This window comes from Arthrobacter sp. ES3-54, from assembly GCF_029504395.1.
Lineage (GTDB): Bacteria > Actinomycetota > Actinomycetes > Actinomycetales > Micrococcaceae > Arthrobacter.
In genome coordinates this window covers 397,099-452,482 of sequence record NZ_JAQFIF010000003.1, presented here as the reverse complement: position 1 = coordinate 452,482, position 55,384 = coordinate 397,099, and the positions used below count along the sequence as shown (strand labels likewise).

Annotated in this window: 55 protein-coding genes and 1 tRNA gene (1 of these 56 cut by a window edge); 23 read left to right on the top strand and 33 right to left on the bottom strand. The window is 68.3% G+C overall.

Translation table 11 applies throughout. The features are described 5' to 3' along the window. Window positions 1-1,344: the 5' portion of an MFS transporter gene (locus M2428_RS08025; RefSeq protein WP_277525434.1), read on the bottom strand. The gene continues 39 nt to the left of window position 1, outside the view; only the first 1,344 of its 1,383 coding nucleotides appear in the window; the start codon lies at window positions 1,342-1,344; its stop codon lies beyond the left edge, outside the window. A 132-nt stretch (window positions 1,345-1,476) separates the two neighbouring features. On the opposite strand from M2428_RS08025, the gene M2428_RS08020 reads away from it, so the two are divergent. Continuing rightward, on the top strand, window positions 1,477-2,394 hold the full coding sequence (locus M2428_RS08020) for a LysR family transcriptional regulator (protein ID WP_277525433.1): 918 nt from the start codon (window positions 1,477-1,479) through the stop codon (window positions 2,392-2,394). Window positions 2,395-2,452: 58 nt separating this feature from the next. Here M2428_RS08020 and M2428_RS08015 read toward each other — a convergent pair whose 3' ends face one another. Then, window positions 2,453-3,376, bottom strand: a complete 924-nt coding sequence (locus M2428_RS08015; protein WP_277525432.1) for a fused MFS/spermidine synthase — start codon at window positions 3,374-3,376, stop codon at window positions 2,453-2,455. A gap of 219 nt (window positions 3,377-3,595) precedes the next feature. Here M2428_RS08015 and M2428_RS08010 point away from each other — a divergent pair, with 219 nt between their 5' ends. After that, window positions 3,596-4,522, top strand: a complete 927-nt coding sequence (locus M2428_RS08010) for a universal stress protein (RefSeq protein ID WP_277525431.1) — start codon at window positions 3,596-3,598, stop codon at window positions 4,520-4,522. A 55-nt stretch (window positions 4,523-4,577) separates the two neighbouring features. Then, window positions 4,578-5,579, top strand: a complete 1,002-nt coding sequence (locus M2428_RS08005) for a zinc-dependent alcohol dehydrogenase family protein (RefSeq protein WP_277525430.1) — start codon at window positions 4,578-4,580, stop codon at window positions 5,577-5,579. A 187-nt stretch (window positions 5,580-5,766) separates the two neighbouring features. Here M2428_RS08005 and M2428_RS08000 read toward each other — a convergent pair whose 3' ends face one another. From M2428_RS08000 to M2428_RS07975, 6 genes are all read right to left on the bottom strand, one after another. Then, on the bottom strand, window positions 5,767-5,985 hold the full coding sequence (locus tag M2428_RS08000; protein ID WP_277525429.1) for a hypothetical protein: 219 nt from the start codon (window positions 5,983-5,985) through the stop codon (window positions 5,767-5,769). A 42-nt stretch (window positions 5,986-6,027) separates the two neighbouring features. Then, the gene (locus M2428_RS07995) at window positions 6,028-6,813 is read right to left on the bottom strand and encodes a glycosyltransferase family 2 protein (protein ID WP_277525428.1); all 786 of its coding nucleotides are present in this window, start codon (window positions 6,811-6,813) and stop codon (window positions 6,028-6,030) included. A 5-nt stretch (window positions 6,814-6,818) separates the two neighbouring features. Continuing rightward, complete coding sequence (locus tag M2428_RS07990; RefSeq protein WP_277525427.1) at window positions 6,819-8,414, bottom strand: bifunctional PIG-L family deacetylase/class I SAM-dependent methyltransferase; 1,596 nt, start codon at window positions 8,412-8,414, stop codon at window positions 6,819-6,821. Next, on the bottom strand, window positions 8,408-9,514 hold the full coding sequence (locus M2428_RS07985; protein WP_277525533.1) for an acyl-CoA dehydrogenase family protein: 1,107 nt from the start codon (window positions 9,512-9,514) through the stop codon (window positions 8,408-8,410). Before M2428_RS07985 ends, M2428_RS07990 begins: the two co-directional genes overlap by 7 nt. A 245-nt stretch (window positions 9,515-9,759) precedes the next feature. Continuing rightward, on the bottom strand, window positions 9,760-10,437 hold the full coding sequence (locus M2428_RS07980) for an O-methyltransferase (RefSeq protein WP_277525426.1): 678 nt from the start codon (window positions 10,435-10,437) through the stop codon (window positions 9,760-9,762). Between the two features lie 80 nt (window positions 10,438-10,517). Further along, window positions 10,518-10,883 (bottom strand): thiamine-binding protein, encoded by a 366-nt coding sequence (locus M2428_RS07975; protein WP_277525425.1) that lies wholly within the window; start codon window positions 10,881-10,883, stop codon window positions 10,518-10,520. 172 nt (window positions 10,884-11,055) lie between these two features. Between M2428_RS07975 and M2428_RS07970 the strand changes: the two genes are divergently transcribed. After that, complete coding sequence (locus M2428_RS07970) at window positions 11,056-11,688, top strand: TetR/AcrR family transcriptional regulator (protein WP_277525424.1); 633 nt, start codon at window positions 11,056-11,058, stop codon at window positions 11,686-11,688. 37 nt (window positions 11,689-11,725) lie between these two features. Here the strand turns inward: M2428_RS07970 and M2428_RS07965 are convergent, their stop codons facing one another. From M2428_RS07965 to M2428_RS07945, 5 genes are all read right to left on the bottom strand, one after another. Further along, window positions 11,726-11,965, bottom strand: coding sequence for a hypothetical protein (locus M2428_RS07965; protein ID WP_277525423.1), 240 nt, complete (start codon window positions 11,963-11,965; stop codon window positions 11,726-11,728). Window positions 11,966-12,071: 106 nt separating this feature from the next. Further along, window positions 12,072-12,383 carry an AzlD domain-containing protein gene (locus M2428_RS07960; protein ID WP_277525422.1) on the bottom strand — a complete coding sequence of 104 codons (312 nt, stop codon included), beginning with the start codon at window positions 12,381-12,383 and terminating at the stop codon, window positions 12,072-12,074. After that, the gene (locus tag M2428_RS07955; RefSeq protein WP_277525421.1) at window positions 12,380-13,165 is read right to left on the bottom strand and encodes an AzlC family ABC transporter permease; all 786 of its coding nucleotides are present in this window, start codon (window positions 13,163-13,165) and stop codon (window positions 12,380-12,382) included. Before M2428_RS07955 ends, M2428_RS07960 begins: the two co-directional genes overlap by 4 nt. After that, the gene (locus tag M2428_RS07950) at window positions 13,162-13,608 is read right to left on the bottom strand and encodes a hypothetical protein (protein WP_277525420.1); all 447 of its coding nucleotides are present in this window, start codon (window positions 13,606-13,608) and stop codon (window positions 13,162-13,164) included. Before M2428_RS07950 ends, M2428_RS07955 begins: the two co-directional genes overlap by 4 nt. A 107-nt stretch (window positions 13,609-13,715) precedes the next feature. Then, entirely contained in the window at window positions 13,716-14,615 is a 900-nt protein-coding gene (locus M2428_RS07945; RefSeq protein ID WP_277525419.1) for a glycerophosphodiester phosphodiesterase family protein, read from the bottom strand. 176 nt (window positions 14,616-14,791) lie between these two features. Here M2428_RS07945 and M2428_RS07940 point away from each other — a divergent pair, with 176 nt between their 5' ends. Further along, complete coding sequence (locus tag M2428_RS07940) at window positions 14,792-15,997, top strand: DUF445 domain-containing protein (RefSeq protein WP_277525532.1); 1,206 nt, start codon at window positions 14,792-14,794, stop codon at window positions 15,995-15,997. A 49-nt stretch (window positions 15,998-16,046) separates the two neighbouring features. Here the strand turns inward: M2428_RS07940 and M2428_RS07935 are convergent, their stop codons facing one another. Both M2428_RS07935 and M2428_RS07930 read right to left on the bottom strand, forming a co-directional pair. Then, window positions 16,047-16,796: a 5-oxoprolinase subunit PxpA gene (locus M2428_RS07935; protein ID WP_277525418.1), complete on the bottom strand. Its 750-nt coding sequence runs from the start codon at window positions 16,794-16,796 to the stop codon at window positions 16,047-16,049. After that, window positions 16,787-17,671: a hypothetical protein gene (locus M2428_RS07930; protein ID WP_277525417.1), complete on the bottom strand. Its 885-nt coding sequence runs from the start codon at window positions 17,669-17,671 to the stop codon at window positions 16,787-16,789. The genes M2428_RS07935 and M2428_RS07930 overlap by 10 nt, the downstream gene beginning before the upstream one ends. Window positions 17,672-17,797: 126 nt before the next feature. On the opposite strand from M2428_RS07930, the gene M2428_RS07925 reads away from it, so the two are divergent. Further along, window positions 17,798-19,204 (top strand): MFS transporter, encoded by a 1,407-nt coding sequence (locus M2428_RS07925; protein ID WP_277525416.1) that lies wholly within the window; start codon window positions 17,798-17,800, stop codon window positions 19,202-19,204. Window positions 19,205-19,293: 89 nt separating this feature from the next. Here M2428_RS07925 and M2428_RS07920 read toward each other — a convergent pair whose 3' ends face one another. From M2428_RS07920 to M2428_RS07905, 4 genes are all read right to left on the bottom strand, one after another. Beyond that, window positions 19,294-21,624: a glycosyl hydrolase family 65 protein gene (locus M2428_RS07920; protein WP_277525415.1), complete on the bottom strand. Its 2,331-nt coding sequence runs from the start codon at window positions 21,622-21,624 to the stop codon at window positions 19,294-19,296. 98 nt (window positions 21,625-21,722) lie between these two features. Next, the gene (locus M2428_RS07915) at window positions 21,723-22,466 is read right to left on the bottom strand and encodes an HAD-IA family hydrolase (RefSeq protein WP_277525414.1); all 744 of its coding nucleotides are present in this window, start codon (window positions 22,464-22,466) and stop codon (window positions 21,723-21,725) included. 147 nt (window positions 22,467-22,613) lie between these two features. Next, the gene (locus M2428_RS07910; RefSeq protein WP_277525413.1) at window positions 22,614-23,636 is read right to left on the bottom strand and encodes a LacI family DNA-binding transcriptional regulator; all 1,023 of its coding nucleotides are present in this window, start codon (window positions 23,634-23,636) and stop codon (window positions 22,614-22,616) included. 221 nt (window positions 23,637-23,857) lie between these two features. Further along, complete coding sequence (locus tag M2428_RS07905) at window positions 23,858-24,475, bottom strand: dienelactone hydrolase family protein (protein WP_277525411.1); 618 nt, start codon at window positions 24,473-24,475, stop codon at window positions 23,858-23,860. A 324-nt stretch (window positions 24,476-24,799) separates the two neighbouring features. Here M2428_RS07905 and M2428_RS07900 point away from each other — a divergent pair, with 324 nt between their 5' ends. The 6 genes from M2428_RS07900 (at window position 24,800) to M2428_RS07875 (ending at window position 30,372) form a co-directional block, all read left to right on the top strand. Continuing rightward, window positions 24,800-25,063, top strand: coding sequence for a DUF6458 family protein (locus tag M2428_RS07900; protein WP_277525531.1), 264 nt, complete (start codon window positions 24,800-24,802; stop codon window positions 25,061-25,063). Window positions 25,064-25,588: 525 nt separating this feature from the next. Beyond that, on the top strand, window positions 25,589-26,407 hold the full coding sequence (locus tag M2428_RS07895) for a DeoR/GlpR family DNA-binding transcription regulator (protein ID WP_277525409.1): 819 nt from the start codon (window positions 25,589-25,591) through the stop codon (window positions 26,405-26,407). Further along, window positions 26,404-27,390, top strand: a complete 987-nt coding sequence (locus tag M2428_RS07890) for a hexose kinase (RefSeq protein WP_090578966.1) — start codon at window positions 26,404-26,406, stop codon at window positions 27,388-27,390. The genes M2428_RS07895 and M2428_RS07890 overlap by 4 nt, the downstream gene beginning before the upstream one ends. Window positions 27,391-27,392: 2 nt before the next feature. Further along, complete coding sequence (locus M2428_RS07885) at window positions 27,393-29,471, top strand: fructose-specific PTS transporter subunit EIIC (RefSeq protein ID WP_277525405.1); 2,079 nt, start codon at window positions 27,393-27,395, stop codon at window positions 29,469-29,471. A 69-nt stretch (window positions 29,472-29,540) separates the two neighbouring features. Further along, window positions 29,541-29,822 carry an HPr family phosphocarrier protein gene (locus tag M2428_RS07880; protein WP_277525404.1) on the top strand — a complete coding sequence of 94 codons (282 nt, stop codon included), beginning with the start codon at window positions 29,541-29,543 and terminating at the stop codon, window positions 29,820-29,822. Between the two features lie 262 nt (window positions 29,823-30,084). After that, window positions 30,085-30,372, top strand: a complete 288-nt coding sequence (locus M2428_RS07875; protein WP_277525402.1) for a Rho termination factor N-terminal domain-containing protein — start codon at window positions 30,085-30,087, stop codon at window positions 30,370-30,372. Window positions 30,373-30,407: 35 nt separating this feature from the next. On the opposite strand, the gene M2428_RS07870 is transcribed toward M2428_RS07875, so the two are convergent. After that, complete coding sequence (locus M2428_RS07870; RefSeq protein ID WP_277525400.1) at window positions 30,408-31,418, bottom strand: Ku protein; 1,011 nt, start codon at window positions 31,416-31,418, stop codon at window positions 30,408-30,410. Between the two features lie 40 nt (window positions 31,419-31,458). Between M2428_RS07870 and M2428_RS07865 the strand changes: the two genes are divergently transcribed. Beyond that, a complete protein-coding gene (locus M2428_RS07865; RefSeq protein WP_277525398.1) occupies window positions 31,459-34,077 on the top strand; it encodes an ATP-dependent DNA ligase in 2,619 nt (872 codons plus the stop codon). A 12-nt stretch (window positions 34,078-34,089) separates the two neighbouring features. Here M2428_RS07865 and M2428_RS07860 read toward each other — a convergent pair whose 3' ends face one another. Further along, window positions 34,090-34,347: a hypothetical protein gene (locus M2428_RS07860; RefSeq protein WP_277525395.1), complete on the bottom strand. Its 258-nt coding sequence runs from the start codon at window positions 34,345-34,347 to the stop codon at window positions 34,090-34,092. 370 nt (window positions 34,348-34,717) lie between these two features. Here M2428_RS07860 and M2428_RS07855 point away from each other — a divergent pair, with 370 nt between their 5' ends. Together M2428_RS07855 and M2428_RS07850 are read left to right on the top strand one after the other, a co-directional pair. Next, window positions 34,718-36,319, top strand: coding sequence for an MFS transporter (locus tag M2428_RS07855; RefSeq protein ID WP_277525393.1), 1,602 nt, complete (start codon window positions 34,718-34,720; stop codon window positions 36,317-36,319). Between the two features lie 204 nt (window positions 36,320-36,523). Then, the gene (locus M2428_RS07850) at window positions 36,524-37,576 is read left to right on the top strand and encodes an FUSC family protein (RefSeq protein ID WP_277525392.1); all 1,053 of its coding nucleotides are present in this window, start codon (window positions 36,524-36,526) and stop codon (window positions 37,574-37,576) included. 12 nt (window positions 37,577-37,588) lie between these two features. Here the strand turns inward: M2428_RS07850 and M2428_RS07845 are convergent, their stop codons facing one another. From M2428_RS07845 to M2428_RS07810, 8 genes are all read right to left on the bottom strand, one after another. Continuing rightward, a complete protein-coding gene (locus M2428_RS07845) occupies window positions 37,589-38,371 on the bottom strand; it encodes an SDR family oxidoreductase (protein WP_277525390.1) in 783 nt (260 codons plus the stop codon). Window positions 38,372-38,396: 25 nt separating this feature from the next. Further along, window positions 38,397-39,194, bottom strand: a complete 798-nt coding sequence (locus tag M2428_RS07840; protein WP_277525388.1) for a hypothetical protein — start codon at window positions 39,192-39,194, stop codon at window positions 38,397-38,399. A gap of 126 nt (window positions 39,195-39,320) precedes the next feature. Beyond that, window positions 39,321-39,665 carry a GNAT family N-acetyltransferase gene (locus tag M2428_RS07835; protein WP_277525386.1) on the bottom strand — a complete coding sequence of 115 codons (345 nt, stop codon included), beginning with the start codon at window positions 39,663-39,665 and terminating at the stop codon, window positions 39,321-39,323. Next, on the bottom strand, window positions 39,662-41,002 hold the full coding sequence (locus M2428_RS07830) for an acyltransferase (protein WP_277525385.1): 1,341 nt from the start codon (window positions 41,000-41,002) through the stop codon (window positions 39,662-39,664). The genes M2428_RS07835 and M2428_RS07830 overlap by 4 nt, the downstream gene beginning before the upstream one ends. A gap of 211 nt (window positions 41,003-41,213) precedes the next feature. Further along, window positions 41,214-42,074 carry a class II fructose-bisphosphate aldolase gene (locus M2428_RS07825; RefSeq protein WP_277525383.1) on the bottom strand — a complete coding sequence of 287 codons (861 nt, stop codon included), beginning with the start codon at window positions 42,072-42,074 and terminating at the stop codon, window positions 41,214-41,216. Further along, complete coding sequence (locus M2428_RS07820) at window positions 42,074-43,540, bottom strand: GntP family transporter (RefSeq protein WP_277525381.1); 1,467 nt, start codon at window positions 43,538-43,540, stop codon at window positions 42,074-42,076. The genes M2428_RS07825 and M2428_RS07820 overlap by 1 nt, the downstream gene beginning before the upstream one ends. Before the next feature lie 118 nt (window positions 43,541-43,658). Next, entirely contained in the window at window positions 43,659-44,558 is a 900-nt protein-coding gene (locus tag M2428_RS07815) for an NAD(P)-dependent oxidoreductase (protein WP_277525378.1), read from the bottom strand. Between the two features lie 42 nt (window positions 44,559-44,600). Next, entirely contained in the window at window positions 44,601-46,088 is a 1,488-nt protein-coding gene (locus M2428_RS07810; protein ID WP_277525376.1) for a four-carbon acid sugar kinase family protein, read from the bottom strand. A 191-nt stretch (window positions 46,089-46,279) separates the two neighbouring features. Between M2428_RS07810 and M2428_RS07805 the strand changes: the two genes are divergently transcribed. After that, the gene (locus tag M2428_RS07805) at window positions 46,280-46,990 is read left to right on the top strand and encodes a FadR/GntR family transcriptional regulator (RefSeq protein WP_277525374.1); all 711 of its coding nucleotides are present in this window, start codon (window positions 46,280-46,282) and stop codon (window positions 46,988-46,990) included. Between the two features lie 80 nt (window positions 46,991-47,070). Here the strand turns inward: M2428_RS07805 and M2428_RS07800 are convergent, their stop codons facing one another. Beyond that, complete coding sequence (locus tag M2428_RS07800; protein WP_277525530.1) at window positions 47,071-47,328, bottom strand: metal-sensitive transcriptional regulator; 258 nt, start codon at window positions 47,326-47,328, stop codon at window positions 47,071-47,073. A 162-nt stretch (window positions 47,329-47,490) separates the two neighbouring features. On the opposite strand from M2428_RS07800, the gene M2428_RS07795 reads away from it, so the two are divergent. The 5 genes from M2428_RS07795 (at window position 47,491) to M2428_RS07775 (ending at window position 50,946) form a co-directional block, all read left to right on the top strand. Beyond that, window positions 47,491-48,426, top strand: a complete 936-nt coding sequence (locus tag M2428_RS07795; RefSeq protein WP_277525372.1) for an SGNH/GDSL hydrolase family protein — start codon at window positions 47,491-47,493, stop codon at window positions 48,424-48,426. A 52-nt stretch (window positions 48,427-48,478) separates the two neighbouring features. After that, window positions 48,479-48,688 carry a dodecin gene (locus tag M2428_RS07790; RefSeq protein WP_091562909.1) on the top strand — a complete coding sequence of 70 codons (210 nt, stop codon included), beginning with the start codon at window positions 48,479-48,481 and terminating at the stop codon, window positions 48,686-48,688. Window positions 48,689-48,787: 99 nt separating this feature from the next. Further along, entirely contained in the window at window positions 48,788-49,759 is a 972-nt protein-coding gene (locus M2428_RS07785) for an aldo/keto reductase (RefSeq protein ID WP_277525368.1), read from the top strand. Window positions 49,760-50,078: 319 nt separating this feature from the next. After that, on the top strand, window positions 50,079-50,342 hold the full coding sequence (locus tag M2428_RS07780) for a GlsB/YeaQ/YmgE family stress response membrane protein (protein ID WP_018774889.1): 264 nt from the start codon (window positions 50,079-50,081) through the stop codon (window positions 50,340-50,342). Between the two features lie 172 nt (window positions 50,343-50,514). Then, window positions 50,515-50,946 (top strand): YtxH domain-containing protein, encoded by a 432-nt coding sequence (locus M2428_RS07775; RefSeq protein WP_277525363.1) that lies wholly within the window; start codon window positions 50,515-50,517, stop codon window positions 50,944-50,946. A 63-nt stretch (window positions 50,947-51,009) separates the two neighbouring features. Here the strand turns inward: M2428_RS07775 and M2428_RS07770 are convergent, their stop codons facing one another. Next, window positions 51,010-51,843, bottom strand: coding sequence for a putative protein N(5)-glutamine methyltransferase (locus M2428_RS07770; protein WP_277525361.1), 834 nt, complete (start codon window positions 51,841-51,843; stop codon window positions 51,010-51,012). A gap of 281 nt (window positions 51,844-52,124) precedes the next feature. Here M2428_RS07770 and M2428_RS07765 point away from each other — a divergent pair, with 281 nt between their 5' ends. Then, window positions 52,125-53,237 (top strand): beta-propeller fold lactonase family protein, encoded by a 1,113-nt coding sequence (locus tag M2428_RS07765; protein ID WP_277525359.1) that lies wholly within the window; start codon window positions 52,125-52,127, stop codon window positions 53,235-53,237. Between the two features lie 297 nt (window positions 53,238-53,534). Here M2428_RS07765 and M2428_RS07760 read toward each other — a convergent pair whose 3' ends face one another. Beyond that, window positions 53,535-54,029: a MarR family transcriptional regulator gene (locus M2428_RS07760; RefSeq protein WP_277525357.1), complete on the bottom strand. Its 495-nt coding sequence runs from the start codon at window positions 54,027-54,029 to the stop codon at window positions 53,535-53,537. Window positions 54,030-54,217: 188 nt separating this feature from the next. Then, window positions 54,218-54,290 (bottom strand) — tRNA-Lys (locus M2428_RS07755). A gap of 204 nt (window positions 54,291-54,494) precedes the next feature. On the opposite strand from M2428_RS07755, the gene M2428_RS07750 reads away from it, so the two are divergent. Then, window positions 54,495-55,148 carry a hypothetical protein gene (locus tag M2428_RS07750; protein ID WP_277525356.1) on the top strand — a complete coding sequence of 218 codons (654 nt, stop codon included), beginning with the start codon at window positions 54,495-54,497 and terminating at the stop codon, window positions 55,146-55,148. Window positions 55,149-55,384 lie beyond the last annotated feature (236 nt).

Below are 55,384 nucleotides of genomic sequence, written 5' to 3'. Positions count from 1 at the left end.
GTCGGCCCGGTCCACGTCCTCCAGTGCAATCCCCTTGGTTTCCTTCAGGCTCAGCACTGCCACGGTGGTGATGGCGCAGGCGACCACCAGGTAGATCGCGGTGGGCAGCCAGGAGCCGGTGTCCTTGAGCCACTGGGTGGCCAGGAGCGGCGCCAGCGAACCGGCGAAGATCGAGGTGACCTGCGAGCCCAGGGAGACGCCGGCGTAGCGCATCCGGGTCGGGAACAGCTCCGACATGAGGGCCGGCTGGCCGGCATACATGAAGGCGTGCAGGCACAGGCCGATCGTGACGGCCAGGACGATGATCACCGGATTGCGGGTATCGAACATCGGGAAGGCGAAGAACGGCCAACTGGCACCGGTGATGGCACCGACGAGGTAGACCGGCTTCCGGCCCCAGCTGTCCACGAGGCGCCCGACCTGCGGGATGACCAGGAAGTGGATGACGTGGGCGATCAGCAGGGCCAGCAGCAGCGAGGAGGTGTCGTACTTGTGGACGGACTTCAGGTAGACGATCGCGAAGCTGACCACGAGGTAGTACATGATGTTTTCCGCAAACCGGAGGCCCATGGCCTGCAGAATGCCCTTGGGGTATTTGCGGATGACTTCGCGGACGCCGTAGCTGGCAGACTGCTCCTCTTCCAGCTGGGCCTTGGCCTCGAGGAAGATGGGCGATTCGGAGACGTGCGTGCGGATGTAGTAACCGACGAACACGATCACGGCGGAGAGCCAGAACGCCACACGCCAGCCCCAGCTGAGGAAGTCGGCGGCGCTGAGCACGTTGGACATGATGAACAAGACCAGGGTGGCCAGCAGGTTGCCCACAGGAACGGCGGCCTGGGGCCAGCTGGACCAGAAGCCGCGGGACTTGTTGGGGCTGTGCTCGGCGACGAGCAGGACAGCGCCGCCCCATTCGCCGCCGAGGGCGAAGCCCTGGATGAAGCGCAGGAAAACCAGCAGCGCCGGCGCCAGGTAGCCGAGGGTGGCGAAGCCCGGGAGGCAGCCCATCAGGAAGGTGGAGACACCGATAATGACGATGGTGAGCTGCAGGGTGGGCTTGCGGCCGAGCTTGTCGCCGATCTGACCGAAGACAATGCCACCCAGCGGGCGGGCCACGAACCCGACGGCGTAAGTCAGGAACGCCTGGATGATGCCGTCCAGTTCGTTGCCGGTGGCGGGGAAGAAGTACTTGCCGAACACCAGGGTGGCGGCGGTGGCATAGAGGAAGAATTCGTACCACTCGACGACGGTTCCCACCATCGATGCTGCGACGATTTTCTTGAGCCCGGAACCCTGGGATGCGGGTGCTGCGGGGGTTGTTGCAGAGCGTTCGTTTACGCTCATTCTCGTTCTCCTTAGTGTCCACGGTGACACGCGCTGTGACGCACAGCACTGAAATGGCTCCATTGAGTATTGCCGCACATTCTCGGCGATTCAATGGCCAAAGCGGCACCGAGTATGTGCAGAATTGCAGATATGAACGCCAATCCCGATGACCTGCTGGTCCTGCTCGCGGTGTCCCGTTCGGCGAAATTCACGACGGCGGCCCAGACTCTCGGGCTGAACCACACCACCGTCTCCCGCCGGATCGCCGCGCTGGAGAAGGCGCTGGGCGGCCGCGTGCTCTCGCGCGCGTCCGGCGGTTGGGAGCTCACCGAGCTCGGTGCCGAGGCCGTGCGGGTGGCCGAGCAGGTCGAGAGTGCCGTGCGCACCCTGGAGCAGCCCGGGCACACCCCGGATCCCATCACCGGCGTCGTCCGGATGACCGCGACGGACGGCTTCAGCGCCTACATCGCGGCCCCGGCCGTGGCCCGGCTCCGCCGCCACCATCCCGGCCTCAGCGTCGAGATCATCACCGTGACGCGCCGGGCGCTCCAGCAGCGTTCCGGCCTGGACATCGAGGTGGTGGTCGGCGAGCCGCAGGTGCACCGGGCAGAGGCCGCGCGGCTCGGCGAGTACATGCTGGGAATGTATGCCTCCCGCGGCTACCTGGCCGAGTATGGCACCCCGGCCACCGTGGAGGAACTGACGGCCCACTCGCTGGTCTATTTCGTCGATTCGATGCTGCAGGTGGACGATCTGGACGCCCCGCGTCGGCTGGTGCCCACCATGCGGGACGGGCTGAGCTCCACCAACGTCTTTGTCCACGTGGAGGCCACCCGCGCCGGCGCCGGGATCGGGTTCCTGCCCTGCTTCGCGGCCGACCTGCATCCGGACCTCGTCCGGCTCCTGCCCGAGGAATTCGCGGAACTGCTCCCCTACTGGATGGTGCTCCGGCCCGATTCGATGCGCCGGCCGGCGGTGGCGGCCCTCGTGCAGGCTTTACGGGAGCAGACCGCCGCGCACCGCAATGCCCTGCTGGGGCGGGGAGCAACCACATCGATTGCTCCGTAGGCGCCGTTATGGCGCCGCAAAAGGGCCGTTACGGAGCAGTCGGCGAATCAGCCGGGGCCTAAGCCGGGGTGTCAGTCGGCGACGCAGCCGGGGCGGAACCTGCCGGGTCGTGGCGGACGGCGGCGCCGGCCGCGAACGCCCGCACCTTCGCGTCGTTCCAGATGTGGGCCGGCACCGCACCGCCGAGCAGGCGGCGCGCGAGGCCGGGATCGTCGTCGAACGGGAGATCGCTGCCGGCCATGATCATGTTGCCGAAGCGCCGGCCCTTGAGCATGGCCGGATCCGCGATGATCACGGTGTGGGCAAAGGCGTCGGCGATGGTGGCGGCGTCTTCGCGCGCATTCCTGAGGTCCGGGGCGTCCCCGGAGTTCACCACATAGATCCCGCCGGGTGCCAGGACGCGCTTGGCGTGCTCGGTGAATTCCCGGGTGGTAAGCGGCCGCGGGGTCAGCGAGCCGGCGAAGACGTCGCGGATGATCAGGTCCCGGGTCTGCGGGGTTAGGCCTTCGGTGACTTCCCGGGCCTCCCCCACGCGCAGGCGCAGCAGCGGGGCCTTGGGCAGGTCAAACCAGCCCCGGACATAGTCGGCGAGCTTGCCGTCCAGCTCGACCACCACCTGGCGGGCGTCCGGATAGGCGGCGTGGAAATAGCGGGCCAGTGAGCAAGCTCCCCCGCCGAGGTGCAGGGCGCGCAGCTTGGGCTTTGAATCGCGCGGCCAGCGCGACTCCACAAGGGCGGCGATCCAGCGCATGTACTCGAAGTCCAGGAACAACGGGTCCGCGAGGTCAATGTGCGAGCTCATGACCCCGTTGATGCGCAGGAGCCAGCCGGTGGAATTGTCCTGGTCCGGGATCAGCTCGCAGTCTCCGGTGTCGATGTAATACACCCCGGCCACAGGACCGGCCGGCCGGGAACCCTTGGGCACTTCCACCACTCCGGGCTCGGCGGTTCCGGCGCCCCGCCCCCTGCCCCGCTTGGCCATCAGCTATCCCACGCATTGTGCATCTTTCAACCCTAGTTCACCGGCAGAGGTGCCCCCGGACCGGGTTCCCGGCTGGAATTGCCCCGCACGGCCGGCCGCAGGCCGGACGCCGGCCGTCCGTGGGACCAAAGCCCCTAGCCATTTTCGGGCCGCAGGGTTTTTACTGGGGCTGCACATACTGCCGGGCGAAGGGGTGCGTCCGCCGAGCCGGGAGGAACAATGTCGGCACCCGCAGGGCAGCAGGGCGGCATCGTGGCAGTCGGCTACGGCGGGTCCGAGGCCGCCCAACTCGCCGTTCGCTGGGCCGCCGGCTACGCGGCCGCCGCGGGGCTGAACCTGCGCGTGGTCCATGCCTGGGTGTGGCCGGTCTTCACCAAGAACCTGGGCCCCGTCAGGGGCGTGGCCGGCAGCGGGCTGCGGCACTCCGCGGAAGCCATCCTCGCCGAGGGCGTCGAGCTGGCCCGCAAGGCCGCCCTCGAAGCGGCCGGAGCCGCGCCCTCCGGCGTCCAGCGTGCCGTTCCCGATGCTGCCGTTCCCGAAAACGCGCCGGAACGCCCGGGCCCCGCCGTCGACGGCCTGATGGAGGCCGGGCTCCCGGCACCCGTTCTGCGCGACGCCGCCCGGGACGCCCGGCTGCTGGTGGTCGGCAGCCGGGGCCTTGGCGCCGTCCTGGGCCAGGTGGCCGGCTCGGTCTGCATCGATCTGGCCGGCTCGGCACCCTGCCCGGTGATGGTGATCCGGCGCCCGCGCCGCCGGGCTCACCCGGTCGTGGTGGGAGTTGATGCCTCGCCCCGCAGCCCAACCACAGTGGCCGAGGCCATCGGGCTTGCCGAAGTCCTCGGCGCCCCGCTGCAGCTCGTCCACGTGGATCCGCTCCGGGCCGGGGCGCGGGAGGAGCACGGCCGCCATGCCAGGCTCCACGGCCAGGAGCTGCTGGATCACGCAGTCGCTGAGGCCCGCCAGCTGGCATCCGGTCTGGAGGTCTCCGGGTCCCTGCGCGAGGGGCATGCCGCCCGGGGACTGCTGGACGCCGCGGACGACGCCGACGTCCTGGTGCTCGGGACCCACAACCCCTCGGGCGGACCCGGCAACACGGTCTCCGCAGTGCTGCACAAGGCGCGCTGCAACGTGCTGGTCACCCGCTAGCCGCCGCGAACGTAACCGATTCGGACCCGCAGGTGCTGCAGAAAAGGAGGCCGCGGTGCGAGCCTGGCAAGTTGGACGTCCGGGGCCCATGTCCAGCAGGCCCCTCGTCGCCGCCGACTGCCCGGATCCTGTGCCGGGACGCGGAGAGGTCCTGCTGAAAGTGCGGGTCTGCGGTGTGTGCCGCACGGACTTGCACCTGGCCGAGGGCGACCTCGCGCCGCAGCGCCCCGGGGTCATCCCGGGCCACGAGGTGGTGGGTGAGGTGATCGGGCAAGGCCCCGGGGCGGCCAGGTTCGGCCTCGGCGAACGGGTGGGGGTTCCCTGGCTGGGCGGCACCTGCGGCGCCTGCCGGTTCTGCGTGCGCGGCCAGGAAAACCTATGCCTTACCCCAACGTTTACCGGCTGGGACCGCGACGGCGGGTACGCCGAGCTCATCACGGTGGCGGAGAACTTCGCCTACCGGATCCCGGACACGTTCAGCGACGAGGAGGCCGCGCCGCTGCTGTGCGCAGGCATCATCGGCTACCGTGCCCTGAGCCGGGCGGAGCTGCCGATCGGCGGCCGGCTGGGCATTTATGGCTTCGGCGGTTCCGCGCATTTGGCCGCCCAGATCGCCCTGTACCGGGGTGCCTGCGTGTACGTCATGACCCGGTCCGCGGAGGCGCGCAAGCTGGCCCTGGACCTGGGTGCGACGTTCGCCGGCGGGGCCGAGGAGCAGCCGCCGGATCCCCTGGATGCCGCGATTCTCTTTGCCCCCGCGGGCGGGCTAGTGCCGTTTGCGCTCCGCGCCCTGGACCGCGGCGGGACGCTCGCCGTCGCGGGCATCCACCTGAGCGACATTCCGCCCCTGCACTACACCGACGAGCTCTTCCAGGAGCGCCAGCTGCGCAGCGTCACGGCCAACACCAGGGCCGACGGCGAGGAGTTTTTCCGGATCGCCGTCGAGATCCCGCTCCATCCCACCACGGTGGCGTATCCGTTCTCGGCCGCGGACCAGGCCTTACGGGACCTGGCGGAGGACCGGATCACCGGTGCGGCCGTGCTGCACATGGAGTAGGTCTAAGGCCCCGGCGATCCGGGGCCGCGCTGTCGCCCGGCCCCGCCGCCGTCGTCGTCGAAATCGCCGGAATGGTGCGGATTCGCCGGAACGTTACGGCGATGTGGCAGGTATCCGGCGAATTCGCGTCGGCGGGGCGGCCTCGCGTCGGCGGGGCGGCTGGCGGGGCACCTGTGCGGCACATGAGCTAGTCGCCGGCGGCGCTGATCCCGAACTCGCTCTTCAGCCGCACGCGGGCGCCGCGCTCCACCAGGGTGGGTATGTATGTCTTGATCCGGCCTGCGTTCAGGGCGTCGAATTCCTCGCCGACGATCCCGGCGATGTGGATCCTCGGAACGTGCGGAAACCGGGCAGCCAAGCGGTCCACAACCTGATCAATGCTGGATTCTTTCGCATCGTCCGTCACTCCTTCAGTGTGGAGCGGGCCGGTTCCGGCGTCAATGAATCCTCAGCCGGCAGGCGGCAGCAAGTGGCCCAGGCTCCGCAGGTATGTGCCGAAGCCGTGCGGTGCCCGGGCGTGGGTCCGGCCGGAAGTCATGACCCGGGTGCTGTCCGTCGCGGTGACCGTAAAGGCGCGGCTGCGGAGGCTGTGCACCAGGGTCCGGTCCTCTTCGGACGTGATCCGTGCGAACCCGCCGGCCGTCAGATAGGCCGAAGCCCGGACCCCGAAATTCGCGCCGTAGATGTGGGGATGGTCCTCGGTGAAGGGGTGGCGTTCGCGCCAGCGCCTGAGCAGTTCAGGGTCCATCCCGGCGGGGTCAGGCTCCACGGATCCAAGCACAGCGTCAGCCCCGGCTTCGGCGAACTCAAGCTGGCGCACCAGCCAGTTCTCCGGCACCCGGGAATCGGCGTCGGTGTTGGCCAGCCAGGTTTGGCGGGCCCAGGGCGGCGGCGTCCAACGCTGGCCGGGCGGCCGCTGCCGAGGCACGCCGATGCCCGAGGCCCGGATGCCCGCGGCCCGGCTGGCGCCGGCGCTGCGGTAGCTGACCTCCAGCGCGCTGATACGCGGGTCCGTGGCGGCGTAGCCAGCCGTGATGGCGGCGGAGCCGTCCGTGCAGCTATCCAGCACCACCGTCACGCGGGTGTCGACGTCGGGCCGGACCCGGTGCAGGGCGTCCGCGGACCGCTGAACGGCCAGCAGCGCCTGCCCAAGGTGGTCTTCCTCGTCGTGCGCGGGCATGACGACGGCCACCCGTTCGATCCGCTGCCCGCGCGGCAACGGCAACGCCGCCATCCGGGTCACCGCCTCCGTCCGGGAGCGCCGCGGTCCGGCGCGGTGTGAGGTGCGTTGTCCGGCGCGGTGAGAGACGCGGTTTGAGGTGCGGAGTCCGGTGCGGCGTCCGGCGCAAGGAACATTTCGAGGATGAAGTCGCGCTCCTGGTAGATCCCGCCGCCGGTCCAGCCTAGGCGCCGCCGGGCCGCGGCGTGGACCGAGTCGCCGTCGAGTTCCCAGCCGGAAACGGGGTGCCGCCAGTGGCACAGCGCGAGCGTCCCGCCCGGCATGAGCGAGCCCTCAATCCGGTCGAACAGTCCGGCGAGCTCTGCCGGCGAGAGGTAGTAACCCACCTCTGAGACCACGATCAGGTCGAATGATCCGTCCGGCCACTCGTTCGGGACTGTCAGGTGGTGCGTTGTTGCCGCGGGAAGGTGGGCGAGCCGCCGGGCGGCGCGGTCCAGGGCCGTGCCGCTGGCGTCAACAGCGAGGAAGCTTCCGCACCGCGGCGCGAGCTCCGCGCTCAGGGTCCCGATCGAGCAGCCGATCTCCAGCCCGGCCGTGTAGCTGCCGCCGGGCAGCGCGGCGAGCGTGAGGGAACGCTTGCGCTGCTCGTACCAGCTCGAGGTGTATCGCCAGGGATCCTCGTCCCGGGCATGGACCGCATCGAAGAGGCGCTCCGCGTCGCCCGCGGCGTAGGGGCGTGGGGACCCGGCGTCGGCCGGGGCATCTTTCGCCGGAGCGGCGGATCCAACGCCGGATCCGGCGTCGGCCGGGGCGTCCGCCGGGTGCCAGGCAAACGTCTCCCAGCTCCGCTCAAAGTGCGCCAGGAAGGCCGGGGGCAGAAGCACCTCGTCACCCGGCAGCCCGGAGAGCGGCAGCACCTGGGATGTATGAGCCGCCATGGCGGCAGCCTTGGCGGCCAGCTCTGCCGGGCGCAGCGGCAGCCGGAACCAGCCGCGCCATGCCCCGCCGGCCGGGTCATCCGGCCCAGCAGCATCGTCCGACCCAGCCGCGTTATCCGGTCCCTCTGGCGCCGCCCACAACCAGTACCAGATGGGGTATTCGAGCAGCGCGTAGCCCGCCGCGGCGCTTAGCTCTGCGGCAACGGACCCGAGGACGTCGTGGTCGGTGTGCCCATCCGACCTGTAGGGCGCCACGAGAACGATCTCGTCGGCGGCGTGCCCGCACTCACCGGCCGCCTCGCGGACCGCGGCACGGATCAGCTCCAGGTGCCCGGCGAGTTGTCCGTCGGGCAGGCCAAGGCACTGCCACTCCAGGTCCCCGGGCAGGTCCCCGCCCCCGGAAAGGTGTTCGAGTGCGTCGCCGAACTCTTGCAAGCGGACCGCGGCGAGCTGTTCCGGCGTCGTGGTTGGCGAGCCGGGGTGCGATCCTTCCCCAGCCGTGCACAGCAGCACTCGGACCGTGGCGCCGACGGCGTGCAGCCGGGCCAGCAGTCCGCCGGCGCCGAGCGATTCGTCGTCCGGGTGCGCGGCCAGGACAATGAAGGCCCGGCCGGCGAGCGCCGCGTCATCCAGCGGCAGTTCCGGCAGCCCGGCGGCACGGCTGCCGGCCCACGCGGCCTCGCTGGTCCCGGCGTCGTTGTGGGTGAAAGTCACCATGGGTTGCTTCCTGTCAGCGTCAGGGTGCCCAGCTGCGCGTCGTCGCGCATGGCGTGGTGCTGGCGGATGTACAGGGCGAGATCGGCCATCCGTTTTCCGTAGCGCTCGTCGAAGGCGAGCGGGGCCGGCCCCAGATTTTGGCTCACGAGCGTCTGGACGCGTTCGACGGCTGCGGCAACGCTTCCCCGCACTCGCAGGGCTTCCGGCCACGCACCGCCGTCCGAGAGCTCCCCGGCGTCGATCCTCGCGGCCGTCCCGGCCAGGTAGGCGGTCAGGGCGGCCAGCGTTCGGTCAATCTCGCCGAGATGGGCCAGGGCTATCTGGTCCGGCTCGCGTCCGCCATCGGCGGCCTGCCGCAGGGAGGCGGTGAAGCTGCGCGCCACGGCGACGGCGCCGCCCAGCCAGCAGGCGGCCACGCCCATGCCGCCCCAGGCGAAGCCCGGGCGCTGGTAGTACCAGCCAGGGCCGCCGAGGGGCACGGCGGGGACGGCCTCGAAGTGGACGGTGCCGCTGGGAATCTCGCGCAGCCCCCGGCTGGTCCACTCCGGATTCGCGAAGCCCACACCGTGGGCGTGGAGGTCGACGGCGAAAGCCGCCCGGCCTCCGGTCTCCAGATGGGCCGTCAGCACGGCATGGTCCAGCTGCGCGGCGAGCGAACACCAGGGCTTGGACCCCTGGAGGATCCAGCCACCAGCGGATTCCCTGGCCTCAAGCCGCAGGCCGGGCGCCTCGGCGGCAAAAACCCCCCAGGTCCCCTCGAAGTCGGCGCCGTCGGGATCCGGGAAGTCCCCGCCATCCTGCGCCGCCTTCTCTGCGGCCTGGCCGAGGATCGCCACGGCGTCCAGGTGCGGTTCCAGCACGCGACCGGCAGCGACGTCGACGGCGGTCACGGAGGCAAGGATCTCCCACAGGAACGCGGTCCGGCCGTCCCCGGGTTTTGGCGCCGTCGCCGCTGCCGCCTTGGCCAGATCCAGCAGCGCCGGGACATCGCCGACGGCGGCATGCACATCCGACAGCAGGGGGCTGATCGCGTCCAAGTCTGCGGCCTTGGAGCTGATCCTGACAGGTAGGGGGTGGTGGGAGGTGGGGATCCCGTTCATTTCGACTGCCTGTGTTCCTTCGGGCTGGGCGGATTCTGGCTGTGCGGATCGGGCGTGTGGGCTGGCCATGTGGCTGGAGTCCTGCGCGTCCGCGGCCGCGCCGCCATCGCTGGCGCCGTCGACAAGCAATCTAAGCATACTTAGCACTTGATGCTGGCCGGCCGCACCCACTCAGGCAGCAGGCCCCGGCACTCGTGCGCCCGAGCGGACAATCTCTTGTGCCCCAGCGGACCAATCTATTGCGCCTAGCGGACGATCGCGAGGGCGAAGCCGTCCCAGCCTTTCGAACCCACGGTCTGTATGACGGTGCCGTCCAGCCGCGGGTCATCGCCCAGCATCTGGAGCGTGCTGATGATTCCGGGGGCGTTCACCGGGTCCATCGATGCGTCCAGCACCGCGCCTTCCCACACGACGTTGTCCACCACGATGGTGGTCCCGGGCCGGCCAAGCCGGATGGCCCAGTCCAGGTAGTGGGGGTTGTTTTCCTTGTCGGCATCGATGAACACGAAGTCGAAGGGCGGCCCCGCCTCGCCTTCCAGCTCCTGCAGTGTGTCCAGCGCCGCGCCGACCCGGATGTCCACCTTGTGGCCCACGCCGGCGTCGTCAACGTTCGCGCGCGCAACGCTGGCGTGCAGCGGGAGGTACTCGCAGGTGACCAACCGGCCGTCGTCGGGCAGCCCCTGGGCCATCCAGATGGTGCTGAAGCCGGCCAGCGTGCCGATCTCCAGGACGCGGCGGGCACCGGAGAGCTGGACCAGCAATTTCAGGAGTTTGCCGGCGTTGGGGGCCACTTCGATGGGCGGCATGCCGGCCTCAAGAGCACTGGTTACGGCGCGCTTGAGTGAACTGTCCGGGCGGACCACTGCGTCGGAGAGGAAGTCCTCGACGGCGACCCAGCCGGGGGTGGACTGATGCTCGATCATGTCCCCAGTGTTCCAGCCGCCCGCGCCCGGCGGTAGCCTCCGGGTTCGGTTTCCGTCCGGAGTTCGGTCTGCGCCCGGCCTTAAGTGCCCGGCCGGATTGGAATTTGCGGTCCGGTACCGCCGGCGCCCTGCCCGTCGATGGCATTTTCCAGCCGCTCCACCTTGCCGGTCAGCTCGCCGCTGTAGCCGGGCCGGATGTCCGCCTTGAGCACCAGCGATACGCGGGAACCGTAGGCGCCCGCCGCGTCAGTGGCCCGTTTGACGACGTCCATGACCTCGTCCCACTCCCCCTCGATCTCGGTGAACATGGAACTTGTCCGGTTGGGCAGGCCGGACTCCCGGACGATCCGCACCGCGGCCGCGACGGCGTCGTGGACCGACGCGTCGCCGGACGCCTGCCCGTTGGCGGGGTCACCGGAGGGTGCTACGGAGAATGCGACCAGCATGTGGTGGTTCCCTTCACTCAGTCCGGACAGCGGGCAAAATCCAGGCCGTCCGGCACTAGTCTTTCACGCGATTCCGCCACGACGGCGTCCGGGTGTGCCTTCGAAACCGTCACATAAATCACTACCCGCCGGTAACAGGTTCGTGCACCCCTCGCGTTGCTAACCTAGGCAAATGAACCGGGCAGTAGACCGCAGGCCGCTCCGCGCAGATGCCGCGCGAAACGTGGACAAAATCATCGCCGCTGCCCGGCAGTGCTTCCGCGAGCACGGACCCGAGGTGCCGCTGCAGACCATTGCCGTCACCGCCGGGGTGGGCCCTGCCACCCTCTTCCGGAATTTCTCAGACAAAGAAGAATTGGTGCTCGCTGCCCTGAACCGGCAGCTGCGGCTGCAGGTGGATCCGGCCATCGATGAGGCCCTGGCCGATCCGGACGCCGCTGCCGGACTCTTCCGGGTCATCGATGCCACGATGCAGGTTGCCAGCGAAGAGGCCAACCTCCTGGGTGCTGTCGCCGGCCGGCGCGGGCTGCTGGCGGGCATTACGGGCGGCCTGATTGAATCCATCGCCGTGCTGCTGGGCCGGGGGCAGGGCCAGGGCAGCCTGCGCAGCGATATTTCCATGACGGACATGATCCGCCTGCTGGCCATGCTGATCGGCGTAGTGGACACGATGGAACCGGGCTCCGACGCGTGGCGGCGGCCCGTGGCGCTGGTGGAGGATGCCATCCGGACGGAGCGGCCGGACCGGGCATTGCCGCCGCAAGCCCCGCTGGCGGGCACCGCCTTCGACGCCCTTCTCGGCTAGCCTGCGCTCTCGGCCGGCCGGTGCGTGCCAGCAGGCGCTAGTCCTCGGCCGGCTTGTCTTTGGCTTCGAGCAGGTGTTGCTGCAGCTTCTCTTCGGCGTCCCGGCGACGGCGCGACACTTCGCGCATTTCCCGGGTGGACTCGGCCCCTCCAGAATCAAACGGCTCCTGCTGCTTAGAGCGCTGCTCCTTGCGTGGCTCCGCGGCCTCTGGTTCCGCGACTTCTGGCTCCGCGGCCTCCTGCCCCGCAGCAGGCTGGTCGCCGTCCTGTTCGCTCATGTTCGAATGCTCCCACGCGATCCCGACGTCAAGTAGGGACTAAAGACCGTTCCCGCCACGCCCACAGGCGGTGCTCGGAGCAGCGCTGGCAGGGTTCCGCAGGGGGTCAATCCCAGCCCAGCAGCCGGAGCCCGGCGGCGGCGGCCGCGCCGGCGATCACCACCACCAGGAACGGCGCCCGGAACCACAATGCGATGCCCGCGGCCGCCAATGCGCCCAGCCGTGCGTCCAGGACGAGCGACTGACCGGAGGCGACGGCGTTGACCACCGTCAGGGACGCCAGCAGCCCGATCGTCATGGTCCCGGCAATCCTGGACATTCGCGGGTTGCGGAGCAGGCTGGCCGGCACCAAGTAGCCGAGCAGCTTCCAGGCGTAGGCGAGCAGGCAGGAGAGCAGCAGCCAGATCCAGAGGTTCATGCGTCGTCTCCAGTGCGGTCGCCGCGGCGGTCGCCGCGGTGGTCGCCGGCAGGGTCGTGGTGGTGTTGCGCGTGCTGCTCAGCGTAGGGATCGACGTCCGGCTCCAGGCCCTCGTCGCTGCGGCCGTGGCTAAACCAGCCGATTCCGGCGGCGACCAGGGCGGCGACCAGAATCGGCACTCCCGGGGGCACGAACGGCACGGCCAGCACGGTGGCAAGCGCACAGACAACCGCGATCGCCACAGGTTCCTTGCCTTTCAGCCGCGGCCAGAGCAGGCCCAGGAAGGCCGCCACTGCGGCGCCGTCGAGCCCCCACTGTTTGGGATCCCCGAGTGCCCCGCCGGCCATCGCGCCGAGAGCCGTGAACAGGTTCCAGAGGACGAAGACACCGATTCCGGCGGTCCAGAAGCCGCGCTTCTGCTCGTCCGGGTCCGTCTGCCCCGTGCTGGTGGCGGTGGACTCGTCGATGGTCAGCTGGGCAGCGGCAAACCTGCGCCACCCGCGCGGCTGCAACAGGGCGTTGATTTGCATGCCGTAGATTCCGTTGCGCATGCCCAGCAGCGTCGCGGCGCCCATCGCGGCGACGCCGGACCCGCCGCCGGCCACCACGCCGATGAAGGCGAACTGCGAGCCACCGCTGAAGAGCAGCAGGCTCAGGGCCATGGTCTGCCAGAAATCCAGGCCCGAGGTGACGGACAGCGCGCCGAACGACACGCCGTAAAGACCGGTGGCGATGCTGATCGACAACCCGATCCGCACTGCCGGCGACTGCAGGATTTTCACGGGCGCCGGTTCCGTCGCGTCAGAGTCCAGGCCCACGCGATGAGGGGCGCCTGGAGTGGGAGCCGCAAGGTATGCACGCGTCGCCGCCGCGGCGTGCCCTCCGGCCCGCAGGCCTTGCGCAGGGCATCGACATGGCCGGAAAGAAACGCGGTGAACAGTGCCGTGACGCTACCGGCGGCGGCCCTGCGGGTGGCCGGGATCAGGAGGCCGACGGCGGCGGCGGCTTCCAGCAGCCCGCTGGCTGCCACCCATTCCTCACGGGACAGGACGGCCAGCGGGCCGTTCGGCTGCTCGCCGGAGTCGTCCCGGCACAGGATGTCGGGAACCACCGGGTGGAAAAATTCGGGCTCGCGGAAGTGCTTGGCGGCGCTGGTGAGCAGCAGCGCGCTCATCGCTGCCGCGGACAGCGTCTGGAGGTCCCGGCCGGACCAGCGAATTGGCATGCAACCACTCAACCACAGGGGACACGCCGGCCGTAATCCGCCGGGGAGCCCCGGCGCCACAACGAATTCCGATCGGATCCGCCCAGTTCCGCAGCGCGGCCGGGCTGTTAGCGGAGGGGCTGGCGGTCCGTCATTAGCTGGGTCAGGACCTGGGCGGGCCAGTTCGTGGTGATCTCGTGGACCCCCAGTTCCCTGCACCGCTCGACGTCGTCCTCGGCATCGACCGTCCACACCCGGATGCGTCGGCCCGAGCCGATCCAGCGCTCAACGGTCCCGGGGAACGCGCGGACGTACCCGATGCCGGGGCCGGCCATGCCTGCCTCGCCGGCGGCCAGGATCCGTTCGCCCTCCGCCTGGGCGGCCTTCATCACATTGGCCAGCGCCCCGCCGGTCAGGGCACCGAGGCGCAGCTCTTCTCGGATTTCCGCCACATTGACGTCGTCAACGAGTTGGCAGACGGCCCCTGCCGGCACGGACTCGAGAAGGTGCTTAACGGCATCGGGGCTAAAGCTCATGAAGGAAACCATGATGTTCTCCAGCATTGACGTGGCTGGATTCCACCCCCTGTCCCTTAGGACGTCGAGGGCCCGGTCCTCCAGTCCGAGATGGAACGAGCTGGGATGTTTGAATTCAATCGCCAGGCCTATTGGGCGGCCCGCCGCGCGCAGGATGTCGAGCAGTTCCGGCAGGGTCAGGAACTGCTCAGACTTGGCGCCGTAGGCTTCCGGGATCCGGGCGCCCTTCCAGGAGGAGAAGTCCAGGCGACGGAGCTCTTCCAACATCCGGTCCGCGACCTGCCCGGTGCCGTCCGAGGTGCGGTCCAGGGTGGAATCGTGCAGGAGCACCACTTGCCGGTCCCGGGTCAGGCGGACATCGCATTCCACACCGTCGGCGCCGTCGGCAATTGCCTGCAGGTACGCGGCCCTCGTGTGCTCGGCGAAGGCACCACTAGCGCCCCGGTGGGCATAGACCAGAGGACGGGCGGCGGCGGACTCGTCTGTCGTCATGGTGCCACGTTAGCGGACGGCCCGTTCCTTGGCGGGACTAGGCTGGGCTCATGCAGGTCAATACTGAGCCAACTTCCCTGACAGGTGCCCCTCCGGGCGGCGTTCGGCCCGACGGCCCTCCCGGGCAGCGTTCCGCTGCGACCAGCGACGCCGAGAAGGCCGCGGCGCTGCGCCGGATGAAGCTCCTGGCCCTCGCGCTCCTGATCGTCATGGCCGTGATCTTCGTCGTCGCGTTCGCCCTGCAGAAGCAGTACCCGGGGCTCGAATACGTCCGCGCGGCGGCCGAGGGCGGCATGGTGGGGGCACTCGCGGACTGGTTCGCCGTTACGGCCCTGTTCAAGTACCCGATGGGAATCAAGATCCCGCATACGGCGATCATCCCCCGCCGCAAAGACCAGATCGGCGCCTCGCTGGGCGAATTCGTGGAGACCAATTTCCTCTCCGAACAGGTGGTCCAGGAAAAGCTGGCGTCCGCTGACATTGCGCGCAAGGCCGGCGCCTGGCTCTCCAGCCCCGGCGGCCCGGACCGCGTCGCCAAGGAGGGTGCCGCCGTCATCCGCGGCGCGTTCAAGGTCCTCAACGACGACGACGTCCAGGCCGTGATCGAGTCCATGGTCCGCAAGCACCTGCTCACACCGCCGTGGGGACCGCCGGTGGGCCGGCTCGCCGAGCGGATCTTCGACGACGGCCACCACCACGCCCTGGTGGACCTGCTGGTGGACCGCACCGTGGACTGGGTGCGGGACAACCAGGAGACGGTCAACAGACTGGTCACCGACCGTTCCCCGACGTGGGTGCCGTCGTTCGTGGACGGGCTCGTGGGCGACAAGGTGTATGTGGAGATCCTGAAGTTCACCCGCGCCGTGCAGTCCAATCCGCAGCACCAGGTCCGCCAGTCGATCGACAAGTACCTCAAGGAACTCGCGCAGGACCTGCAGCATGACCCTGTCATGATCGCCCGTGCCGAGGGCATCAAAGCGCAGGTGCTCGGCGACCCCGAGGTCCGCGAGCTCGCCTCCCGCACATGGGACACCATCAAGACGGCCCTGCTCACCGCCGTCGATGACCCGCACAGCGAACTGACCGTCAAATTCAAGGCCGCCGTGCATGACTTCGGCACCCGGCTGCTGGTCGATCCCGAGCTCGCCGGCAAAGTGAACGCCTGGATCGGCGACGCGGCGGGCTACCTCGTGAAGACCTACCGCTCCGACATCGCGGGCGTCATCACGGACACCGTGGCCCGCTGGGATGCCGAGGAAACGTCCCAGAAGATCGAGCTGCAGGTGGGCAGGGACCTGCAATTCATCCGGATCAACGGCACGGTGGTGGGCGCCCTCGCCGGGCTGGCCATCTTCACGGTGGCCACCATGCTGTTCGGCTAGTTACCTACCGGTCCGCAGCTCCGTCAGGGCCGCCGTAATCAGGGCCGGCTCAGGCGAAACTCTCCAGCTCCACGCCGGCGGCCTCCAGCCCGGCCCGCACGGCGGCGGCAACACTGACAGAGCCGGGGGTGTCACCGTGCAGGCAGAGCGACTGCGGTTCGATCCGGAGCACTGTGCCGTCCACCGCCTCGACCTCGCCCTTCGTGGCGAGCCTGACCGCCCGCTCGGCCACCTGTCCGGCGTCGAGCAGCACGGCCCCTTCCTGCGTGCGCTGCACCAGGGTGCCGTCCGGAAAGTAGGCGCGGTCCGGGAAGGCTTCGGCGACGACGGGGTGCCCGGCGTCCCGGGCGATTTCCAGCAAGGCTGAGCCGGGGAGGCCCAGGACGGGCAGTCCCGGATCGTAGGCCTGGATGGCGGCAATGACGGCGGAGGCCTGCTCGGCGTCGCGCACCGTGCGGTCGTAGAGCGCCCCGTGCAGCTTGATGTAGTTCACCGAGGCGCCCACGGCATGGGCAACGCCGTCGAGCGCGCCGAGCTGGTACAGCACCGCGCCGAACAGGTCATCAAAGGTCATGTCCAGCGAGCGCAGGCCGAAGCCGGCCAGATCCGGGTAGCCAAGGTGGGCGCCGACGTTGACGTCGAGCTCGTAGGCCGCCCGGCAGGTGTCCAGCATCGTCACAGGGTCGCCGGCGTGCATCCCGCAGGCCACGCTGGCGCTGGTGATGAGCGGAAACATTGCGGCATCGTCGCCCCTGGTCCAGGTCCCGAAGGCCTCCCCCAGGTCAGCGTTCAGATCCAAAACGTGCCGCCGTCCTTCGTCGTCTTCGGGGCGCCGCTGTTTAGTGGCGCATCCGGTGGCGCGTCCAGGGCCGACTCCGGCGCAGCATCGTAGAGCGCCGCCGGCCCGGTGGTTTCCGCCAGGGCCTGCAGTTCGCCCGGAATCGTGTCCGGGATGGGCCCGAACGCTTCCTTGGCGTTCGCGACGACGGCGCGGCCCATCATCCGGTTGCCCACTCCGCCGACGACCGCGCCGATGCCGAAGGGCAGGGCACGGCCCAGCAGGGCCGTGCCCTGGGTCTTGAGCAGGGAGCGCAGGAACATCGTCTGGATCTTGGCCCGCACTGTGCCGAAGCCGGCGAGGGGGACGCGGCGGGTGAAGGCCGTGGTCCAGGCCTGGGTGGGCCCCTTTCCCCGCCCTGCCGCCTGTCCACTCAGCGAGCTCAGCAGCTGGGTGCCCTCCTCGCCCAGCATGATCGCCATGACCAGGGTGCTGGCCCTGTCCGGATCCACCATCCGCACGCCGTGCAGCTCAGCCAGCGCGGTGGAGAACAATGCGGTGGCTTCGAGGAACCCGACGGCGGCGGCGGCCGAAAGACCGAGGGCTGCCGCTGTTCCGACACCCGGAATCACGGCTGCCCCGCCGACCAGCGCCCCGCCGCCGGTGACGGCCAGCAGGTAGTCGCGCTCCAGGATGGCGGCGAGCTGGGCCGCCGTGGCATGCGGGTGCTTGCGCTGGAGCCTGCGGATATTGGCCAGCACCAGCGGCCGCTGGACTTCAACTGCCCGCAGGAGCACCTTGTGGAGGCCGGGCCGGGGGTTGCCGGCGGCGTCGAACATCGCACTGTGGGCTGTTTGCTGGGCAACCTTCATTGCCGGGTTGCTGCGCTTGGCCATGATCGCCTCTCATCGGAACCAGAAAAGTAAGTTCACTTAACATTAGGGCACGGCCCGGCACACCGGGTTCCGGCTGGACCGCGGCGGGCGCCAGCCGGCCGCGTGGCCGGCTACTAGACTGTGCCCATGCCCGCCCCGCGAGCCCTCCGCCCCTTCGCGCACCGGGAGTACCGCGTGCTGATCACGGCGCTGGCCATTTCCATCTTCGGATCCGGGATGTGGGCCGTTGCGATGGTCTACGAGGTGATCTACCTGGGCGGCGGTCCGCTGGAGCTCTCGCTGGTGGCGGCGGCGGGCAGCGTTGGGCTCGTGGCGTTTCTGCTGGCTGGCGGCATCGCCGCGGACCGCGTTCCCCAGCGGCTGCTGATCATCGCGGTCGAGGGCGCCAACCTCGCCGTCATCGCCAGCATCAGCGCACTGGCCCTGGCCGGCTTGCTTCAGCTCTGGCATCTGGCGCTGGGGGCCTTCGTGCTCGGCGTCGGGGCTGCGTTCTTCTTCCCCGCCTATTCCGCCATCCTGCCGCGGATCCTGCCGCCCGAGGACCTGCTGGCGGCCAACGGCCTGGAGGGGACCATGCGGCCGATCCTGCAGCAGGCGGCCGGGCCGGCCGTTGCGGGCGTCCTGGTGGCGGCCATGTCCCCCTCGTACGCCGTCACCGGCGTGGCGGTCTGCCACCTGCAGGCTTTCTCCATCCTGAACTTCCTCCAAGGCCAACCCGCGGCAGGGGCGCCGGGCGCTGCCGCGGGCGGCGAGGGCAGGGCCGGCGGCGAGGCCCACATCTCTGGCCAGAGGCGGGCGAAGACGTCCTTGCGCCATGACCTCCGCGAGGGCGTCAGCTATACCGTCCGCACGCCCTGGCTGCTGTGGACCCTGCTCTGGGCCTGCATTTCCGTGCTGTTCCTGATCGGCCCCATCGAGGTCCTGGTCCCGTTCGTGGTCCGGGACCAGCTCGGTGGGGACGCGCGCATGTTCGGCTTCCTGCTCGCCATCATGGGCGTCGGCGGCGCCGCAGCCTCGCTGGCCACGGCCTCTTTTCCCCTTCCGCGCCGCTACCTCACCGTAATGATGGTGTCCTGGGGAGCGGGCAGCCTGCCGATTGCCGCCATCGGCATCATGGACAGTTTCTGGGCCCTGGCAGCAGCACTGTTCATCTTCGGCGCCACCGGCAGCGTGGGCATGGTGATCTGGGGAACCCTGCTCCAGCGCCGGGTGCCGCCGCATCTGCTGGGCCGCGTCTCCAGCCTGGACTTCTTCGTGTCGCTGGCGCTCATGCCGGTCTCCATGGCACTGGCCGGGCCGGCCGCCGAGGTGCTACCGCTGTGGCTGATCTTCCTCGTCGCCGGGACCGTGTGTCCGGTGATGGCCGTCGTCGCGATGGCGGTGGCGCGGATGCCGTCCGATGAGCTGGCCCATCCGCTCGCCCGCGGCGCAGAAGAGGCCAGTGAAGCCGAACAGTCCGGCGCGGAGGCCGGCGGAGCAGAACACGCCAGCGGCGCGGAAGAGCCGGCCGGGGACGGCCTGGCGGGCGGTTGAGGGCGGATCGACGCCGCCGATCCGCCCTCAACTGCCCCCGCGGTAACCGCCGCGAACCGCCCGCCGGCGCCGCCCGGGTAACCCGCGCCTCAGACTGCGGCGCGCACCACCGGGATCGACGACGTCGGAAGGCCGCTGGGGAAGATGGTCGGCTCAGGGGCCGTGACGGGCGCCAGCGGGACCCGGACCGGGCCGCCGTCGACGGTGAGCAGTTCCCCGCGCACGTCGATCTCCAGCGGGGCGCCTTCACTGACCGTCAGGCTGATCGAATCCTGTTCCAGCACGACGTGCAGGAGCCTGCCCTGGATCTTCAGGTGGAACTCGAGTCCGTCCCATTCGGCAGGCAGCCGCGGATCGAAATACGGCACCGCGCCCTGGTCCCGCAGACCGGCGAAGCCGCTGACCAGCGAGCTCCACACCCCGCCGGTGGAAGCGATGTGGACGCCGTCGATCGTGTTGCCGTGGGTGTCATCGAGGTCGATGAACAGGGCGTGGGTGAAGTGGTCCAGCGCGGCCTTGCCGTAGCCGACCTCGGCCGCCATGATGCCCTGGACGCAGGCGGAGAGCGTGGAGTCGCCGGTGGTGATGGGATCGTAGAAGTCGAACGCGCGGCGCTTTTCCTCGGCGGTGAAGTCCTGCCACTGCAGGAACATGGCCAGCACTGTGTCGGCCTGCTTCAGGACCTGGTGCCGGTAGATCACCAGCGGGTGGAAGTGCAGCAGCAGCGGGTACTTGGACCGGGGGGTGGTCCAGTCCCACGGTTCCAGGGCCATGAAGTCGTTGTCCTGGGAGTGGACCTGGAGGTCTTCGTCGTAGGGCAGCTGCATGCGGTTGGCGGCCTGCTCCCAGAGCTGGCGTTCGGCGTCGTCGATCTCCGGGTGGTCCAGTGCCGCCGCGGTGCGCAGGTTGAAGCGCGCCATGACGTTCGTGTACAGGTTGTCGTTGACGACGGCGGTGTACTCGTCGGGGCCGGTGACGCCGTGGATGTGGAAGAGCCCGTCCTTGCCGAAGAAGCCCAGCGAGACCCACATCCGGGCGGTCTCGATCAGCAGCTCTGAGCCCAGGGTGTCCTGGAAGTCGGTGTCCCCGCTGGCCCAGATGTACCGGTTGGTCGCGAACGCGATCGCGGCGGCGATGTGGAACTGCGCGGTGCCGGCCGCGTAGTAGGCGCTGGCCTCGAGTCCGTTGATAGTGCGCCAGGGGAAGAGGGCGCCGTCCACGCTGAGTTCCTTGGCGCGGATCTTCGCCTCGGGCAGGAGGTCGTGGCGGAATTCCAGCACCTGGCGGGCGTTGCCCGGGTTTGTGTAGGTCAGGTAGGGCAGCAGGTAGACTTCCTGGTCCCAGAAGTAGTGGCCGTCGTAGCCGGAGCCGGACACGCCCTTGGCCGGGATGCCGGCCACATCGGCGCAGGCGGTGGCCTGCGCGAGCTGGAAGAGGTTCCAGCGGACGCCCTGCTGGAGCTCGGTCTGGCCCGCCACCACGATGTCGCTGGTGCTCCAGTAGCCGCGGTAGTAGTTCTCGCTCTGGGTGAAGATCTCGCTGACCGGCAACAGGGCCGCTTCGGCGTTGTCCGCGAGGTCCTCGGCGGCCTGGCCCACGGCGTAGCTGACGCTCTTCTCCAGCACGAACGGTTCGTCCGCGCTGACGGCGAGCACGTAGCGGACGCTGCTGTCGTCCTGGTCCACCAGGGTGTCGAAGGGCTGCACCCCGGCCGAGGTCCAGTGGTCCACGGCCATCCCGAGCCGCTGCTTGGATTCCGAGGCCTCCCAGGACAGGCGCAGGGAGCCGTCCCCGCCGTCGAGCCGCAGGGGCAGCAGCACGCGCCCGGCGTGGCGGCCGGCGCGGCGTGGATCGTGGGCTGAGTGGTCCTCCACCGGCTGGTCCTGGCGGTTGATGACCGAGGACGTGACGTCAGCGGAGATATCCCGGTCCGCTGCCACTTCGAGGCTGATGCCCAACGCGCCGCGGGATTCGTAGCCGACGGCGCGGCGTTCGGTGGTGGTCACGGTCGCGCCGGAGCGGCACTGCCAGGTGATCCGGCACTCGTAGATACCGGTGGCGAAATCCACCGAGCGGCGGTAGTCCAGCACCGTGGACTCGTCCAGGCTCAACAGCTCGCCGTCGATGATGACAGTGAAGTTGTTGGCGTCCGGGACGTAGAGGATCCGCTGCCCGGTACGGGCGAAGCCGTAGGCGTTTTCCGCGTGCTTGATGTCCCAGGTCTCGTGGAAGCCGTTGATGAAGCTGCCGGGAAGTTCGGCGTCAGCGGCGCCCCAGTGCGCGCCGCGGATGCCCAGGTGCCCGTTGCCGAGGCTGAACAGGGTCTCCAAGGTGCCGGCGTTGCCGGGGAGATGGACGGTCTCGACCAACTGCCAGGGATCGTTGGGGAACCGGGCGCGGTCCGAGGTGATGAGAGCCATGGTTAGGGGGTCCTTCGGCGGGAGTGGGCTGTGAGCTAGGCGGCAGGAGGTGGCAGCAGGAGGTGCTGAGGTTAGTGGCGGCGGAAGCCGGCGCGGGGCTAGAGCAGTTCGGCGAGGTCGTTGACCACTACCGTGGCCCCGGCGTCGAGCAGGGTCTGCCGGCCCGCCCCGCGGTCGACGCCGATCACCGAGCGGAAGTCTCCCGCGCTGCCGGCCTGGACGCCGGAGACGGCGTCCTCCACTACAACGCAGTCCTGGCTCGGCAGATCCAGGAGGCGGGCGGCGTATTCGTACGTGGCCGGGCTGGGCTTGCCGGGCAGCCCCTGGGCGACGGCGACGACACCGTCGACCACCACGGGGAAGTAATCGGAGAGCCCGGCGGCCTTGAGCACGGCGGGGGCGTTGCGGGAGGAGGAGACGACGGCGAGCTTGAGTCCGCGGGCCAGCGCGGCGTCGACAAGCCGGACGGAGCCCTCGTAGGGCTGGACTCCGCCGGCCTCGACGATGTCATTGAAGACCTTGTTCTTGCGGTTGCCCAGCCCATGGACGGTGTCATGTGCGGGCTCGTCGTCCGCCGGGCCCTCGGGCAGCACAATCCCGCGGGAGGTCAGGAAGTCCCGGACGCCGTCGAAGCGCGGCTTGCCGTCGATGTGGTCGAAGTAGTCGCTCTCACGGTACGGCGCAGCATCAGGGACCGAGGCCAGGAATCCGTCGAAGAGCTGCTTCCAGGCCTGCTCGTGCACCACCGCGGTGGGCGTCAGGACGCCGTCGAGGTCAAAAAGGATGGCGGATGCGCCGGAGAGGGCACCGGCGAGGCCGGAGGTGTCGGGAACTACAGTCATGAGTCAGGGTCCTTTCAGACAACGGGCAAGCAAGACGGTTTGATCAAAGCGATGGTTTAGGGCAGTCAGTTCAGGGCAGTTCCGGTGCGACGGCGGCTCTGCCTTGCTGCTCTGTTTGGGGACGTTCCGGTGGGGTCGCCGCCCGGATCAGCGGCGGCGCGTGCTCGTGCGCTCTACCAATTTGGTGTCCAGCAGATGGTTCGACGGCGGACTGGCAAGCGGCGGATTGGGAAGTCCCGAGCGATGAAGTCTTTCAATCAGCAGGTTGGCCGCGAAAGCGCCTTGGTCGGCCACAGGCTGGGCCATGGTGGTCAGGCCCAGGAACCAACTCATCTGATGATCGTCTATTCCTATGATGGACACGTTTTCCGGCGCTGACAAACCGAGCTCCCGTATTGCCATGAGCGCGCCGAAGGCTGTCTCGTCGCAACCGGCGAAGATCGCGTCCGGCATTTTGCCGTTTTCCAACAGCTCTGCCATGGCCAGCCGGCCGCCTTCGATGCTCGAACCTGCGTCGAGCACGAGGTCCGGGTCGACCTCGAGGCCGTGGCCGGCCAGGGCCTCTTCGAAGCCCCGCCGCCGCTCGCTGGCGGTCACGAGGGAGGGTGCACCGGTTTCGCTGCCGGCGAGGATCGCGACGTCCCGGTGGCCCAGTTCCAGCAGGTGGTTCGTGGCGGCGCGGGCGGCCTCCGCGTTGTCAATGCCCACGTTGTCCCAGGGCACGGCGTGCATCCCGACGCTGGCCACGGCGAGGCCCGACCCGGCGAGCGCGGCCATTTCGGCCTTACTGAGGCCGATGTTGAGCAGCAGCACGCCGTCCACGCGCTGCGCCAGGCCCGCGAGGTCGCCGAAGAGCTTCTGCTGCACGCTGGGCCGGTTCCGGAGGCTGATCAGGACGGTGTCATAGCCCCTGTCCGCGAAAACTTCCTCGGCCGCTTCCACCGCGCGGGCAAAGAACCATGCTGTGGCAGTCGGGGCGATGATGGCCACGGAACCGGTGTTGCCGCCGGCCAGCCTGGATGCTGCCGACGAGGCTTTGTAGCCCAGCTGGGCCGCCGCGTCGCCCACCCTTGCCTTGGCTTGTGCGGAGACATTGGGAAGCTGCCTGAGCGCACGGGAGACAGTGCAGATGGAGAGCCCCGAGAGCGCGGCGACGTCCTGGATTCTCACGCGCGAGGTCTTGGCCTGCGGCACGGGCTCAGCCCTTTCTCCCCCCGAAGTAGTGGGCCCGGTGTTCATGGCCGAGGTCGATTGTAAGCGCTTACAAATTTGGCATGCAAGTGGATGGTCCCATGTCGGGCCAGTGTTTGGGCGCGCGGCTGGACGGCAACCGGTCAGTGGCTGGTCAGTGGGCTGATCAGTGGCTGGTTAGGCTGCCGCTCGGCGTCTGGTCAGCGCAGGACGTAGTGCCGCAGGAAGGCGCTGACGTCCACGAGTTCGGCCTTCGAAATTGAATGTCCCATGCCGGGGTAGGTCCGGGCCGTGAGCTGGGTGTTCCGGTGCAGCCACTCCTCGGTGTGTTCGGCGGCGGCGTCGTTAATCACGACGTCGGCCCTGTCCCTGCCCCAAAAGAATGGCGGCCGGGAGGTGAAGGATTCGCTCATGGCCAGGAGTTCGTTGTCCAGGACAAAGCCCGAGAGCCCGACCACCGCGCGGAACTGGTCCGGCCGGAGCCGCAGAAGCGTGCTGGCCATGGCCATCCCCTGCGAAAATCCGAACAGGCTGACGCTGCTGTGCCGGGACTTGACGGACTCGATCCAGGCGAAGACTGCGTTCGTTGAGGCGACGACGTCGGCAAAGTCGTGGGTCAGGAAGTAGTCCAGCAGGAACCAGCCGTGGTGGTCACCGATGTCCTTGGGCCCGCGCAGGGCGGCGCAAGTGATCTCCGACGGCAGGGAACTGAACAGCTTGGACATCCGGGACTCGTCCGTGCCGTAGCCGTGCAGCATCACCAGCAGCGGCGTGCCGGCGCGTTCACGTTCGGGTCGTGACCAGACGACAGTCTCCATGGGCTCAGCCTATCCAGAGCGGCCGCGTCCTCGGCCCAGCATCCGTGGCACTGCGTCCGGGGCGCTGCATCCTTGGCCAGCCTCCTGGGCCGGCCTCCGATTCCACCGCAGAAGCGGACTTCTGCCCCGAGGACCCTTGGCGCACCCGTCCAAAACCCGGGGCGGATGTCCGAGCACGGGCCGGATGCCCGGAACCGGTGCGGAAATATCCCGGCCGGACCGAGGGCGATTTCATTGAAACAGCAGGGTCGGGGTTGTAGCGTGACGCTGGACAGCATGCTTAGCATCACCAATCCGTCCCCCCGGGACACCAAGGAGCACGTCATGAGAATCGGTTCCGCAATCTTCCTCATTGCCATCGGCGCCATCCTTGCCTGGGCCGTTGCCCCGGGGCTGATCCCCAACGTGAACCAGGCCATGATCGGTTACATCCTGATGGCGGTCGGCGTTGTGGGACTCATCGCCTCCCTGGTACTGGCCTCCCCCGGACGCGGCCGCACGCGCCGGGTCAGCGAAAGCCGCACGGTTGTGGACCCCAACACCGGCGAGACCATCACCCGCAATGAGAGCCGCGACGCGAGCCTCTAAGTTCCACCCGCGCTCCCTTCGCAACGCGGAATCCAACGACCCGGAAGCCGGGCCGGGCCTTGAGGTCAGGCCCGGCTTCTGCCACTTAACCCGCACGCCCCCACGCGGAGCACATGCCCAGCCCCGGGAGCGCACCATGGACATAACCCCAAACTGCCCATTCCCGGGGCGCACCACTGGACATGTCCTCCCGGCACCCGCCCGCAGCCACCCCCGCGCGGAGCACATGCCCAGCCCCGGGAGCGAACCATGGACATAACCCCAACCTGCCCATCCCCCGGCCCCACCACGGGACATGTCCTCCCGGCACCCGCCCGCAGCCATCCCCACCAAAGGGCGGGCCCCCGGGGGGGCCCATTTTCTGCGTTCATGTGGTTTTTCATTGACAAACCCACATGAACGAAGATAAAGTCAAACAATTCCACTTCATGTGACGGGAGTCACCGAAGCGGCGGGATCGGGTTCGGAGTCCAAAGCCCGACAAGAGCAGCAGCCAAGACAGGCGCAGTACGCAATGGAGGGTAAGTGTTCGCAGAAGAACGCCAGCAGCTGATCGTGGGGCTCATCTACGCCAGCGGCCGGGCCAGCGTCACGGACCTGGCCGAGCGCTTCAGCATCACTACCGAAACCGTCCGCCGGGACCTCGCCGCACTGGAAGCCTCCGGCAGCGTCCGCCGGGTGCACGGCGGCGCTGTTTCCCCGGACCGCTTCAGCACCACGGAGGAAAGCGTCCTCGAGCGGACTGTCCAGCGGCAGCCCGAGAAGATCAGGATCGCGGAGGCCGCCCTTGCCCTCATGCCCCCGGGCCTCACCGGCAGCATCCTGATCGACGCCGGCTCCACTACAGAAGCCCTCGCCGAGCTCCTGTCCGCCCGGGCCGCCGGAGCCGCCGCAGCCGGCAACCTGCCCGAACCCGGGTCCGACGCCGAACTGGTCGTCATCACGCACTCCCTGCCCATCGCGTCCAGGCTGTCCGGCGAACCCGGCATCGCACTGCACCTGCTCGGCGGCAAAGTCCGCGGCCTGACTCAGGCCGCCGTGGGCCAATCCACTGTGGAGGCCGCCCGCCGGATCCGCCCGGACATCGCCTTCATCGGCACCAACGGCATCCATGCAGCCTTCGGGCTGAGCACACCCGATCCTGAAGAAGCCGCGGTCAAGGCTGCCTTCGTCCAATCAGCGCGCCGCATTGTGGTGCTGGCTGATTCCTCCAAGCTGGACGCAGAGACGCTGGTCCAGTTCGCCTCGTTGAAAGATCTGGACACCGTGATCACAGACACCCAACCCAGCCGGGAACTCGCGGACGCCCTTGCGGAAGCCGGAGTGGAGGTGGTGGTCGCGTGATTGTCACTCTCACCGCCAACCCCAGCCTGGACCGCACCGTGGCACTGCCCGGCCCCCTCCTCCGCGGGGAAGTCCAGCGGGCCATCTCCGTCCGCCAGGAATCGGGGGGCAAGGGGGTCAACGTCTCCCGCGCCCTCGTCGCCTCGGGGCTCAAGACAATCGCCGTCCTTCCCGGCGCCGAGGCCGACCCTGTCCTCACCGGCCTGCGGGAGACCGACGTTCCGTTCGCGGCCCTCCCGATTGGCGAGCCGCTGCGCAGCAACGTGGCCCTCACCGAGCCCGGCGGCGTCACCACAAAGATCAATGAACCCGGACCGGTCCTCAGCGCGGATCAGCAGGAGGCCCTGATCAGCCTGCTGCTGGACCACGCCCGCGGCGCCGCCTGGGTAGTCCTGGCCGGCTCGCTCCCACCAGGGGTTCCAGCCGACTTCTACGCGACCGTCACCCGGCGGCTGCGTTCCCTGTTCGACGGCGAGGCCGCACCTCGGGTCGCCGTCGACTCGTCCGGCGAGCCCCTCGCCGCAGCGGTCTCCGGCGACACCTCGGGAAAACCGGACCTCTTAAAACCCAACGCCGAGGAACTGGTGGAACTGGCTGCCGCAGCCGGTTTCGCCACGAACAAGTCCGCCGAGGAGCTCGAAGCGGACCCGGAGGCTGCAGCAGCGGCCGCCTCCGCCGTCGTGCGCTCCGGAGTGGGTGCCGTACTGGCCACCCTCGGCTCCAAGGGTGCCGTTCTTGTGACGGCCGACGGCGCGTGGCTGGCCACGCATCCGCCGGTCACCGCGGTCAGCACTGTCGGCGCCGGCGATTCCTCGCTGGCCGGATACCTGCTCGCATCCAGCCAGGGCGCCGCCCCGGTCGATTGCCTCCGTCAGGCGGTGGCCCATGGTGCCGCCGCCGCTTCCCTGCCTGGCTCCACTGTCCCGGCAGTCAACCAAACCACCCCTGATGCCGTAACCATCACGGCCCTCCGGAAGGATTGACAGTGACACAGCTCATTACTACCGAACTGGTCGAGCTCGACCAGAATCTGGGCAACTCGCCCGAGGACGTGATCCGGCATCTGGCAGGCAGAGTCGCCGACACCGGACGCGCCACCGAGGCCGAGGGCCTTTTTGCCGACGCCTTTGCCCGGGAATCCAAGACCGCCACGGGCGTCCCGGGCGGCATCGCGATCCCGCACTGCCGCTCGACGGCGGTCACCGAGCCCACCCTGGCGATGGCGCGGCTGTCCCATCCGGTGGACTTCGGCGCCAAGGACGGACCCGCGGACATCATCTTCTTCATCGCCGCTCCTGAGGGCGCGGACCAGGACCACTTGAAGCTGCTTTCGAAGCTGGCGCGGTCGCTGATCAAGAAGGACTTCACGGCCAGCCTGCGCGCCGCGACCTCCCAGGCGGAGATCGTCGAGCTTGTCGATGGCGCCCTGGCGGACAAGCCGGCCGCCCACACCCCGGCCGAAGCGACCGGCGCCGCTTCGGCGGCCGCCGTCTCGGCCGCGGCGGGTGCCGCCAGTGAAGGTGCCGGCGCAGCGAAGGCCAAGGGGCCCAAGCGCCTCGTCGCCGTTACGGCCTGTCCCACCGGCATCGCCCACACCTACATGGCTGCCGACTCGCTCGTTGCCGCGGCCAAGGAGGTCGGCGTGGACCTGCAGGTGGAAACCCAGGGTTCCTCCGGCGCCAAAGCACTTGACCCCGCCGTGATCGCCGCCGCCGATGCCGTGATCTTCGCCGTGGACGTCGACGTGCGTGGCAAGGAGCGCTTCGCCGGCATGCCGGTCATCAACGCGCCGGTCAAGCGGGGCATCGACGAGCCGGACAAGATGGTCGCGGAAGCGCTCGCCGCCGCGGACAACCCGCACGCCCGCCGCGTGCCCCACTTCGGTGCTGAGGAACAGGCCGAACTCGATGCCGAGGAAAAGGGCGAGCACATTGGCACGAAGCTGAAGAAAGCCCTCCTGACCGGTGTCAGCTACATGATCCCGTTCGTGGCTGGCGGCGGTCTGCTGATCGCCCTCGGCTTCCTGTTGGGCGGCTACGACATCACGGCCTTCGCGGATAAGATCCTGGCGGAAAACAGCCTCTTCAACTTGCCCACCGTGTACCCGGAACTGGCGTGGGGCCCGCTGGGCGCGTACCTGGGTGCCGTGCTCTTCAAGATTGGCGCCCTGTCCCTGGGCTTCCTGGTACCCGCACTGGCCGGCTACATCGCCTACGCCATCGCGGACCGGCCAGGCATTGCCCCGGGCTTCGTTGCCGGCGCCACCGCCGTCTTCATGGGCGCGGGCTTCCTCGGAGGCATCGTGGGCGGGCTGATCGCCGGCTACGTGGCACATTCGATCGGCAGGCTCCACGTGGCCCGCTGGCTGCGCGGCCTGATGCCGGTGGTCATCATCCCGCTCGTGGCGTCGCTCGTGGCGTCGGGCCTGCTGTTCGTGTTCCTGGGCGCCTACATCGCCCGGGTCACCGTCGGGCTCAACGAATTCCTGTCCGGCCTTACCGGTGCCAGCGCCGTCGCACTTGGCATCATCCTGGGCCTGATGATGTGCTTCGACCTCGGCGGTCCGGTCAACAAGGTCGCCTACTCCTTCGCCGTCGCCGGCCTGAGTGCCGCCTCCATCACCAACCAGGCACCGTGGCAGATCATGGCAGCCGTCATGGCCGCCGGCATGGTCCCGCCGCTGGCCATGGCACTGGCTGCGACTGTGCTGAACAAGAAGCTCTTCAGCCTGGCGGAACAGGAAAACGGCAAGGCCGCATGGCTGCTGGGAGCCTCCTTCATCACCGAAGGCGCCATCCCCTTCGCCGCCGCCGACCCGCTGCGCGTCATCCCCGCCAGCATGCTCGGCGGCGCCGTAACCGGCGCCATCTCGATGGCGGCAGGCGTGGGGTCGAAGGCCCCGCACGGCGGAATCTTCGTCTTCTTCGCGATCGATCCCTTCCTGATGTTCGTCGTCGCCATTGCGGCCGGTACGGTCGTAAGTGCCTTGGCAGTGATTGCGCTCAAGCGCTGGGCAGTCAAGAAGCCGGTTGGTACGGTGGAAACGGTTCCCGTAGCCGCCTGAACCAGTGCACGATTTTCCAAGCAGATACCCACAGCTGATAAACACACAAGCTGACTTCAAGGAGCAGAAATGACCGAACGTAACGCCACCATTGCCAGCCGCGTTGGGCTGCATGCCCGTCCGGCAGCCATCTTCGCCGAGGCTGCAGGCGAGTTCGACACCCTCGAGATCACGATCGCCCGCCTGGGCGAGCCGGAGGACGAGGCCATGGACGCCGCCAGCATCCTGTCGCTGATGAGCCTGGGCGCCTCCCACGGCGAGGTTGTGGTGTTGCGTGCCGAGGGTGAAGGCGCCGACGCGGCACTGGACCGCCTCGTGCAGATCCTTGAGACGGATCACGACGCCGAATAGCCTCACCTTCCGGCCCCGCGCCGGAACACCGGCAGCGTCAGTTGGCCCGGCCGCCCCCGATAAGGGGCCGGCCGGGCCTTCGCGTTGCCGGGCTGGCCTTCGCGATAACGGCCAGGATGTGCGGAAACCAGGCTTTTTGTCAGTGAACTTAGTAAATGCTTGTCACAACCCTGCGGCGCGGCTAGTTTGGAATCCCCGGCGGCACCGTCCGCGCGCCGCCGCCCAAGTGGTTCCCGGCCGAAGAGGAGATGATCTCGCAGCCATGCCAACGAAGAAGGGCGAGCCCCGCGGCTCAGAAAGCCCCAGCATCAAGGACCCCGAGCTCTACGAGAAGCTGGTTGAGGACGGCGCCTCCAAGCATAAAGCCGCCAGGATCTCCAACGCCGCCGCCAAGCGGGGCCGTTCCTCAGTCGGCCGCAAGGGTGGCAAGGCCGGTGACTACGAGGACTGGACGGTGCCGCAGCTGAAGGAACGCGCCAAGGAGATCGGCCTCAAGGGCTACTCGGCCAAGAAGAAGAGCGAGCTCATTTCCGCCCTGCGGAACTCCTGATCAGGGTGGGCGACGGCGCCAGGCGACAGCCGGGCTCATGCACCCTTGCGGGCCGCCGTCTTCGCGGCCGTCGCCTTGGGAGCCGCCGCGGTCTTGGCGGCCCCAGTCTTGGAAGCCGCCGCAGTTTTGGTGGACGCCGACTTTGTGGACGCCGTCTTGCTGGCGGTGGACTTGGACGCCGTCGTCTTGGCAGCCGTCTTCGGGGCAGCCTTGGCCGCAGATCCGGAGGCCTCGGCCGGAGTCTCCGCGGCCCCTCCCCCGCCGCCGCGCTTTTTCTCGATGCTGCGCTTGAGGGCTTCCATCAGGTCGATGACTTCGCCCTCGCCCGCCTCGGCCGGGGCACCGAAGGTCTCCTCCGTGTCCAGCGACTCGCCCTTGTCCAGCTTGGCCTCGATCAGCTGGCGCAGCTGCTCCTGGTACTCATCCGTGAACTGGTCCGGCTCAAAATCGGAGGCCATCGAATCAACCAGGGCGGCGGACATTTCGCGTTCCTGCGCGGAGATCCGGATGGAGGTCTCGAGTGCGGGAAAGCTGGCCTCGCGGACTTCGTCGGCCCACAACAGCGACTGCAACACCAGGACCTCGTCGCGAATCCTCAGCGCGCCAAGCCGGGTCTTGTCCCGGAGCGCGAACTGCACAATTGCCACACGGTCCGTGTCCTCCAGGGCGCGCCGCAGCAGCACATAGGCCTTGGGCGACTTCGAGTCGGGTTCAAGGTAGTAGCTTTTTTCAAACATCATGGGATCGAGCTGATCGACCGGAACGAACTGGACCACTTCGATTTCGTGGCTGTTTTCCGCCGGGATGGACTTCAGCTCGTCGCGGGTCAGGACCACCGTGCGGCCATCGTCCTCATACGCCTTGTCGATGTCCTCGTAGTCGACGATCTTGCTGCAGACCTCGCAACGGCGCTGGTAGCGGATCCTGCCGCCGTCGGCGTTGTGGACTTGGTGGAGGCTGATGTCGTGGTCCTCAGTGGCGCTGTAGACCTTGACCGGCACGTTGACCAGCCCGAACGCTATTGCGCCTTTCCAGATGGCTCTCATGGATCAAGTGAACATCACAGTTGCGCGGAGGTGAAGGGTTTTGCCCAACGGTAAGGAACGCGTCCGGGTGGACGGACGCGAACTGGTGCTCACCAACCTGGAAAAAATCATGTACCCGGAGACGGGAACCACCAAGGCCGACGTCCTGGCCTACTACGCCGCCGTCGCGCCGGTGCTGATCCCCGCTTCCCGCAACCGGCCGGCCACGCGGAAGCGCTGGGTCCACGGCGTCGGGACCGCCGACGCCCCCGGCGAAATGTTTTTCCAGAAGAACCTGGACCATTCAACACCCGGCTGGGTGCCCCGGGCCGCCATCACGCACAAGGACCGGACCATCCAATATCCCCTGGTCAATGATCCCGCCACGCTCACCTGGCTGGCCCAGATCGCAGCCCTGGAGATCCACGTGCCGCAGTGGCGGGTGGACTCCCACGGCAACGCGCTGCCGCCCGACCGGCTGGTGCTGGACCTGGACCCCGGCGAGGGCGCGGGACTGGCGGAGTGCGTGGAGGTGGCCAGGCTGGCCCGCACCATCCTGCAGGACGTGGGCCTGGACCCCGTGCCCGTGACGAGCGGCAGCAAGGGCATCCACCTCTACGCGCCCTTGGACGGGGCCCAGAGCTCGGACCAGATTTCCGACTTTGCCCGCGAACTGGCCCGCTCGCTCGAAGCAGACCACCCGGATCTGGCCGTCAGCGACATGAAAAAGACCCTGCGCACCGGCAAGGTGCTGGTGGACTGGAGCCAGAACAACGCCGCCAAGACCACTATCGTGCCGTACTCGCTGCGCGGCCGGCTCCGGCCCACAGTGGCCGCACCGCGTACGTGGCGCGAACTCAGCGCCCCTTCACTGCACCACTTGGACTTCCAGGAGGTGATGAAGCGCGTCGCAGCCGGCAAGGATCCGTTCGCTCCGGTGTCCGGCGGCCGGCACGACGCCGGAGCCGAGGCAGCCCCCGCGGCTGCCCACGCGGCAGGCAACAGTCCCAGCGGACGGGCTGAAATGCCCGAGCAGGCCGGCGACGGCGGCGACACCGACCCGCGGCTGGAAAAGTACCGTACCAAACGGGACAGGGCAGGCACGCCAGAGCCCTTCACCGCGGAACGGCACCACGCCGAAGACGACGGCGGGACACGGCAGGAGAAGTTCGTCATCCAGGAGCACCACGCCAGGCGGCTGCACCACGACTTCCGGCTCGAACGCGACGGCGTGCTCGTGTCCTGGGCACTGCCCAAGGGCGTCCCGACCAGCAAGGCAAAAAACCACCTCGCGGTCCAGACCGAGGACCACCCGATGGACTACGTGGACTTCGAGGGTGACATTCCCCAAGGCCAGTACGGAGCGGGGACCGTCAGCATCTGGGACCGCGGATACTACGAATGCGAAAAGTGGATCGCCGGGAAGGAAGTCATTGCCACCCTGACCGGAGCCGAGGGCGGCGGCCTCGGCGGGACCCGCAGGTTCGCCCTGATCCACACCGGCCAGGCCAACGACCAATGGCTCATCCACCTGATGGACCCGGCCGGTTCGAAAGACCACCCTGGCGTGCGGCGCCCGTCGGGCACAGCGGACGGCGAGGACGACGGCGGCAGCGGCAGCGGCGGCGGCGGCGGCGGCCAAATCGAAAGCGAAAGCGAGAGCCAGGCCGACGGCGGAGCGGAAACCGGCAGAGGCCCCGATTCGGCGCCCGACGCCTCCGGGTTCAGCCCGATGCTGGCCACGTCCGGGACCCTGGCGGATCTTCAGGACCTGGACTGGCAGATCGAGCTCAAGTGGGACGGGGTGCGGGCCCTGGTCATCGGCGATGCCACCAAGATCCGGCTCATCAGCCGCAACGGCATCGACATGTCCCTGAGCTACCCCGAACTCACGGACCGGTCCCACTGGCCAGAACAGGGCTTCGTCGCCGACGGCGAGATCATCGCCGTCGGGCGCTCCGGCCGGCCCGACTTCGGCCTGCTGCAGGGCCGCATGAAACTCACCAAGGCCGCGGACGTCAGCAAAGCGCAGGCGTCGACGCCCGTGCGGCTGATGCTGTTTGATCTGCTCTTCGACGCCGGCCAGGACCTGCGGCGCCTGCCGCTGAGTGAGCGTCGCCGCCGGCTGGCGCAGTTCTTCCGCCCCTCCGCCGCCCCGGTAGAACTCTCGGGCGTGATCGACGGCGACGCCGAGCACATCCTCGAGAGCGTCGCCGAGTTGGGGCTGGAGGGTGTCATGGCCAAGCGCACGGACGGGCGCTACGTCGGCCAGCGCAGCCGGTCCTGGCTCAAGCTCAAGGTTGAACGGACCCAGGAAGTGGTGGTGGGCGGCTGGCGGCCCGGAAAGGGCGGGCGCCGTGAATCTGTGGGCTCGCTGCTGCTGGGGATTCCGGACGGCGCCAAGCTACGTTACGTCGGCCGGGTGGGCAGCGGCTTCAGCACCCGTGAACTCACGGAACTCAGGCAACAACTGGACGCCCTGCCACGGAAGACGTCCCCGTTCCGGGACGTGCCGCACGCTGACGCCGCAGACGCCAACTGGGTGAGCGCAAAACTGGTCGGCGAGGTCACTTTCGGGGAATGGACCGGCAGCGGGAAGCTCCGGCACCCGGTGTGGCGCGGCTGGCGCCTGGATAAGACGCCAGCCGACGTCGTGGTCGACCCTGCCGCGGGCCCCTAGTACGTGGTGGGGCTAGTCGTGGTGGGGCATCTGCGGACGGCTCTGCCGGTGCATGGCTCCGGCAGCCACCTGCTGGCCTTGCCGCCCGCGGGCGGTATCGCGGTCCTTGGGGTGACGCTGCTTGCCGCTGCCGTCCGGCCATTGCTGGCCCTTCGCCGCCGAGGGGGGCGCATGGTGCAGGGTCTCCGGTCCGGGGGCTTCAGCCATGGACTGCGCCAGATGGCTCGCGACCTCCGGCTCGATTTCTTCTCCGAATTGATGATCCGCCATTGATCTTCCTTTCCGCTGTAATAACCGCTGTGAAATGAAGTGTTCATCAATCGTAGAACCGCACCGATGAGATGTCTGTAGTGGCTGTGGCGGGCCTCTCCTTTTGGCCCGGTTCCCGCCCGATAACCCGCGTTTGTGCGGGCCGGTGGGGAAAATTTTGGCCGCGGCGCCGTCGGGCTCGCCGGTTCCCAGTAACCGGGCGGTGAAACAGGGCAAAAGAAATTCGCGGATCGGCCCCAAATACCGCCCGAAATGCGGGATCATACGGCACGGAACTCGGAAACTCCAGAGAAATCTGTAAAATTGAAAGCCTGCCCAGAGCGGGGCAGCTACCAGTCGCAAGCAAATGATCTCCCTAGGAGCTTCCCAAATGCCCACAGACCGAAGCATGACCGACTCTTCAGCAGGCGTCATTAACGCCAGCGGAACCAACCAAGGCGCGCCCAAGGGTGTGAAGAAACCGAAGCTACGCCGCCGTCGACTCCGCGAGTCCGACGTCAACGTAGTCGACCAGCCGATGCTCAAGAAGGCGCTCGGCGGCACCATCGTGGGTAACACCATGGAGTGGTACGACGTCGGCGTGTTCGGCTACCTGATCACCACCATGGGACCGGTGTTCCTGCCGGAGGCGGACAAGTCCGTCCAGACCCTGTTCCTGCTGGGAACCTTCGCCGCCACCTTCATCGCCCGCCCCCTCGGCGGAGTCGTGTTCGGCTGGCTTGGCGACAAGATCGGCCGCCAGAAGGTCCTTGCCGCGACCCTGATGATCATGGCCGCCAGCACCTTCGCCGTCGGGCTCCTGCCGGGCTACGCACAGATTGGCATATGGGCCGCGGTCCTGCTGGTCCTGTTCAAGGTTATCCAGGGCTTCTCCACCGGTGGTGAATACGCCGGCGCCACGACCTTTGTGAGCGAGTACGCCCCTGACAAGCGCCGCGGATTCTTCGCCAGCTTCCTGGATATGGGCAGCTACCTCGGCTTCGCCCTTGGTGCAGCCCTCGTTTCGGTGCTGCAGCTGACCCTCGGCCAGGACACCATGGAGCAGTGGGGCTGGCGCATCCCGTTCCTCCTTGCCGGCCCGCTCGGCCTGATCGCCGTGTACTTCCGGAGCAAGATCGAGGAATCGCCGCAGTTCCAGGCAACCCTGGATGCCCAGGAGAACCTCGCCAAGGACGCAACCGCCTCTGACGCCGCAGCCTCCAAGGGCCCAGTGGGCATCGTGAAGGCCTACTGGCGCTCGCTCATCGTCGCGATGATCCTGGTAGCGGCAGCAAACACCGCCGGCTACGCGCTGACCTCCTACATGCCGACGTACCTGACCGAGTCCAAGGGCTACGACGAGCTCCACGGCACGCTGCTGACCATCCCCGTGCTGGTCATCATGAGCCTCTGCATCCCGCTGACCGGCAAGCTCTCTGACCGGATCGGCCGCCGCCCCGTGCTGTGGATCGGCGCCATCAGCACGGTGGTCCTCGCCACCCCGGCGTTCCTGCTGATCGGTATCGGCGAAGTCTGGTCCACGTTGGCCGGCCTTTCCCTGATTGCTTTCCCGGTGACGTTCTACGTGGCCAACCTGGCTTCGGCCCTGCCGGCCCAGTTCCCGACGGCCAGCCGCTACGGCGCAATGGGCATCGCGTACAACTTCTCGGTGGCCATTTTCGGCGGCACCACGCCGTTCATCGTTGCCGCCCTGATCACCGCCACCGGCAACGACATGATGCCGGCCTACTACCTGATGGCCACCTCGGCGATCGGCGCGGTAGCGATCTACTTCCTCAAGGAATCGGCCCAGATGCCGCTGCCCGGCTCCATGCCGAGCGTGGACACCCAGGCTGAGGCCCGCGAACTGGTCGCCACGCAGGACGAGAACCCGCTGATCGACCTTGAGCACATGGACATGCCCATGGTCGCACCGGCCGTAGATTCCACCGCAGGGCGCGGGGAAGCCGAGAAAGTCCCGGCCACAGTCTGAGCCTGCCGGTCCGACCGGACCCGGCAGCCGTAGCCCAGGCTACGTAGCTGACAGCCCCGCCCTTTGAGGCCTGTTCCGTATGTTTACCCGTTGGGAAGCATCCGGAACAGGCCTTAGGCGTGTCCGCACCACTTTTCAGTCCCGGAATACCCAGGGAACCCCGGGAAACAGCCAAACCAGCGAAACCGGAGAGAGGCAGTTGTGATGTCCCTGCTGCACCACATCCGTTCGCTGCACAGCCTGGCCCCGGCCAACAAGGACCAAGTGTCGGCCTGGCGGGTGGCGATCAGCGTGGCCGTTCCGTCCCTGGCGCTGTTGGCGGCCGGGCGACCCGAGCTGATCGGCTACGCTGTTTTCGGCGCGCTGACGGGGATGTACGGCCGCACCGAGCCTCATCAACTCCGGCTCCGGCATCAAGGCCAGGCGGCCGTCCTCTTGCTCACCGGCGTGGGAGTCGGCGTCTTCCTCTCTGTCCATCACATTCATTCGTGGGCCCTGGTGGTCGCGGAGGCCGCGTTTGCCGGCGTGGCGTCGCTGTTCACGGACAGGACGGCCCTGAAACCCGCAGGCCCGTTCTTCGGGATCCTGGCCCTGGGCGCGTGCGCGTCTGTTCCCGCCGCAGTGCCCTGGCACACCGCCGTCCTCATCGCCGCGGGATCGGCCGGGTTCTCGATCGTGATCGGCTTTGGCGGTTGGTTCCGGGGACGCACCTGGCACCGAGGTCGGCGGCGGGACGTCGCGGCGCTGCGCGGGGCAGGCCGCCGGGCGGCGTGGCTGCATGCCGCCCGCTACGTGACCGCCGTCGGCGCCGCCGGCACCCTCGGAGTCCTCAGTGGCAGCGGCCACCCGCATTGGGCCATGGCCGCGGCGGCGGTGCCGCTTGCCGGCGCGGATCTGCCCAGCAGCGTGTACCGCGGCGTCCACCGGATTGTCGGCACGCTCCTGGGCCTGGTGGTGGTTGCGGCCATCCTGTTCCCGTGGCCGGGGTCGCCGCTGCTGGCCTTTCCCGGCCACGAGGCCGGGGTCCTGGCGTGCCTGGTGATCATCCTGCAGTTCAGCACCGAGCTGTTCATGGCCCGGCATTACGGCCTCGCCATGGTTTCCTTCACGCCGGTAATCCTGTTGATCGGACAGCTTGCGGCGCCGGCCGATCCCGGCGTCCTCATCGCCGAACGGGCCGTCGAGACCGGGGTGGGCGCCGCCGTCGGGATCCTGGTGGTTGTGCTGATCCGGCGCCGGCGCGTGGCCGTTTCCTGATGTACCCGCCGCCTACTTCGCCCGCCGCGGCGGCCCGGCAACGAGCCTCGGCGGCAGCACCCGCGAAACCGAAGTCAGGACCTTATAGCGCTTGCTGGGGATCGAGACGGCCTTGCCTTTGGCGTTGTCCGCCAGACCCTCGCTGACCACCTGCCGCGCTTCGAGCCACATCCAGCGCGGCGTCACCGTCTTGTCCATCCCCATCCGGTCGTGGAACTCGGTATGGGTGAAGCCGGGGCACACGGCGGTGACCTTCACCCCGCGCGCCGCGTAGGCCATGTTGGCCGAGCGCGAGAAGCTCAGCAGCCAGGCCTTCGCTGCGGAGTACGTTCCGCGGGGCAGGAAGGCGGCCACGCTGGCGACATTGATGATCCTGCCGGACTGGCGCGCGAGCATGCCCTGCAGTGCGGCATGGCTCAGCTCCATGGCGGTTTCGACATGGAGTTTCAGGTGCTTCTTCTCCTCGGCGATGTCGTTGTCCTCGAAGCAGCGCAGCAAGCCGATTCCTGCATTGTTGATCAGGATCTCCACCGGCCGTGCGGGATCGGTGAGGCGCGCGACGACGGCGGCAATCCCGGCGTCGTCGGTCAGGTCCGCGGCGATCGTCTCCGTCGCGTTCCCGTAGCTGTTCTCCAACTCCGCCGCCGTGGCCGCCAGGCGGCCGGCGTCGCGGGCCACGAGCACCACGCGGTGGCCCTGTTCGGCGAGTTGGCGCGCGAACTCGGCGCCGAGGCCTGCCGTCGCGCCCGTAATGAGAGCGGTGGTGCCCGGCGTGGACGCTGTTTGTGGGTTCATAGCGACAGCCTAACGGTGAAGCGACTCAGGCCAAGGCCGTGTCCGGCGCCAGTTCTTCACCCGCCGGGCCGTCGCCGTCCGCCAGTTCGTCCCCGTCCGCCAGTTCGTCCCCGTCCGCCAAGTGGCGGTTCTGAAGCTCTTCGGCCGCGAGCTCGTACCAGGTGTGGGCTCCGTACAAAGGGGTGCTGGTGTCGAGGTGGCGGTACAGGGCGTCTGCGAGCCGGCACAACGCGGTGTCGGACAGGGCCCGGACCGTGGCCACAGGATCGAGGGTGTCCTCGAAGTACTCCGAAAGCGCCAGCCCGTCCATGGTGCCAAAGTCAGTGACGCTGCCGGTTTCCGCGGCCAGCGGGATGTTGGCTGCCCCCAGCTCGGGGTCCAGCCCGAGTCCGGGGCCGATTCCGGCGTCCAGCACGGTCTCGAATCCGGCGTCAGCCCTTGTCTCGAGGCCGGTGTCGAGTCCGGCGAGGACCACGGCGTCGGAGCCGACGTGCAGGAGGCAGATAGGCAGCTCGGCCGGCTCGTCGAGGATCAGGCGGAACGGCACAGCCGCTCCGGAGTGCCCGGCGTCCGGGGATAGCGCCGGGGTCGGCAAGTGTCCGGCCTCTGCGAGCCGACGAAGTTCCAGCAGCAGTTCCGGGTCCACGTGGGATGTGCCACGCAGGTCGATGATCACGTCGGCCCCCACGGCGAGGCGGGAGGCCCGACGCACGATGTGCATGAGGGCATCCGAATCCGACGGGGTGATGCAGCCGGTAATTTCGAGTGTGACATTGGCGGGATCGACGTCCATACGAACGAACACACGCAGTTTATGGTTCATGGGGTTCTCCAAAAAGGGACCTGTCCAAGAGCCAACTGCATAACTCAGCTCAAACTTTACGAGGTTGTTCTCCGGCTCACAAGCGGACCCGGCGCCCGCGCCTATCCAGCCTGCCGGGTCAGGCGCTCAGGCCCCCTCAGGCACCCGTTCCGGCCAGTCCACGTACTGGTGGTATGACTCATGTTTGCGCAGGTAGCGGTACATGAACGGGCAATTCGGGATGATCCGCTTACCGGATGCCACCACGTCATCAAGGGCGAAGTGCGCCAGCACCTTGGCGAGCCCCTGGCCCTGGAACTGCTCTGCCGTATCCGTGTGGATGAAGTCGATATGGCCCGGCCTGTCGATGAAGCGCACCTGGACGGCCAGCTTGCCGCCGACACGGAGTTCGTACCGGTGCAGCTCGTCGTTCCTGATTGTGGAGACGTCCGGGGTGAAGGTGTCTTCCGTGGTTGCCGAGTTCTCCGTCATGGTTCGACATTGGCACTTAATGGCGGGTGTGGCAATGGCGGTTCAGATCCGCCCTGCCGGTCAGGCGTCGTTGTGAGCCGAACGGGAATCCGTCCCAGGAGCACGACGGCGAGCGCGAAGCATGCGGCACCCCCTCCGATTAGCCCCAGCGTGAGCCCGTTGAGCGCCGCGTCGACCGCCGGGACAAAAACGGCGACGGCGGCCAGCAGCACGGCGGCCGCCGGTCGGCTCTGCGACGGGCCGGACGCCGTCGGCCGCTCCTCCAGCCAGCCAAACAGCGCCAGCACCGGCAGCAACAGCGCAACGACGCCCAACAGCACCAGGGGCCGCCCCCACCACCAGGCTGTGCTTCCCCCGGCCGGCTGGGGAAAATTCGTCAGCAGCAGCAGCCCGGACATCGCCGCCAGCAGGGGCAAGTGCCACAAATAGACCGTCATGGACCGCCGGCCGGCCACGCTCATCGTCCGCCGCACCCCGGCCAGGGACGCCATCCGGGACAGCCCGGGCCGGAAGAGCTGGAGGGCGGCGGCCTGTGAGATACCCAGGAGCAGCAGCGTCACGTTGGGCGGATTGAGGTTCACCAGCATGTTCCCGGAGTACAGCCCCAGCAGGACCATCAGCCCCAGCAGCATGTTGCTGGCGACCATGATGCCAACGTGCGCCGGCCGGCCCGGCAGCAGCCGCGGGCCGTCTGCCAGGATGAATCCGAGCTGCTGCACGGCGCACCACAGGAACACCATGTTCAGGTAGGCCAGCGGCGGCAGCACTCCCCGCAGGCAATCGACTGTTACCACCAGGGAGGTGAGCCCGGCGAGTGTCAGCCACGGGGCGCGGGTGTGGAGGGCGGCCAGCCAGGGAAGGTTGAGTTGCGCGGCGAGGTACGCGGCCAGGAACCACAGCGGCATTCCGGCCCCGCTGGTGAGCAGCTCGATGACCTGCGGGGCCACCCCGGCCAGGCGGGCCGCCGACAGGGCGATGAACATGATGGCCAGCAGAACGGCGGCCGGACGGATAAGGCGCAGCAGCCGGCCCTGCATGAAATCGAAGGCGCTGCCGCCCCTGGCGCGGAGCCGCCGCCAGGACTGCAGGCCGGTGATCCCGCCGGCCACGAAGAACAGCGGCATGATCTGGAGGACCCACACCACAGGCTCAAACCAGTGCTGGTTGCCCAGGATGTTGTCGGTGGTCACGGTGCCGTCCGGGTGCAGCACGGGGCTGACCATCATCGTGTGCGCGACCACCACCAAGGCCAGGCAGAAGAACCGGACAAGGTCGATCACCGGGTCGCGGTCCGGCATCGGGGCCGGGCCGCCGGCTGACCGCTGCCGTGGAACCATGGCGCCCCCTGGGAAGGCTGGCTGTGTAGCGTCCATTGTCAGCCTTGGGGGCCCCGGCGGCCAGAGCAGTTTGGCCCAGATCCGCGCCGGTAGTGAGGCGATGAGCAGCCCCAGCATGCAGGGCACGGCGGTGGAGCAACGGCGTCACAAGGGCAAAGACGGGGAGGCCAGGATCATGGTTCGATCCCGGCCTCCTGTTCCGCCGGAGCCGTCAGCGGGAGAGCGTGGCCAGAGCGGTAGCGGCGAACGTCCGGGCAGATGCATCCCAGTGGCCCAGCAGTGCCTGGAGGTTCTCGCCGTCTGCCCGGTGGGCGGTGGTCTGCTCCTCAAGCAATGCCAGGACGCCGGTGCGCAGCTCGGTGTTGAAGTTGACCTTGCCCACGTTCATGGCCGCGGCCTTGACCAGTTCCTCGGCCGGAATGCCCGAGGCCCCGTGCAGGACCAGCGGAATCCGGGTCCGCACGGCGATGTCCTGCAGCACCTCCCAGCGCAGCCGGGGCTCCCCCTTGTACTTGCCATGGACATTGCCCACGGCCACTGCGAGCAGCTGTGCCCCGGTGCGGGACACGAAGTCCTCCACCTGGGCGGAGTCGGTGAGGCCGGCGGGTTCCTCGGCCACGTCGGTCCCGAAGGCCCGGTCCTCGTCGCCGGCGAGTCCGCCGAGTTCGGCTTCAATCACGACGTCGGCTCGCCCCTGCGCCGCCAGGGCTGCCCGGACGCCCTGGACCAGGGCGATGTTGTCCTCGTAGGGCAGCGAGGACCCGTCGACCAGCACCGAGTCGGCTCCGGCGCTGACGGCGTCGGTGATCACCTGCGGGTCGGCGGCGTGATCGAGCTGCACGGCAATCGGAACGCCGGCGGCGTCGGCGAGTCCGCGGAGGGCGGTGATCAGTCGCAGCCCGTTGGGGGTGGCCGCGGTCTTCGGCGCGACCAGCAGGATGGCGCCCCGTCCGGATTCCTCGGCCGCCGCCACCACGGCGAGCGCGGTGGTGAAGTCGTAGCAGGTGAACGCCGGTACGGCCGAGCCGTGCTGCAGGGCGCCGGTGACCAAGGTGTCGAGTTGGGTACGCATCAGGCGCTCAAGCCTCCTACCAGGATCCAGGCGACAAACGTCAGGGCGAAGCCGGCGAGCCCGAGAATGGTCGTCAGCACCGTCCAGGTCCGGAGACCGTCGGAGACGGTCAGGCCGTAGTAGCGCACGACGGTCCAGAATCCGGCGTCGGTCACGTGGGACAGGCCGAGGGCACCGAAGCCGATGGCGATCACGATCACGGCGATCTGGGCCGGCGAGTAGCCGCCGCCGGCAACGGCGGAGGTCAGCAGACCGGTGGTGGTGACGATCGCGACAGTGGCTGAGCCCTGGGCGGCGCGGAGGGCAAGGGAAATGATGAAGCCAAGAACGATGACCGGCAGGCCCAGTTGGTCCAGCGTCTGGGACAGGGCCGCACCGATACCGGAGGTCCGCAGGACCTCGCCGAACACACCGCCGGCCGCGACGACCATGAGGATGGACGCGATGGGAGGCAGCGCTCCTTCGAAAATCTCGCCGGTTTCCTTCAGTGACCAGTTGCGGCGGACGGCCAACAGGAAGAAGGACAGTGCCACGGCCACCAGCAGGGCGAAGAACGGGTTGCCGATGAAGGCGGCAAGGCCGTACCAGCCGTTGTCCTTGGGAATGGTGAGAGTGCCCAGGGTGCCGACCAGGATCTGCGCGATCGGGGCAGCGATGAGGAAGATGATCAGGGCCGGGCGCGGCGGGGCAACGGCGAGGGCACCTGGGCCTTCGTGGCCGACGCGCACCAGGGAGCCTGAACCGTACTCGTCCACCTGGGCTTTGACTGCCGGCAGCAGCTCGTAGTCCCTGCTGTTCATGATGCTGGCAACCCAATAGGACAGGAAGCCGAGCGGGATGCAGATGAGCAGCGAGATGAGGGTGATCAGTCCGATGTCGGCGCCGAACACCCCGGCGCCGGCCACGATGCCCGGGTGCGGAGGGACAGCCACGTGAATGGACAGCATGATGCCGGCCATGGGCAGGCCGAACTTGACCGGGTGCACGTTGGCGATCTTGGCGAAGGCGTAGACGATCGGCACGAGCACGATGATGCCCACCTCGAAGAACACCGGGATGGCCACGAGGAAGCCCACCGCGGTGAGGGCCACGGCCACCCGCCGGGCGCCGAGCTTGGCGGTGAAGTGCGCCGCGAGGGACTGCACACCGCCGGAGACCTCGATCATCCGGCCCAGTATGGCGCCGAGGGCGATCAGGAGGGCCACCTTGCCCATGGTGCCCCCGACCCCGTTGGCCACCACGGTGAAGACGTCCTTGAGCGGGATCTGGGCGGCCACGGCCACCAGGATGCTCACGGTCAGCAGCGCCACGAAGGCCTGGATCTTGAAGCGGATGATCATGAGTAGAAGCAGGGCTACGCCGGCGGCGGCGATGGTCAGCAGCAGCGGAGTTCCCAGCTCCACGGCAGGCTTGATGACGGGCGCGTCGGCCGCGCGCACCATCAGGGAATTGAGCAGGGGGGTCATGAAGGGGTGTCTCCTTTGACAGGAAAGTCGTCCGACGAGTCAGTCGTCGGGATCAGGGGCGGTAGGGGCCCGGCGACGGCGGAGGGGGGACCGCCGTCGTCGGGGGCGTGGTGGCTGGTCAGGCGGTGCGCTTGGTGGGCGCGATGACCTTGATGACGGCGGAATCATCCGCGGCGGCGAGGCCCTGGGCCTGGCCCAGGAGGTAGAGCTGCTCCGCGGCGGCAGCCACCGGGGCGGCGAGGCCGGCGGCGCGGGTGGCCTTGCCGACGATCCCCATGTCCTTGACGAAGATGTCCAGGCGGCTGAGGACCTCAGCGCCGTTTTCCGTGTAGGCCTCCAGGATCCGCGGGCCGCGGTTGGAAAGCATGAAGGAGCCCGCCGCACCGGCTTCGAGGGCGGCGAGGGTCTTGGCCTGGTCCAGGCCGAGGGCGTCGGCCAGGGCCATTGCCTCGGCGGCGGCGGCGATGTGGATGCCGCAGAGCAGCTGGTTGACGGTCTTGAGGGCCTGGCCGTCGCCGGGCCTGTCGCCGACCACTGTCAGGGTGGAGGCCAGAAGTTCCAGGGCCGGGCGGGCCTTTTCCTGGGCCTCGGGCGATGCGCCCACCACGATCAGCAGGTCGCCTTCGCCGGCACGCTTGGGGCCGCCGGAAAGCGGGGCATCAACCAGCTCGACGCCGTAGGCGGCCAGGCGGTCCACGGTGGCCGGGATGGCCTCGGTGCCCACGGTGCTGCCCAGGATCACGACGGAGCCCGGCTTGAGCACGGAGGCCACGCCGTTCTCGCCGAAGAGGACATCGTTGAGCTGCTCGCCGTTGCGCACTGCCAGCAGCAGCGCGTCGGCGCCCTTCGAGGCTTCCCGGGCGGAGGCGAACGTGCGGATGCCGGCCTCTTCAGCCAGCTTCAGGCGCGGCTCGGCGATGTCGAAGCCGTGGACGGTGAGCTGGCTTGCCAGGCGTGTGGCCATGGGCAGGCCCATGGCCCCAAGGCCCAGGACGGTGATGGTGTAGTTGCTGGTCATGGTGTTCTCCATCGAATGACGTGTTGTGGCGGGCAGTGTCGGTCAGAAGGTGTTGCTGAGCTTGCGCGTGACATCGGCGAGGGACTGGTCATCTCCCACGTTGCCGGCGAAGACGATGTACGGAATGCCCTTGGCCGGGCCGTCCACCGGCTCCCACAGGCTGACAATGCCCGGCAGCATGGGCCCGCGGACAATCCCGTGCCGGATTTCCAGGCCGTGTGCGGCCACGTCCGAGGACGTGATGCCACCCTTGGCGATGACAAACCGCGGCGGGAACGTCTTGAGCGTGCGGTTGACGACGGCGACGACGGCGGCCGAGACGGTGCGCGCGATCCGCAGGCTTGCGGCGGCGTCGTCGGTCTTGATCAGCAGGCGGCTGGTGTGGACGATCACGTCGCCGCCGCGCAGGGCATCGACCACCGTGTCAACGGTCTGGTCCAGGTGGCTGTCCGCGTTGTCGCCGAGCAGTTTCTCGACGTCGATTTCCACGATGCGGGCGGCGCTGTGCTGCTCAGTGAGGACCTTGAGCTGACGCGTCGTGACGCCCACATGCGAGCCAACCACGATCAGGCCGCCGGCTTCCGAGGGGGTGTTGCCCGCATAGGCTTCCTCGCCGCTGAGTTCGGCCCGGATTTCCTGGCCGATCCGTGCCCGGACGAACGGCGGGCCCACGCGGTAGAGGAGCTTCTTGCCGCGGCGTTCCGCTTCTTCCAGGCCCAGGGACAGGGCGCGCAGATCGTTTTCTGTGACGATGTCCGCAACGATCGGGGTGGAATCCGTGGCGGTGTCGACGGCGTCGGCGATGGCCTTGGCGGAAATGTTCGGATCGGTGGAGGCCCGGATGATGTTCAGGTCCAGCACGATCACCGAGTCTGCGGCGAACCGGCCGTTCGATTTCTCCTCGACGTACTTGGCCATCTCGGAATTGGCGAAGCCGAAGCTGGCGTCCTTGGCGAATTCGGTCTCAGCCACGGGGGTGAGCGTGCCGGCGTCGTCGCCGGTGCCGCGCATGTAGTGCACGCCGGCGATCGTTACGCGGCCGGCGTCGGGGAACGCGGGGACGATCACGACGCCGTCGGTCGTCTCGCCGTTGACGGCGGTAACGGTGGCGGCGATGACATCCGGTTCGAGCGGGTAGTGGCCGCGGAGGGTGGAATCGCTGCGGCTGACGAAGCTGAGCCGCAGGGCGGGGTCAGCGGATGCTGCGGCCGCGAGGGCGTTCCGGACGACTTCCTCGTTGCGGACAGCCGCCTCGGCAGGGTCGAGGCTGCGGGTGTTGGTCAGCACGTAGACCGCGCGCTGGCGCTGGCCGTTTACTTCGTAGCCGAACGCCCAGGCGAAGTCCGCCACGTCCCAGCGGGTGAGGACCGGCAGGTTCGCCACTGACTGCGTGCCGGTGGGGTCGTCGTCGAGCACTACCAGGACACGCGGGGATGCCTCGGACGAGGCGGCCACGCTGTCTGCCACTAGCCGGGCCGGGATCTGTACTTCCGCGGGGAAAGCGGCCAGCACGTCTGCTTCGAGGGGCACTATGCACTCCATTGTGTGGGGATCATTCGGTGGAAACCTGCGGCTCCAGGGGAGCCGCAGAAGGGGCTAAATGTAAGATGTCAGACATCTTATATATGGCTGCTAGTGTGGCATATGGCACAACGGCGCGCAAGTAGACTTGGCCATCAGGAGCACGCCATTAGGCATAGCATGTCGCTGGACGGGGAGAATTGGCTAGGAAATCGCTGGTCGGCGTAGTGGCCGACGAACTGCTGGACCGGATCATTGCCGGCGAATTTCCGCCCGGCGCGAGCGTCCCCGGCGAACTTGAGCTCAGCTCCCGGCACGAAGTCAGCCGAATGACCGTGCGCGAGGCCATGAAGACGCTTGAAGCCCAGCGGATTCTCCGCGTGGAGCGAGGCCGCGGCACGTTCGTCAACCCGCTCAACCGCTGGGGCTCCCTGGATGCCGTGCTACGGGCGGCCTCGGAGGGCAAAAACGACGCGTCGGCCGCCATCCAGCTCATTGAGCTGCGCCGGATGCTGGAAACGGGCGCCTGCGAACTTGCCGCCGGGCGGATGGCGGATTCCGACATCCAGGCTCTCCGCGCGCAGGTCGAAAAGATGCGGCTGGCGCACGAGAACAACGATCTGGCTGCGTTCGTCGAGGCGGACCTCGCCTTTCACGACCTCATCCTGCAGGCGTCGGAAAACGTGTTCGTCGCCGTATTGTTCGAGCCCCTGCACCGCGTGCTGGAAAAGCGGCGGACGGAAACGTCCAAGGTGCCGGAGATCCAGGAGCACGCCATCGGGCACCACCAGAGCATTGCGGATGCCCTGGCCTCACGCGACCCGCACCGCGCCCGCGACGCCATGGACGCCCACATGCAGCAGACCCTCGACGACCTGAAGACGTTTGTGCTGGCCGAAGGGCCCGCCTGACGCGAAACCGCCAGGCTTGGTGCGCCTGGGCGCGCTCAAGCGGGCAGGCCGTGCCGGCCGCGCTGCGCCGGATGCGCGGCTCAGGCGAGCGAGAGGAAGAGCTTCTCGAGTTCGGCCCGGTCCACGCTGGGGTCTTCCTGCTGCATGCAGTGCTGCAGGCCCGTGGCGATGATGGAAAATCCCGCTTTGTCCAGGGCGCTTGAGACGGCAGCCAGCTGGGTCACGACGCTCTTGCAGTCACGGCCCTCCTCGATCATCCTGGTGACTGCCGCGAGCTGCCCCTGGGCGCGGCGAAGCCTATTGATAACAGGCTTCATGTCGGTGGGATCGAGTTCCATTGCTTCCTCCGGTTCGATGCGTCGGGGTCCCATTATACCCCCCTGAGTATTTTGGCCCCCTCGCGAAGGACCCCCTGGGGCCGGTCGCGAAAGCGTCCACGGTGCCTCGCTAGGGGCATAAGTACCTAGCGCGGCATAGAATATCGGCGTATTGCTGGTGATGTGAACGCCGCCAGGTTCCTCGAGCCGGACGCCGGCCATACCGGCGCCAATATCCCCGCCGCGGGGCCGTGGCCTTCAGGGGATCGGAGCTCCGCACGAGGGCATCCCGGAGCCCGGCGTTCCCGGCCCTGGAGCCGGTACGTCGCTTTGGGCGATTCGTTCACGGCAGGCGTCGGCGACCCGGAACCGTTGAGCCCCGGCGGCATGCGGGGATGGGCGGACCGCATTGCCGAGGAACTCGGTGAGGGCCGCGGCGAGTTCGGGTACGCCAACCTTGCCATCAGTGGCCTGGTTCTGCGCGAAATCCTCGACCAGCAACTCGGACCGGCCCTGAGCCTGAAGCCCGACCTCGTCACCCTCTCGGCAGGCGGGAACGATCTCGTGTTCCATCGCGGCGATCCGGACCGGATGGCGGTCGCCCTCGACGACGCCGTGGCAGCGCTCTCGGCCACCGGGGCCACGGTGGTCCTGTTCACCGGGCCGGACTGGGGCGAGACCGCCGTGTTCGGACACATCCGGGGGAAGGTCGCGGTATTCAACGAACATGTCCGTGTCATCGCCGCCCGTCACGATGTCCTTATCGCCGATCTGTGGGCACTGCGGCAACTGAGCGATCCGCGGATGTGGGATCCGGACCGCCTGCACTTTTCGCCGCTGGGACACCACACCATTGCAACCATGGTCCTGGACACGCTCAACGTGCCACACCGCCTGCGGCCGCTGGAGCCCAAGCCCATGCCGCCGGGCAACTGGCGGGAGGCCCGCGCCGGCGACCTCGCCTGGGTGGCGCACTACATGCTGCCCTGGATGGTGAGCCGGATCAGGCCGCGGGCAGACACCCTGCCCCGGCAGGCCAAACGCCCGCTGCCGGGACCCCCTCCAGGGGTCCCCGGCTCCGGTCCCAAACCCCTAGTCCGGCCGGGTTCAGTCGGCTAGTCTGCAGGAACGGCCCACTGCCGGGCATCGATGGCGATCACGAGGAGCGAAGTTGTCTAATCACACTTACAGCATTTCTGAAATTGTCGGAACCTCGAACGAGGGCGTCGATGCAGCCGTCCGGAACGGCATCGCCGAGGCCGCCAAGACCCTCCGGAACCTTGATTGGTTCGAAGTCAAGGAGGTCCGCGGCCACCTTGAAAACGGGCAGGTGGCCGACTGGCAGGTCACCATCAAGCTCGGGTTCCGCCTGGAGCGCTGACGCCAGCCTCCGGAGCGACGGCGGCACGCACCGGCCCGCCTTCGGAGGAAACCCGCGATACGTCAGGGCGGAGGAGGTCAGGACGGAGAGGAACGCGTTATGCGCTACACGCACCTTGGCCGCTCCGGTCTGACAGTCTCGCGCCTGTGCCTGGGGACCATGAACTTTGGCCCGCAGACAGAGGAGAAGCAGGCCTTCGCCATCCTGGACACCGCGCAGGCCGCCGGCATCAATTTCGTCGATACCGCCAACGTGTACGGCGGCTCGAGCCACCGCGGCTGGACGGAGGAAATACTCGGCCGCTGGTTTGCCCAAGGAGGCGAGCGCCGTGAGCGCACGGTGCTCGCCACCAAACTGTTCGGCACCATGACCGACCGGCCCAATGAGTCCAAGCTCTCGGCCTTGCACATCCGCCGGGCGCTCGATGCCAGCCTGAAGCGGCTGCAGACGGACTACATCGATCTCTACCAGTTCCATCATGTGGACCGGAACACGCCCTGGGAGGAGATCTGGCAGGCTATCGAGGTCGCCGTCCGGCAAGGCAAGATCCTGTACTCCGGCAGCAGTAACTTCGCCGGGTGGCACATCGCCCGCGCCCAGGAAATCGCCACCCGCCGCAACTACAACGGGCTGGTCAGCGAACAGTCGATCTACAACCTGCTGACCCGGGACGCGGAACTGGAAGTCATCCCTGCCGCCCAGCAGTACGGCCTGGGGATCCTGCCATGGTCGCCGCTGCACGGCGGCCTGCTGGGCGGCGTGCTGAAGAAGGACGGCGACGGCGTCCGCCGCGTCGCCGGCCGTGCCCTCGAGGCGCTCAAATCGCACCAGAAACAGATCCGGCGATACGAGGACTTCGCCGCCGAACTGGGTCAGGAACCTGCGGACGTGGCGCTCGCGTGGCTGCTCCACCAGCCGGCCGTCACCGCTCCGATTATCGGCCCGCGGACCCCCGAGCAACTCGAGGCCTCCATCAGGGCGCACAAGTTGAAGCTCGACGCCGACGCGCTCAAGCGCCTGGACGAGATTTTCCCTGGCCATCGCACGGCACCGGAAGACTACGCATGGTAGGCCCCGGCCGGCGCCGGGCATGCCAAACGCACAATTGAACACGAACATTTGAACCGTGAATATTCGAACAGTGACCATTCGAACAGTGAGCATTCCAACGGTGAACAACTGAACCAATGACAACGAAACAACGCCCGTACACGGCGTGAACTCCCGTGAATCATCCCGCCACATTTTGGCTGTTTTGGCACCCCGCCAGACAAGCGCCCAGGGAGCCGGGTGGCTCTTTGATACTAAGCATGATTAGTATTGGGGCAGAAGGATGAAGCGCACCCGGCGATCCGGGTGCCTCCTCAATGAAAGAAGAAGGAACGAAAAAATGGGTTTTCTCGCATTTCTGATTCTGGGCCTCATCGCCGGAGCAATCGCTAAGGCCATCCTCCCGGGACGTCAGGGCGGTGGCATCATCATCACTCTGATCCTCGGCGTCGTCGGCGCCCTCTTGGGTGGATTCATCGGCAGCGCACTGTTCGGCGTGGGCATCAACGAGTTCTTCTCGCTGTCCACCTGGCTGCTGGCCATCGGCGGTGCGATCATCGTCCTGCTCGTTTACGGCATGATCAGCAAGCGCTCAGCCCGCTAACACGGAGACTGACCGGAAACCGGCCCCGGGATATTCCCGGGGCCGGTTTTTTGCATTACTTTGACAGGCAAGGGTGGCCCGCGGGCTTCAAGAGTCAGCCCCGCCACCCACTGTTTAGGAACTGTTCAGAAACGTCTACTTTTCCACCTACGTCAGGGAGCAGGAGCACAGCATGAAAGGCAAACTTCTTTTCGGCATCGGAGTGGCAGCAGGATATGTCCTGGGATCAAGGTCCGGCCGGGCCGCCTATGACAAGCTCAAAGCCCGCAGCGAAGAACTGTGGCACAGCAAGCCGGTCCAGGACAAGGTGGCTGCGGCGGCCGAAACAATCAAAGACAAAGCCCCGGAGGTCTCCGAGCAGCTCGGCGAAGCCGCCCGCCGCGCGGGTACTGTCATCAGCTCCGCCGTTCACCGCGATGCAGGACACGGGGGCACCTCCGCGGCCACGCCCGGAACAGCCACGCCCGGAACACCCCTGTCCGCGGCCCGCGATGTCGACTCCGACCCGGCCCTCACCGACCAGGACGGCCAGGACTGGTCCGACGAGGGCGGCGCCACCCCGGCCGGTCCTGCTACCAACGTGGACGGGGACAAACTGCCCTAGCTGCCCTAGGCGGTGTTTGCAGGGACCGCGGTAGCCGCCCCCGGGCAGCTCGCCCCCGGGCAGCTACCGTCCGCCGGCAGGCGCCAGCGCGCCGGCCACCACCGTAGCCCCCAGCTCCTCCGAGCGCAGCACGCGGGCCGCCAGTCCGTGGCTGCGAAAAATTCCGGCCGTCTGGGCGGCCTGCCGGCGGCTGGTCTCTATCAGCACTTGGCCGCCGGGCATCAGCCACTCCCGCGCGCCGGCGGCGACCCGGCGCTGCACCTCCAGCCCGTCGGCGCCGCCGTCCAGGCAGGCCCGCGGCTCATGCACGCGCGCCTCCTGCGGCATGGTTTCAATGTCCGCCGAGGGCACGTAGGGGGCGTTGGCGGCCAACAAACGGACGCGGCCGCGGAGCCCCGGCGGGAGCGGAGCATAGAGATCGCCTTCGTGGACCTCCCCGCCCAGTGGCAGGACGTTGGTGCGCGCGCACGCCACGGCCATGGGATCGATATCCGCGCAGTGGAGTTCGGCGGGGCCGGCGAGCGCGGCCAGCGCCGCGCCGACAGCCCCGGACCCGCAGCAGAGATCGACGACGACGGGTGCCGGGCGGTCAGCGCCCGGCACCCTGCGCCACGCGTCCAGCAGCGCAGCGGCCTGCCGGACGAGGAATTCCGTCCGCCGCCGCGGCACAAACACCCCGGTGGCCACCGCGATGCGGAGTCCGCAGAATTCCGCCCAGCCGAGTATGTGTTCAAGGGGAAGGCCGGCAACCCTCCGGGCGGCCATCGCCTCGAGTGCCGCCGGCGTCGGGGCTGCGTCGATCATCAGGCGAGCTTCGTCTTCGGCAAACACGCAGCCGGCTGCACGGAGCGTGGCCGTGAGGGTCTCGTGCGGGGAATGATGGCGGATTACTGGCATGGGAGCGCCTTTCGGTCTGGTGTCAGACGCCCTCACCGTGAGCTGGCCGCGGCCGGCACTGCTGGGAGGGCGCCCTTTCTGGGCTTGCGTGAACGGGACCCACCTCCTTTTGCTGCAGTTGCTCGGACTCCCCCATGCTACCGAAGGCGCAGGATCCCCAGGTGATAGGGCCCACGGGGACGTTCCGGCGGTTCGCGACGGTTGTAATCGCCGGTTGTTTGCGACGGTTGTTTGCTGGGGTGCTGCCGCGCCGTGGCAGGGCCGGCTGGCAGGATGTCAGCATGGACTCCATCCCTGCAAACGACCTCATCTGGACCGGCTCCTACACGGCAGACTCTGGCGGCAGCGGCGCGGGGATCGGCGCGGTTGCCGCGGCGGCCGACGGCACCCTGCGCTGGCTCGGAATCGCGGCCGCGGCCGACTCACCGTCTTTCCTGGCGGTCCATCCCACCCTTCCCGTGGTCTACGCCGTGGCAGAGCAGGCCAGGACTGTCCGGGCCTACCGCCGGGCCGGCGCGTTTGGCCTGGAGCCCGCGGGCCCCGCATGGCCGGCTGGTGACGCGGCCTGCCATGTCGCCGTCGAGCCCTCCGGCCGCTTTCTCGTAGTCTGCTGTTGGGGCGACGGCCAGGTGCAGTTCTATGAGCTCGACGCCGACGGCGGCATCATGGACCGGACCGCCGCCGTCGAGTCGCTCGACCCCTACGGTGACGTTCCCGACGGCGGCGCCCCCGAACGACAGGAGCGGCCCAGCCGTGCGCATGCCGCTCTCACGCTGGCCGATGGCCGGGTGATGACCACCGATCTCGGCCACGATCTCCTGCGGATCTGGAATGTCCGCTCCGGACCGGGGCGGGCTTCGGGGACGGGTCTGGGGCCGGTTCTGGAGGATGAGGTGGTCCTGCCGCGGGGCAGCGGCCCCAGGCACCTGGTCCAGCACCCGGGCGGCAACGTCTTTGTGGTGACCGAGTATTCAATTGAGGTGGCCGTGGCCGTGCTGTCGCCGGACTCCGGGGACTTCCGGCTCGGTTTCGTCGGGCCGGCCACCGCCGGCGGGGCGCTGCCGGGAGACTCGGCAGCTGAGATCGCGTTGGCGGCCGGCGGCAGGCACGCCTACGTCGGTGTCCGCGGCTCGAACCGGCTCAGCGTGCTGGAGGTGGAGGCCGGAGGCGCGGCGCTGCGCCCGGTGGCCGATGTACCCAGCGGCGGCAACTGGCCCCGCCACCACCTGGTCCGCGGCGGCTCGTTGCACGTCGCCCACGAACGCTCCGGCGACGTCGTCACATTTCCCCTGGACGCGGAATCAGGGCTGCCGGGAGTCCCCGCGGACCGGCTGCACGTGGCCTCACCCACAGCGCTGGTGCCGGCCCGGCCCGGAACCTCAGCGCGAGATTGAGGGACTGACGCCCGCGTGGCCCCGTTCGAGACCGTCCAGCTGGAAACCGCAGTCGCAGCGCCACACGGCAGGGAGGGCCAAGGATGGGTCGGCGGGCCCGAATGAGTATGAGGACATGGTGTCCGGCTCCGGCGAGCGCCACTCCATGGGTGCACCGCAGTGCAGCGGGGCCCAGGGAGAGGGAACCGTCAGAACCGTCACCAAGTGCCCGGCAAGGGTTGCAGATTCAGCCACAGCGCCTACTCTCGTTTGATGTCAAAAACAACTAGTAAGCATACATATAAGTAGTTAAACGAGCTAGTTGCGCGGCTCGTCGCCAAGGGCCGCGCTCATCCGGCGCAGAAACGTAATGACCACCCGGGCGTCCTCGGCGCTCATGGACTCGGCCACCTCCATCATCCGCCGGTGCATATGGCCGAGCGTGGCGCGGACCTCGGAATCCGTCGCCACCGTCGGCACGATCACGAGCGAGCGCCGGTCGGTAGGGTGCGGCTCGCGCCGGACGTGCCCGCTCGCCACCAGCCGGTCGATCAGCGATGTGGTGGAGGCTGTGGTGATGCCCAGGACCCGGCTGAGATCCTTCGGCCCCACCCGCTGGCCGGTCGCCGTGGCCCGCAGCAGGTAGCGCAGGGCCAGCAGGTCCGTCTCGCCCATCCCCATCGAATCGCGGGTGGACCGCCTGGTCGCCACCTCCGAGATCCGGTAGTCGCGGAGGGCCTGCAGGAGGGCCGCAGGGGTGTCCAGGCTGCCTTCGGGGCCATACCAATATCCGGAGGCGCCGTGGGAGTCCATCCGCCAAGCCTAGCCGAACTGGTAACTAGCCAGCCTTACAATCCAGGCGCCCGCAGTTACAGGTCCCGGAGCTCCGGGGCCCGGTGCTCCGGGCCACGCGAAACGGGAAAGGACAGAGGGCAGGCACGAAAAAACCCCGGCCTCCTGTTGCCAGGAAACCGGGGATTTTCCACTCTTCGCTAAAAGAGTGGGCCCTGTGGGGATCGAACCCACGACCCACGGATTAAAAGTCCGATGCTCTACCAACTGAGCTAAAGGCCCCAGCCGATTTGCTCCAAACCAGCGGATAAATCCGCTGCTGCGGTGCGTTTCAGCCCAGTCCATTTCTGGACGTTAATACTGTACCCCAGACCCGGGCCGGCATTTTCCACATTCCCCCGGACCGGCGTCGTCGGTCACCGGCGTCACCGGCAGCAGCGCCGGCCGATCCTCGATTCCCTTGCGGCACTGGAGTAGCGTGGGGGCATGAGCGAGCAAGCAGGATCAAGCGCCACCGGCCCGCGGCACCACAAGCCGAAACCCTTCGCGCCGATCGACTTTGAGCCCTTCGCCGGCGGGGCCGATCCCGCCCGCGTCTCGGAAGCGGCCCATCTGGCCGCGCAGGCGCTGGTGCGCCGCGGCCGCGACAGCGACGACCCCAAAGTCACCAAGCGGCTCGTGAAACTGGCCGATGAGCAGGGCCTGGAAGCGATCGCTGAAATGTGGGCCGAAAGCCCCGCCCGGTCCCTCCCCGGCGCCCTGTGGCGCCTTTACGCCCTGCGGGCCGCCACCATCCAGGATCCCGAGCGGATCTCCGTCTACTTCAAGGCGGGCAAGGACACGGCCCAGGTTTCGCATGTGGTGGCCGGCGCCGCCGAACCGCCCGGCGCGGATGAGATGAAGTCCATGGCGGACGCCATTCTCTCCGGGGCGTTCGACGGCGAATTCGACGTCGCGCTGGAACGTTCTGCCGCATTCTGCCGCGTGGTGGCCCTGGGGCAGGCGACGCTTGCCGACAACGCCGAGCACAGCAACGAGAACCACGCCAGCAAGCTCACCCGCAACTCGCATCTTCTGGTCAAGACGGCGGAGGACCTCGAGCACGCTGCCAATGCATGGCGGCTGGGCGAACTGGACTAAATCCCCGGCCGGCCGGCGCGGCGGACGCCCGGATGAGGGGCTGAAACCACCCCCGACACGCACGGCAGGGGCAGGCTGTCAATGTTGACTTGCAAGAACCTACGTAGAAAACTGAAAGCGGTGCCGAACCGCGAAACCCCCGGGCTTCAACATTTAGCCGCCTAGAGCGGCCTACCGCCGAGAGGCGTATCCGGTTCGGCACCATTTTCATGCCTTCTTTGCCTCCGGCTTTAGCT

Excerpts from the sequence above, each read along its gene's own strand:
- M2428_RS08020 (WP_277525433.1), top strand. The coding sequence starts at position 1,477 with ATGAACGCCAATCCCGATGACCTGCTGGTCCTGCTCGCGGTGTCCCGT.
- M2428_RS08015 (WP_277525432.1), bottom strand. The coding sequence starts at position 3,376 with ATGGCCAAGCGGGGCAGGGGGCGGGGCGCCGGAACCGCCGAGCCCGGA.
- M2428_RS08010 (WP_277525431.1), top strand. The coding sequence starts at position 3,596 with ATGTCGGCACCCGCAGGGCAGCAGGGCGGCATCGTGGCAGTCGGCTAC.
- M2428_RS07995 (WP_277525428.1), bottom strand. The coding sequence starts at position 6,813 with ATGGCGGCGTTGCCGTTGCCGCGCGGGCAGCGGATCGAACGGGTGGCC.
- M2428_RS07990 (WP_277525427.1), bottom strand. The coding sequence starts at position 8,414 with ATGGTGACTTTCACCCACAACGACGCCGGGACCAGCGAGGCCGCGTGG.
- M2428_RS07985 (WP_277525533.1), bottom strand. The coding sequence starts at position 9,514 with ATGAACGGGATCCCCACCTCCCACCACCCCCTACCTGTCAGGATCAGC.
- M2428_RS07980 (WP_277525426.1), bottom strand. The coding sequence starts at position 10,437 with ATGATCGAGCATCAGTCCACCCCCGGCTGGGTCGCCGTCGAGGACTTC.
- M2428_RS07975 (WP_277525425.1), bottom strand. The coding sequence starts at position 10,883 with ATGCTGGTCGCATTCTCCGTAGCACCCTCCGGTGACCCCGCCAACGGG.
- M2428_RS07970 (WP_277525424.1), top strand. The coding sequence starts at position 11,056 with ATGAACCGGGCAGTAGACCGCAGGCCGCTCCGCGCAGATGCCGCGCGA.
- M2428_RS07965 (WP_277525423.1), bottom strand. The coding sequence starts at position 11,965 with ATGAGCGAACAGGACGGCGACCAGCCTGCTGCGGGGCAGGAGGCCGCG.
- M2428_RS07960 (WP_277525422.1), bottom strand. The coding sequence starts at position 12,383 with ATGAACCTCTGGATCTGGCTGCTGCTCTCCTGCCTGCTCGCCTACGCC.
- M2428_RS07950 (WP_277525420.1), bottom strand. The coding sequence starts at position 13,608 with ATGCCAATTCGCTGGTCCGGCCGGGACCTCCAGACGCTGTCCGCGGCA.
- M2428_RS07945 (WP_277525419.1), bottom strand. The coding sequence starts at position 14,615 with ATGACGACAGACGAGTCCGCCGCCGCCCGTCCTCTGGTCTATGCCCAC.
- M2428_RS07940 (WP_277525532.1), top strand. The coding sequence starts at position 14,792 with ATGAAGCTCCTGGCCCTCGCGCTCCTGATCGTCATGGCCGTGATCTTC.
- M2428_RS07930 (WP_277525417.1), bottom strand. The coding sequence starts at position 17,671 with ATGGCCAAGCGCAGCAACCCGGCAATGAAGGTTGCCCAGCAAACAGCC.
- M2428_RS07925 (WP_277525416.1), top strand. The coding sequence starts at position 17,798 with ATGCCCGCCCCGCGAGCCCTCCGCCCCTTCGCGCACCGGGAGTACCGC.
- M2428_RS07920 (WP_277525415.1), bottom strand. The coding sequence starts at position 21,624 with ATGGCTCTCATCACCTCGGACCGCGCCCGGTTCCCCAACGATCCCTGG.
- M2428_RS07915 (WP_277525414.1), bottom strand. The coding sequence starts at position 22,466 with ATGACTGTAGTTCCCGACACCTCCGGCCTCGCCGGTGCCCTCTCCGGC.
- M2428_RS07905 (WP_277525411.1), bottom strand. The coding sequence starts at position 24,475 with ATGGAGACTGTCGTCTGGTCACGACCCGAACGTGAACGCGCCGGCACG.
- M2428_RS07900 (WP_277525531.1), top strand. The coding sequence starts at position 24,800 with ATGAGAATCGGTTCCGCAATCTTCCTCATTGCCATCGGCGCCATCCTT.
- M2428_RS07880 (WP_277525404.1), top strand. The coding sequence starts at position 29,541 with ATGACCGAACGTAACGCCACCATTGCCAGCCGCGTTGGGCTGCATGCC.
- M2428_RS07875 (WP_277525402.1), top strand. The coding sequence starts at position 30,085 with ATGCCAACGAAGAAGGGCGAGCCCCGCGGCTCAGAAAGCCCCAGCATC.
- M2428_RS07870 (WP_277525400.1), bottom strand. The coding sequence starts at position 31,418 with ATGAGAGCCATCTGGAAAGGCGCAATAGCGTTCGGGCTGGTCAACGTG.
- M2428_RS07860 (WP_277525395.1), bottom strand. The coding sequence starts at position 34,347 with ATGGCGGATCATCAATTCGGAGAAGAAATCGAGCCGGAGGTCGCGAGC.
- M2428_RS07855 (WP_277525393.1), top strand. The coding sequence starts at position 34,718 with ATGCCCACAGACCGAAGCATGACCGACTCTTCAGCAGGCGTCATTAAC.
- M2428_RS07850 (WP_277525392.1), top strand. The coding sequence starts at position 36,524 with ATGTCCCTGCTGCACCACATCCGTTCGCTGCACAGCCTGGCCCCGGCC.
- M2428_RS07845 (WP_277525390.1), bottom strand. The coding sequence starts at position 38,371 with ATGAACCCACAAACAGCGTCCACGCCGGGCACCACCGCTCTCATTACG.
- M2428_RS07840 (WP_277525388.1), bottom strand. The coding sequence starts at position 39,194 with ATGAACCATAAACTGCGTGTGTTCGTTCGTATGGACGTCGATCCCGCC.
- M2428_RS07835 (WP_277525386.1), bottom strand. The coding sequence starts at position 39,665 with ATGACGGAGAACTCGGCAACCACGGAAGACACCTTCACCCCGGACGTC.
- M2428_RS07830 (WP_277525385.1), bottom strand. The coding sequence starts at position 41,002 with ATGGTTCCACGGCAGCGGTCAGCCGGCGGCCCGGCCCCGATGCCGGAC.
- M2428_RS07825 (WP_277525383.1), bottom strand. The coding sequence starts at position 42,074 with ATGCGTACCCAACTCGACACCTTGGTCACCGGCGCCCTGCAGCACGGC.
- M2428_RS07820 (WP_277525381.1), bottom strand. The coding sequence starts at position 43,540 with ATGACCCCCCTGCTCAATTCCCTGATGGTGCGCGCGGCCGACGCGCCC.
- M2428_RS07815 (WP_277525378.1), bottom strand. The coding sequence starts at position 44,558 with ATGACCAGCAACTACACCATCACCGTCCTGGGCCTTGGGGCCATGGGC.
- M2428_RS07800 (WP_277525530.1), bottom strand. The coding sequence starts at position 47,328 with ATGGAACTCGATCCCACCGACATGAAGCCTGTTATCAATAGGCTTCGC.
- M2428_RS07785 (WP_277525368.1), top strand. The coding sequence starts at position 48,788 with ATGCGCTACACGCACCTTGGCCGCTCCGGTCTGACAGTCTCGCGCCTG.
- M2428_RS07780 (WP_018774889.1), top strand. The coding sequence starts at position 50,079 with ATGGGTTTTCTCGCATTTCTGATTCTGGGCCTCATCGCCGGAGCAATC.
- M2428_RS07775 (WP_277525363.1), top strand. The coding sequence starts at position 50,515 with ATGAAAGGCAAACTTCTTTTCGGCATCGGAGTGGCAGCAGGATATGTC.
- M2428_RS07770 (WP_277525361.1), bottom strand. The coding sequence starts at position 51,843 with ATGCCAGTAATCCGCCATCATTCCCCGCACGAGACCCTCACGGCCACG.
- M2428_RS07765 (WP_277525359.1), top strand. The coding sequence starts at position 52,125 with ATGGACTCCATCCCTGCAAACGACCTCATCTGGACCGGCTCCTACACG.
- M2428_RS07760 (WP_277525357.1), bottom strand. The coding sequence starts at position 54,029 with ATGGACTCCCACGGCGCCTCCGGATATTGGTATGGCCCCGAAGGCAGC.
- M2428_RS07750 (WP_277525356.1), top strand. The coding sequence starts at position 54,495 with ATGAGCGAGCAAGCAGGATCAAGCGCCACCGGCCCGCGGCACCACAAG.